Below are 46,781 nucleotides of genomic sequence, written 5' to 3'. Positions count from 1 at the left end.
CCAATGCCACTCACCTTAAATTGATCATGAGGCGAGGGCCAGCCTGGAGAGATTAGCGAGCCTGACTGCGGCCGGGCCGTCGTGGCGTACGCCGACGTCACCGGGCCTCTTGACACGGTAGGAGTTGTGCCGGGCCCGTTTGATCACCCGGGGATAGCTGCGGTCGCGTCGCCTGGGGTTGAGGTTCTTCTTGCGGGTGATGTCCCTCTTCAGCGCCGACAGGACATGCTCGTGCCGGTCAGGGGGAAAAATCCGCAGTACCGTCGGCGCGGCTGCGGACTTTGCGGACGGTGCGGGTGAACTTGACCCGGTCGGGATCGATCTGGGCTTCGGTCGCGGCCTCGCAGATCAACGCGCTGAGCGCGTAGTGCGTCAGCAGGTACCCGTAGAGTTCCGCGAGTACCAGGTCGGGTTTCTTGGAGCGCAGCACCCGGCCCGGCCCGCGCAGGTGCGTCTTGAGCTGGTCGTTACCCGTCTCGTGTTCCCACCGCTGGTGGTAAATCTCGGCCAGGGTGGCGGCCGGGCCGTCCCGCAGGTCCACGATCGTGGTGATCAGGCAGATCAGCTCGCCCTCGCCCTTGCCGTCGCCTGGCTTGCGATTGGGGATGGTGTATTCGACCACGCGGACCAGGGCCGCCTGGTCGGAGTCGAGATCATTCCCGGTGCGTGCCGCCTCGACCAGCGCCTCCCGGCCTCTGCCCTGAATATCGGGGTTGACCAGTACCGACAGGTAGGAGCCGTCCGGCAGTTTCTCCAGTATCGGTAGCCGCAGGTCGGCTTTGACCCGCCATAACAGCTGCGCTCCGGTGGCCGCCGCCTGCCGCCAATCACCGAAAGAATAGAAACCGCGGTCGGCGATCAGCAGCATGTCCTCATCGAGTTCGCTCCACAGCCGGCGGGCCAGGGACTGCTCGCCCGATCCCTTGCCGGTGCCGACTCCGCCGATCGCGGCCGCGAGGTAGGCGTGGGAACCGCATTCGGACAGGGCGACCACGCGGACCTTGGGAAAGGCCGACCGCTTGTCCCCGGACCCGGCATAGCCGAAGACCTCCGCGTTCTCATTGCTGTCCGGGACATCCCATTCCATCCCGTCGATGGCCACCAGCCGCCAGGTCCCCAGGAACGCCCCCGGCGTCAACATGTCCGCCACCGGGACCGCGACCTGCGTGAACAGTTGCCTCATCGGTTCAGAGCCCAGACGCTGGCGGGCCTGGGTGATACCGCCCGAGCCCGGGGCCTCCCAGGCGGTGTCCCAGCAGTCCGGCCAGGAGGCCAAGGTCTCGGTCAACCGGGCCAGGACCTGTTCGTAGTCCTCGTCGGCGAACAACGCCATCGCCATGGTGAAGTAGACCATTACGTGTGGCGGCAGCTTGCCGTCCTTGCGTCTGGCCTTCTTCCCGGTCACGGTGACCGCTGTGTCGATCTCATCGCGGGGCACCCACCGGGCCAGCACGCCCAGCGACACCGCGTCCGCCAACCGCCGAAGGGACTGTTCTCCGGTCTCCATCACGATCACGAACCGTAGTAGATCTTTTGCGGGGCCACTCTCGCAACGGTCAGGATGGCACATCCCCGCACGTCAAACGATGATCAACTTAAGCTGAGTGGCATTGCACCAAGACCTGACGTCGCCGGAGCCGGTCTTGATGGAGATCTCCTTCGCGGCGTTGGGGTCTGAGTAGGACCCGAGAAGGGGTCTCAGCGCATGTGGAAACCGGTCCCTGCGCGGCAGATATCCCACGGATCGTCTACAAGAGCTGCGGGAATTCCTTGAAAGCCTCCAGGACATCATCGGATAGGAACAGCTCAGGATTGTCCGAATTGACGAAAAGATTGGCCATGGTCGCTCGGACCGACTGAAATGGATATTTACGCAACGCGAGGAGGATCTTGTCGGCCGAGTTCGACTTTCCAAGTCGAACCGCTTTCGCATAGGCTGGTATCAGGCATTCAATACTCGTCCAGGCGTTGATTCTGCCTGCTGTGCAGATATCACGATTCAGGCCGCACACATCGATCGTGGTGAGGCCTTTCGGGTCCAAGCCAACGTAGAGTCCTGTGGTTGGTGAGAGCAGGAGGTGGGACGAAGGGTCGTCTTTGGTCGGATTGATGAGAAGCGGCTCGTTCTGTGCGTCAAGAGGAAACTTCGTCCGCTTGTAGTTGCTATTGCAGCGTGTGCAGGCCAGCAGGTAATTCAGCCACGAGAAGGTATGCTCCGGAAAGCTGGATTTGGGCCTGAAATGTTCGATATCCGTGCCCTGGCTGTCCTCGCAGTACATGCATCGTTCAAGTCCTGAACTCATGCTCGCGAGAATGGCCTGTATCTCGTTCTTGAGGCCACGATCGAGTCTGGTCCACAACGCCTGCGCTTCATGCTTCGGATCTTCGGCGGTGGCCACTTGCCTACCCAGATCGACCAGTTTGCTCTGGGTGGCGTCGCTCAGGGGAAGCCGGTCAATCTTCTGCATCGTCGAGACTTAGCGTGAGTTGCTGAATGGCGCTCGCGACATCCGCGGACGGAGTCCTGGGTAGCTTGGATTTCAATTCCTTCAAGCGGGCCGCCTCGGCAGGTGATATGGGTTCGGCAACCGCCTTCCTTTCGAGCGAGGCCGCCTCGCGCCGGAGAGCCACGGTCTTCTCCGAGAAGGGTGTGTCAAGGCCGAAGAGGTCGGTTAGGACGGCATCGTCCGCCGTTCCATTGACGACTCGGTTGAAGAGTTCGCCCGTCACGATCCGGGCAGGTTCCGTTTCGCCTGGCGCGGCCAGGCGTACGAGCCCTCTGTCATCGGCTGCCTGACAAATGAAGGGACTGTGCGTGCTGACGATAAACTGAATGTTGGGGAAATGGTCCTTCAGCCAGAAACCGATTCTCTGTTGCCATGAAACATGGAGGTGGACATCGATTTCATCGATCAGCACCACCCCTTCGTGGCCAAAGGTGATATGCGGGGAATCTTTGATTTCTTTGAGGTCACCGTAGGCGTGGTATAGCTGCTTCACCAGGTCCAGAACCAGGGCCGCGACAGTTCGATACCCGTCACTCAAAGATCTCAGCGGGAGTTCAGCACCAGCGGGGGTGGTGACCCACAATCCTTCTGACGTGACCCGGTCAACCCGCATCCCCTCGGGGAGAAGTCCATCATCAAGAAGGCGAAGGACGGCTTGCTCCACCTTTTCCGCAGCCGGTGCCCCCTCGAGTCGGCGCAGATAGAGCTGTTGCAGCCATTGGACGGATTCCGACAAGGACGCCTCTTCGCGAAAGAGACTGGCGAGGCTTGCCGGACGACCGGGAGTCATCATGAGGCGCTGAGCCTCTGTGGGGGCAAGCGAGAGTCGCCGGAATGGCCCGTATCCCGCGAGGAACCATCCCTGTGGGTTTGCCGACCATGGGCCACGCACAGGATCCCAGGGTTCTTTGCCCGTGCCGCTGATCTTCTCGATAGAGGGTTCCGGCCCTTCGACCTCGCGTGTCCACTTCAATCCGGCCCAAGGGGTGAAGTTGGGTTTTCTCCCGGGAGCGAAGAGATCAAATTCCGAGAATCGGAGCCGAACTTTTCCCTGGGCTTCCCGTGCGCCCTCGCGAATCCAGTCGGAGAAGGTCTCCCGTAGCGTGCGGGCTGCGGAAGGTCCTGCGACAGCTAGGGCGACAGCCTGGAGAAGTGACGACTTCCCCGCACCATTTCGCCCGGCGATAACAATCCAATGGGGAAGGCTGCCATCGGGCCGGGCAAAGTCCAGAGCGACCCCGGTCTCCTTCTCGCCGAATCCCTTGATGTTCTCTAGAACAAGCTCGCTAATTAGCATTTGCGCTGCCTGACGTAAGTCTCAATAATAGTCGTTTCCGGATCTGCATTCCGGAAGCTGTTCCATTGGCATTCGTAGAATATCGCCGCTCGGCATGGGTGCTATTCCCCGGCTGGACTCTCGAGCGATGTCGCCCGACGCCCTCTATCGCTCGCCCCGTTTCTGATCGTCGGTGCCGTACAGTCGGGCGGGCGATCGCCTGGTTCGCGTATCCACAGACCGACGCTAAGCGGGCGATCTCCTGGCTGAACCCAGACCTGCCGCGTGTGAGTGTTTGGTGGACGATGCCGGGGCTGAAGCTCCTTCGATCGCCCTAGTTTCCGGAAACTATCACTTCGGCGGGCCGATTCTCCAACAGAGATCGGTATGGCACTGTTTGGTGGAATTCGGCTGCCGCGCACCCGACCTTCAGTCGTCGATGATGGGGGCGTCTGGGTGCCGACACGTTGAACAGCGTCCATCGCCCCGCGTGCAGCGCGCTTCTGGCGTGAATGGTTCAACCCGGAGCATCCGAACCGGAGGCCCGTGGGCTGCGTATCTTCGCGCGTGGGTGGTGATGCCCGAAGACTGGATCTTGCCAGGCTGATCGTTTCTGCGAGCATGGGAGGCGTGGACAGCGGTCGGCCCATGTTTCGCGCCCTGCGTGCCGGGGCGTTCGCCGTTGTCTGCGTGGTGACGTCGCTGGGGATGCACGTGTTCGCGGGTGGGGCCGGGGTCCGGCCGGTCACGCTGGCCGGGGCGGCCGCCGCGACCGGGGTGGGCGCGTTCCTGCTCGCCCGCCGCCGTCGCGGGTTCGCCGCCCTGCTTCCCGCCGCCTTCGCCGCCCAGTACGGCATGCACCGCCTCTTCGGCGCCGGCGCCGTGGTGGACACCGGCGGGCACCACAGCGGCGGCCTGTCGACCACGTTGGGCATGGTGCTCGCGCACGCGCTCGTCGCGACGCTGTCGGCCTGGTGGCTGGAACGCGGCGAGAACGCGCTCGCCACCCTGATTCGCCTGCTGGCCTGCTCGCTTCTCGGCCTGCGGCGGCTCCTCGCCGCCACCCTGGCGGTGATCCCGGTCCGGCCCGTGGCGCCGATCACCGGCCCGGCTCCCGCCATCACGGGCAGCCAGATCTTCACCTGGACGCGGTGCCGCAGGGGCCCACCGCGTCACTAGGTCTTTCCCGCTCTCTCTAGGTCGCCGCCGTAGCCGCGGCTATTCCGTCATGGCTTGACGTCCCCCTGCTGCTCTCCCCATGGAGAAACTCATGACCTCGGTCGAGGTGCGCCCGGAGATCCCCTCCGCGGCGCCGGCTGCGTCCACGCAGCGCTACCGCGCCTTCTGGCGCTGGCATTTCTATGCCGGTCTCTTCGTCGCCCCCGTGCTTTTCGTGCTCGCCGTGACAGGCGGGATCTACCTGTTCAAGGAACCCTTCGAGGCGTGGAACTATCAGGACGTCCGTACCCCCGCGGAACCGGTCGGGCAGGCGAGACCGCTCGCCGAGCAGGTCGCGGCGGCGCAGCTCGCGCGGCCGGGCGTGCCGGTCATGTCGGTCATCCCGCCGGTCGCGCCGGACCGGAGCACGCGCGTGATCATGGAAGGGGCGGAGTCGGGGCCGTTCGCGCAGGGTGTCTCGGTGTATGTCGATCCGTCGACCGCCGCGGTGCTCGGGCAGATCGACGACTCGGCCACGTTCATGCGGATTGTCAGGACCGTCCACGGCGAGCTCATGTCGGGGGTGATCGGGGATCGTGTGGTGGAGACCGCCGCCTGCTGGGCGCTGATCCTCGTGGCCACCGGCACCTATCTCTGGTGGACCAGCCGCGCCCGGAAACGGCCGCGTCGCTCCGGGCGCGCCCGGTTGCGCCGCCTGCACACCCTGACCGGAGTCTTCGCCGGTGTCGCGATCGTATTCCTGGTTCTGTCGGGTTTGCCGTGGTCCGGCGTGTGGGGGGACGGTGTCCAGCGTCTCCAGGACAGCCTCGGCTCCGGCTACCCGAGCGTCGAGTCATCCTCCACGCTTTCCGGCGATCTGTCCACCAACCCGGACGCCAAGGTCCCGTGGGCGGCCGAACGTCTGCCCGTGCCCAAGTCCCATGCGGGCCACGGCGCGGCGACCGGCGTCCTGCAGCCTGGTGCCATCTCCATCGAAAGCGCCCTCGCCACCGCCAGACCGGCCATCCGGGACTGCCCTCCTGCCGAATGCGACGTCAAGGTCCTCCTCCCTGACGGCGCTGAGGGCGTCTACACCGTCGTCACCGATCCCCGCCGCGATCCCGCCGCCGCCCAGACCCTGCACATCGACCAGTACAGCGGCGCCCTCCTCGTCGACTTCGGCTGGAACGAGTACGGCATCATGGCTAAAACCGTTGAACAGGGCATTGCCTTGCATGAAGGTCGTCGCTACGGCACCGCCAACCTGATCGTCATGCTGGCCGCCTGCCTGGCGCTGATCACCCTCATCGTCACCGGCGTCTGGATGTGGTGGAAACGCCGCCCCCACGGCCGCGCGGGCGCTCCGGCCCGGCCGACCAGCCGGCGCACCTCGTACGCGGTGATCGCGATCATGGCTGTTCTCGGCCTGCTGTTCCCGCTCGCGGGCATCACGATGCTGGCCGTGCTCCTCCTCGACTGGCTGGTGATCCGCCGAGTCCCTCGCCTGAACCGGATCTTCGGCTGACGCGCGATCGTGCCCGTCCGACGGCGGGCACGATCCTCTCTCGCCCTGGACTACCGAAACCGACATACTGAGGAACCGTTATGGCGGGATCTTTTAGAGGATGTCGGCGATGACCACTCCGCGGTTACGCGGCGGAACGCTGGCATTCGTCGGCGCGCTCGCGGCTCTTGCTGTCCTTCTGCTGGCGCTCTGGTTCGGCGGGGGCACACCCGCACCGACGATCGCGGGCCTGCCATCGCCGGGGTCGCTGACGCGCTGGGGTCTGCCGATCGTCCGGTTGGTGCACGACATCTGCGCGGTCGCGACCGTCGGCATCCTGGTCGTATCGGTCATCGCCGCGCAGGACGCCAAAGCGCGTGCCTCGCTCGCCCAGGCCGCCGGGCGATGGGCGGTCGTCTGGACGTTCAGCGCTTCGCTGACCACGCTGCTCACGTTGTCCGACTTCCTCGGCCTGCCGGTCGGCGAAGCCGTCGAGTCGGGCGTGCTGCCGACGTTCCTGTTCAACATCCCGCAGGGGCAGGCGTTTCTGATCGTGACCGTGCTGGCGCTGGCCGTCTCCATCGGGGTGCTGCTGCCGCTCGGCACCTGGGGCAGGGTCGCCCTGCTCGTGACGGCGGTCGTGACCGTGCTGCCCCCCGCGTACGCCGGGCACTCCGCCTCCGCAGCCGATCACAACCTGGCCATCTCCAGCCTGATGCTGCACATCGCCGCCGTGACGATCTGGGTCGGCGGCCTGCTGGCGCTCGTGCTGCTCCTGCGCGATTCCACCGATCTGGTCACCACCGTGCGGCGTTTCAGCGCGCTCGCCCTGTGCTGCTACATCGCCGTCGGAGTCTCCGGCACGATCAACGCGTGGGTCCGCGTCGGCGGCCTCGAACCCATCTTCACCAGCCGGTACGGCCTGCTCATCCTGGCCAAAATCGCCGCCCTCCTCGTTCTGGGGTGGTTCGGCTGGCGGCATCGCCGTACCACGATCGAGGCCATGTCAGCCGGCGACACCCGATCGCCCTTCCTCCGCCTGGCCGCCGGCGAGATCGTCGTCATGCTCGCCACCGTCGGCCTGGCGGTCGGCCTGTCCAGGACCGCGCCGCCTCCGTCCGAGGTCGAGCTGACCACCGACAACACCGCCCTCGGCTACGTGCTCTCCCCGTTCACCCCCGGCGGCCTGCTCACCCAGATCCGCCCCGACCCGATCCTGCTGCTGATCGTGGTGGGTCTCGCCGTCGCGTACCTGGCGGGCGTGCGCCGCCTCGCCCAGCGCGGCCTGCCCTGGCCGCCCGCCCGCTCGGCGGCCTGGCTCGGCGGCCTCCTCATCCTCCTGTACGCGATGACCGGCGGCCTGGCCGCCTACGCCCCCGCGATCTTCTCTGTCCACGCCGTCCAGTACGGCCTGCTGAGCACCTTAGGCCCCGCCCTCCTGGTCTTCGGCGCCCCATTGACCCTCTACCAGGAGGTCAACCCGTCCGGCCAGGCCAGAATCGACAGCCCGCTCGGCCGCGCGCTCTCCCATCCGTGGACCGCGCTGGGCTTGTACGGCGTGCCGCTCCTGGCCCTCTACCTGACCCCGTTCTTCGACCTGGCCCAATCCAGCCTCGCGGTCCGTTTGATCCTTCAGGTCACCGTGGTCCTGACGGGTTTCATCTTCTTCGCGACCGCGATCGGGGAGGACCCGCTCCCTCGCCCGATCGTCGCCATCGTGCGCACCCGGATCCTGGCCGCCGCCCTGGCCCTGAACGCTTTGATCACGTTCGTCCTGCTGACCGTCCCGTCGCGCGGAGCCGACTGGTATGTCTGGCTGGACCTGGTCTGGGCTCCCGATCGCGAGACCGATCAGCAGCTGGGGGCGATGCTCGCCCTGGCCTTCCCCGCCTTGACGATCATCACCCTCATGCTGCTCCTGATGGGCCGCTGGCGAAACGTCCGCCAGCTGACCGGCAAACGCCAGTGATCAGGTCTCGTTCGTCTTGCGTCCGGTGCTGAACCAGACGACGACGCCCACGACGACCAGGATCCCACCCCCGATCCAGAGCCATCCGGGCACGCCGCCGCCGTCCGCGGCTTGCTCCTCGCCGCTCGCCTCCGAGAAGGTGGTCACCGGCGTCGGCGTGACCGTGGCCGTCACCGTTGGGCTCGACGTGGGTGTGGACTCAGGCGTGGGGCTGGGGGCGGCCTTCACCGTGAACGGGATCTCCCCCTCGATGGGATGCCCGTCCGTTGACACGACCCGCCACGCGATCGTGTACTTTCCCGCGGCCAACGGCTCCGGCACCTCGGTACGCACCTCGGTCCCGTCCAGCTTCGGCTTCCCGAGGTCGATCTTCTCGTCCCCCAGCATCAGCACGACCGCCGGGAACCGCACCTTCGAGGTGAAGTCCAGTGTGATCGTCTCCACACTGTCGACTTTGGCGTTCTTGGTGGGATTACTACTCTTCAGACGGTCATGGGCAGCGGCCGGCGCGGCCGGTATCGCAAGGAACAGTCCGCAGGCGAGCGCGGCCGCCAGGGGATTACGGACGAATCGCGGCAGGGAAGCCAACGTGAACTCCAGAGGTAACACCCGGACTCCAGCCGGGCACGACGGGGATGACCTACAACGTCCGCGCCGACCACATCAGCCGGCGCACGCCGCCTCTGGAGGCCCTCGCCTGGCGATACCCCCCGCGACATCCCGCGTCCGCCCCACCGCCGGTTCCTCGAACGCCACAACCGTCCACAACGGCGTGGCCACCCCGACCGGCACAACCCCCAACATCCACCGCAACACCGGAACCGACGGCGCCCTCCACAGCCGCAGCATCAGCCACAGCGCGCTTTCCCCCCGATACAGCCACCACCCAGTCAGCAGCCCCGCCACCAGGTGAACCACCCCCATCCCCACGTTCAGATGAAGGTGCTCACCCATTCGCTCCGGCGCCGGCGCCGCCCATGCGAACAGCAGATGCAGCACCACCTGTGCCCCGACGGTCACCGCCATCATCGAGCCCGCCCGCAACTCCCGCCCACCGACGACATACGCGAGCCCCATCGCCCCCAGCCCGCCGACCGCGGCCACCCCGGACCCGATCGTCCCGCCACCCGCGAAGGCATGACCACCAGCGGTGACGCCCAAACACACCACCGCGAAGCACGCCGCCCGCACCGCCCTCAGCACGGGATCATCAGGGGACACCCCGCCATCCTCCCAGCGACCCCAACCCCAACGCCAGGTGTTCCCCGCGGAGATGAAATACGTCTCGTTTTCGTCCGGATTCCGATAGTACTTGTGGCTTCTGGCCGTACCTGTCGTGGAGCGGGTGATGAGGAAGCATTCGACTACCGGGTGGTGGCTCGGGGCGATTCTGCTGGCGGCAGTTCCGTATGCGTACGTGTCGTGGGCTGAGCTCGGGGACGAAACGTCCATCGGTATTTGTATAATCCCGGACGGAGTAGGGGTCCTCACCGGTCCGGTTTCAATGATTCTCGGGATGATCTCCAGCCTTCTTGCCGCTGTACTCCCCTTGGTACTGATCGGGCTGGCCCTGGCTGCTCGCCGCGCCGAGAAAACCCGCTATCGCAGGCTCACCCGAGCGGGGGCCTGGGCAGGCTCGCTTACCGCGATCACCTACGGCTACTCGTCCGCGATGTTCTCCGCCCTCTGCCCGGAGGACGGTTCGTTCGAGTGGTTAGCGGAGGTGGCGCTTTATTCACTGGTAGTCGCCTGCGTTCTCATGGCCGGGAGAAGTCACCTCCGGGCGCTTCCGCACGATCCTGGGCGACGCTCTTCCGGGCCCGACTGGATGATCTGGCTCGCCCTCATCGTGACCATCCTCCCGACAATCGTGAATTCCACTCGCGCCGGGGTCGTCTGGATCGGAGCCGAACGAGTGCCACCAGGTCTCTACGAGTTCCTGGACAGAGAAGGTCTCGTCCCGCTGCTCGCGTTCGTGGAACTGATCGTCGCGATCGGAACAATCGCCGTTCTGGTCTTCCTATCCAGAGGACGCACGGTCACCCGCGTAACAGTGACTTCGCTCGGCATAGCCGCTCTCGTCGGCCTGATATTCAGCCCGCCGCTGGTCGGCGTCATCGCCTCTCTCACCGACCATCTCGCCGTCGTCCCCGCGGACATTTCATGGCGAACAAGGGATCCGGTATTCGCCCGGCACCTGCGAAGCCTCCTATCCACTCCCAGCTCAGAGGAGCTCCCGAGCATCTCCCCACTCTGGTTCAGCATTTCCTTCGCGATCGCCGGAGCGCTGCTGCTCATTCGTGACCGCCGCCTGGCTCGTCCTTTGGGTGATCATTCGGTCTTGGGTTCCTCAGCGGGTTGAAGCAGGTCGCGGACCTCCTGAGGCAACTGGCCGAGCGCGTGCAGGACGGGTGACTCCGACATCTCATCGCAGAGGAAGGCGGTCACGATCGGTCCAAGCTTGGGCACGTCCGTGTGGGCGATGCGGCCGGACCGGCAGAAATGCTCGATGAATTCCTGCCGGTCGCGACGGATCGGTACGGAGCTCGGGCTCCAGCCGTTGTAGTAAATGCCGCGCACCAGATCGGGCAGCTGGGAGGCCAAATGCGCCGCAGTGTCCACGGTCAGGCCGTCCCTGACCGAGTGGAGCCACATCCTCAGCACGTGGTAGGCGAACTCCCGGTTGTCGGTGCCGATCGCGTCGGAGAGGTTCGCCAGCCAGCGGTTGGTGGTCTGGATGGTGCGCTCAAGACTGTGTACTCCCGTGGGTGACATGATCCCACCACCTTCGTATACGAGCTTCCTTCCCCTTCTTGCTTAAATCGCGCGCCAACTCTCGCCTCGTAAATCGGCAAGCAGTTGTCAGTGGCGTCGGACGGCTCGCAGGACGGCGTCGCGGATGGTGATCGATTGCCCGTCGGGGTCGACGACCTGACGTTCGGGCGTCGCGGTGACGATATGCCAGTCGTCCGGGTCCAGGGTGGCCGCGACCTGGTCCGCTGTGAACAGGAGGTCGGGAAAGTGGTGGCGTCCGATCGAGGTTTCCAGATCGTGACCGACGATGAGGAGCGTTCCGCCTGGGCGTACAGCCGCGGCCAGCCGTCGGTGCAGTGACTCGAGCTCTGGGCGGGGTAGGTGCATAAACTGCGCCGACACCAGGTCGAACCGCAGCGGCGCGGGATCCCAGGCCAGGACATCGGCCTGCTGCCAGGTGATCCGGCCGGCGATCTCGGCGCCGGCCTCGGCGGCCTGCTTGGCGGCGCGATCCAACGCCACGCGGGACACGTCGACCCCGGTGACACGCCAGCCTTGGGCGGCCAGCCAGATCGCGTCCGCGCCTTCACCGCTGCCGACGTCCAGCGCGGTAGCCGGGGCAAGATCGGTGGCGACGGCGACAAGGTGCGGGTTGGCGTTGCCACTCCAGATTCGGTCGGACGAACTGTAGCGCTCGTCCCAGAACTCCTGGGTGAACATGACGCTGACGTCGGGGTGATCGTGGCCGACCGCGTGCATTGTCCGGTAGGCCGTTACGGCATGTTGGGTGTCCTCGGTGATCAGATCCGCGTTGATGGCAGCGGCGGCGGAGACGCCCTCGGCGGCCGCGGTGACGACCTGTGCCATGAGATTGGTGACGTTGCCGGCGACCCACACGCCCGGGACTTCGGTCAGACCGGTGGGGTCGGCGGCGACGAACACACCATGACCGGAGGGGTGGGGGGTGGCGTGCAGCCCGAGGGTGGCCAGCACCTGCGAGGATGCCACGAACTGCGGCGCGACGACCACCGCCTGCCGGGCTACAAACGTGCCGTCGGATAGACGCACCCCGGTGATCCGGTCGTCGGCGACTTCGACGGAGTCCACGAGGCCGGTGACGACCCGCACGCCGGAGGCGGCCAGTTGCTCGGCTTGTTCTTCGGTCAGGGCAGGTGCGGTGTGGGTGAACAACACGAGATCCGAGGTCAACTGCCGGAACAGCAACGTCTGGTGCATAGCCGCGGCTCCGGTGCCGAGGACGCCGACGGCCTGGTCACGGATCTCCCACCCATGGCAGTACGGGCAGTGCACCACATCTCGGCCCCACCGCTGCCGTACACCCCTGATGTCGGGCAGTTCATCCACCAACCCCGTGGTCACCAGCAACCGTCGGGCGCTGACGACCCTGCTCTCATCGAAGACCACCTCGAACCCATCCGCTGTACGGCGCGCCGACTGCGCCTCGCCATGGACGACGAGGCCACCGTAGTGTTCGACCTCCTTACGGCCGGTCTCGATCAGCTCCGCCGGGCTGATGCCGTCCAGGGACAGGAACCCGTGCACCCCCGAGGCGGGGGCATTACGCGGCGCCCCCGCGTCGATCACGACCACCGAGCGCCGTGCCCGCCCCAACACCACCGCCGCGCTCAAACCGGCGGCCCCGCCACCGATCACCGCGACATCGAACCTCTGCCCCAACTGCTCTGCCTGGGTCATCGCGACCACCTCCACCCACACCATGCGATCGCAGACTCAAGGAGCGCAAACATTGTTGCTGTTATGGCAAGCTGGCTGTATGGAGGACAACCTGGACAGCGTGCTCGCCGCCGTCGGACCCCGGCTGCGCACGCTCCGGCGGCAACGCGAGACCACGCTGGCCGACCTGTCCGCGACCACCGGCATTTCGGTCTCCACCCTGTCCCGGCTGGAATCCGGCCATCGCCGCCCCACCCTGGAACTGCTCCTGCTACTGGCCCAGGCGTACGGCGTTCAGATCGACGAACTCATCGGCGCCCCACCAACCGGCGACCCCCGGGTCCACCTGCGCCCCGTCACCTACAACGGCATGACCATGGTCCCGCTGACCCGCCGCGCCGGAGGCGTACAAGCGTACAAACTGATCATTCCCGTCTCCCCCCAGCGACCCCCCGACCAGAAAACCCACGAAGGTTACGAATGGATCTACGTCCTCAACGGCCGCCTCCGCCTGCTCCTCGGCGATAAAGATCTTGTCATCACCCCAGGCGAAGCGGCCGAGTTCGACACCCGCATCCCCCACTGGTTCGGCACCGCCGACCCCACCCCCGTCGAGGTCCTCAGCCTCTTCGGCCGCCAGGGCGAACGCGTCCACCTCCGCGCAAAATCCGTACACGACTAGGCCGGGCCGCCGCAGAGCGCTGGATAGAGCCACCCGACCGCTCCAAGGCGAGGACGCTGTCAGCCGTAGTCCCCCTGGAACCGCTGCATCTGGGCCACATAATCCTCGGACGGCTCCAGACCTACTGCGGCGTGGCCGCGTTACAACTCGGTCAAATGCGGCGTGTGGCTGGGGAGGGTGTTGCTGGCCCCGCCTCGACTGTCCCATGCGATGCTCCGGCGGGCCCGCTTGTGGAGTCCAGTTTATCGACGATTTATTCAACATTTATCAGCGTGATCAAGTATCATTGAAAGATGTTCACGCCCAACTTCACGATCTCACCGTCGATCGCTACGGCGCTGATGGCCATCGAGGGGGACCGTCAGGCGATCATAGAGCTGCCGATCAACGTAGAGGTGCTGGCCGGGCTCCGCCAGACTGCCAAGCTCGCCGCGACCCACTACTCCACGCAGATCGAAGGCAACCGGCTCACCCAGGCGCAGGTCAGCGAGGCACTGCAGGGAGCGCACTTCCCGGGACGAGAGCGCGACGAGGTGGAGGTGCGGAACTACTATCGCGCGCTCGAATACGTCGAATCCCTGGCCGCAGCCACCGGGCCGATCGACGAGACGAAGATGCGCCGCGTCCATGGGCTGGTCCAAGATGGCATGAAGAGGCCCTCACCCTACCGGCCTGGCCAGAACGTCATCCGGGATGCCGCCACCGGACGCATCGTCTACATGCCGCCCGAGGCCGGAGACGTGCCTGTCCTCATGGCCGACCTCTTCGAGTGGATCAACGAGCAGCTGAACAGACGGGAGCTGCCGGCTCCCATCGTCGCGGCCATCACGCACTACCAGTACGCCACGATCCACCCGTACTACGACGGCAACGGGCGTACAGCCCGCCTGCTGACTACGCTGGTGTTGCACCGGGCCGGCTACGGCTTGAAGGGCATCTACTCCCTGGAGGAGCATTATGCCCGCGATCTCATGGCGTACTACGCGGCGCTGACGGTCGGCCCTTCGCACAACTACTACTTGGGGCGCGCGGAGGCGGACATCACCGGCTTCGTGGGCTTCTTCTGCGTGAGCATGGCGGATGCCCTCGGTGCGGTTCGCGTCCGCGTAACGGAGGCCCAGGCGGGCGGCGCCGTCTCCGGCCGTGACGATTCGGCGGCGTTGCGGCAGCTCGATCCGCGCGCCCGCCGGTTGCTCGAGCTCTTTCGCGACCACGGGATCGTGACCGGTGCCCAGATCGCCTCCCACCTGGGCCTCAGCCCGCGGACGGTGGCCCCCCTCGCCCGCCGATGGGTCCAAGACGGACTGCTGGAGATCCACGGCTCGGCTCGCAAGACCCGTTCCTACCAGTTGAGCCCTCGCTACGAACGCCTGATCCACTGAACCCCCGATAGCCCTACAGAGGTGTTCTCCCGCGTGGATCGAATCCGCCATCAAAGCTCAGCCAGCGCAAACGATGGCTAGCAGCGGTAGGTATGCGCCTGATCGATAATCACTGGTTGTTCGTCGACGATCCCTGGCGGTGAAGGCGCCAGGCATGATCGCTTGCTTATGCTGACTGAGGGCGATCAGTTGTTCCCGGCAACCCTGAAGATCGGAAAGGGCCCCGGATTAACTCCGAGACCCTCTCTCAGCTGGTGAAACGGGTCGGGGTGGCGGTGCGCTGGTTCAGGACATAGGAAACGGGTGTCTCAAGACATAGGAAACCCGGAGAAGTGTGTCTCCAGACATAGGAAACACCCGAGATCAAAAGTCTGGTTCCTGTGTCAAAAGCCAGGCTTGTCATCACCGCCGTTGTCGTCGAGGGCCGCTCCCAAGCAGAGGTTGCCCGCTCCTACGAGGTCTCCAAGAGCTGGGTGTCCAAGCTCGTCGCCCGCTACCGTGAGCAGGGCGAGGCGGCGTTCGAGCCCCTGTCCAGACGACCGAAGACCTCACCGACCGCCATCGACGCCGCGACCGTCGAGTTGATCGTCCGGCTCCGCAAACAGCTGTCCGATCAGGGCCTGGACGCCGGACCCGACACCATCGCCTGGCACTTACACCACCACCACAGCAAGACGGTCTCCCGGGCCACCATCAGCCGCTATCTGACCCGCCACGGACTGGTCACCCCCGAGCCGAAGAAACGGCCACGCTCCTCCTACATCCGCTTCCAAGCAGCGCTGCCGAATGAAACCTGGCAGGCCGACTTCACCCACTACCGGCTCGCCGACGGCACCGACGCCGAGATCCTCACCTGGCTGGACGACCACTCCCGCTACGCCCTGTCGGTGACCGCCTGGCCCCGCGTCACCGGCCCGATCGTCCGCGACACCTTCCGCCAAGCCGTCCGCGATCACGGCGTCCCGGCCTCCACCCTGACCGACAACGGCATGGTGTTCACCACCCGCCTGGCCGGCGGCCGCGGCGGCCGCAACGCCTTGGAACACGAACTGCGCCGCCTGCACGTGACCCAGAAGAACTCCACCCCCAACCACCCCACCACCTGCGGAAAGGTCGAGCGGTTTCAGCAGACCATGAAGAAGTGGCTGCGTGCCCAGCCCGCTCAGCCGGCCACCATCGCCGGTCTGCAGGCCCTCATCGACCGCTTCGTCGACGCCTACAACCACCGCCGCCCGCACCGATCCCTGCCGCACCTCGCCACTCCCGCAGCGGTCTACGACACCCGGCCCAAGGCCCTCCCCGCCGGCAGCCGCGATCCTGACACCCACACCCGGGTCCGCCACGACCGCATCGACGAATCCGGTGTCGTCACCCTGCGGATCGGCGGCCGGCTTCACCACATCGGCATCGGACGAACCCACGCCCGAACCCACGTCATCCTGCTCGTCGCCGATCTCCACGTCCGGGTCGTCGCCGCCACCACCGGAGAACTCCTCCGCGAGCTGACCATCGACCCCACCCGCGACTACCAACCCCAAAACAGAAAGAAACCCCCGAACCCGTAGGTTCGAGGGTTTCCGATGTCTTGAGACATCACAGGGTCGGGGTGGCGGGATTTGAACCCACGGCCTCTTCGTCCCGAAGCAAATCGAACACTCATCCGGTTCATGATCAGACCTCTCCTGACGTGCTGATAGTCGTCCGCGAACGTACTCTGGCGTTCGTGATCGTCTGTCACTGTTGTCACGCAGTTGGTCACTCACCGCCGGTACCGCGATCTGCATACGCGCGTTCCTTCCACGGCCGTGCTTCGCGCGAAGAGCGCTGCAACATGTTGCAGCCATCCGCGCGTAGCGCGACTCTGGAAGACGCGCGAAGCGCCTCTTGGGCAACTGTGCTGGGGGAGACTCGCCGGGTAGCTGTTCCTCATGATCAGTTACGTTTCTTGCACGTAGATAGCTATCCGGGGACATGAGGGACACGGGGGACACGCATCGAGCATGCATCGGATCAGCCGACTCGTATACCGGTTGCGTCCACGGAGGTGAGTTGGGATGAAACGGCCGACCTCACTGCGGCCGTCAACGGGGCGATGACGCTGCAATGGTGCCCGGCGGTGAGGTCAGGGTGAAACCTGCCGAGTTCTCGAAGGTCGAGCTCTACGACGTCTTGCCGCAATGGTGCCGGGTGGTGAGGCCGGGGTGAAACAGCTGTTCAGGGCGGCGGTCGCGCGCCTGCGGAAGATGCCGCAATGGTGTCCGGCGGTAAGGCCGGGGTGAAACGGAGGCGCGGAAGCAGGGTTGGCCGGCCTCGAAGATGCCGCAATGGTGCCCGGCGGTGAGGCCGGGATGAAACGTGATCTTCGCAGCTCGGTGGTGGCCGATCGCAGGCCGCAATGAAGCCCGGCGGCGAAGCCGGGTGAACGCAAATGGGACCCCGACGACGCCCGCGACCACGCCACGCCACAATGAAGCCCGGCTGTGAGGCCGGGGTGAGACCAGATGAGTTCGGCCGGTTCCATCACCGCATCCTGCCGCAATGAAGCCTGGTGGTGAGGCCAGGTGAGACCGCCGAGGTGGAGACGCGGCGCGTGAGATACGGCAAGCCGCAATAAGGCCCGGCGGTGAAGCCGGGGTGAAACCTGGTACGCGACCGCGCCCTTGAAACTCGCGCAGGTCCAGGGCCACCTTCACCGAATCGCGGGTGCCGCAATGGGGCCCGGCGGTTAGGTCGGGTGAAACGGTGGAGACGAACTCGACTGTGTCCTGCGGAAGGTCATGCCGCAATGGAGTCCAGCGGTGAGGCTTGGATAAAACGGCGGCCGACCGATATCAACTGATATCCCGTTCTTCGCCGCAATGGAACCCGATGACGCTGTGATGAAACCCTCCACGCAGGGCACCTCGTCGCGTGGCCTCACCCCGCAGCCGCAATGGAACCCGGCGGTGAAGCCGGGATAAACCTTCTGCATGCCCGTCATATTTGCGCAGGCCGAGCTGCTGCAATGGAGCCCAGCGGTAAGGCTGGAATGAAAGCTGGTGTCCGTGCCGCCCGTGGTGTCGCCGTCGTACGCGCCGCAATGGGGCCCGGCGGTGAGGCCGGGTGAAACAGTCTCCGTGATCCTGCTCACCATCTACTGGGTGCTGCCGCAATGGAACCCGGCGGTGAAGCCGGGATAAACCTTCTGCATGCCCGTCATATTTGCGCAGGCCGAGCTGCTGCAATGGAGCCCAGCGGTAAGGCTGGAATGAAAGCTGGTGTCCGTGCCGCCCGAGGTGTCGCCGTCGTACGCGCCGCAATGGGGCCCGGCGGTGAAGCCGGGTGAAACCGTCGTCCCACCCGATCGCACCTACAAGGCATCCGAGCCGCAATGGGGCCCGGCGGTGAGGCCGGGTGAAGCTCAGAAGGCGGGTTGATATCGGCATCACACTTGACGCCGCAATGGAGCCCGGCGGTGAGGCCGGGTGAAGCTCCTCACGCAGGTCCGAGACCTGCTGGACGACCTGAACGCCGCAATGGAGCCCGGCGGTGAGGCCGGGTGAAACGACGTAGCCCTCGCCCTTCGTCTCCGGTTCAGCCCAGCCGCAATGGAGCCCGGCGGTGAGGCCGGGTGAAACGCGGGAGCTCGCGCGGGCCCAGCGTCAGGCCGCCATGCCGCAATGTAGCCCGGCGGTGAGCCGGGTGAAACGCCAGCCAGGTCGGCCTGACCCGCTCCTCCATCGCGCCGCAATGGAGCCCGGTGGTGAGGCCGGGTGAAACTTGCCGGGGTAGGCGAACACCACCACGTAGGCGACGCCGCAATGGAGCCCGGCGGTGAGGCCGGGTGAAACATCTGCTCTTGCGTCAGGGTCACACCCCACCACTTGCCGCAATGGAGCCCGGCGGTGAGGCCGGGTGAAACGAGCCGTACCGCGGCCACTGCGGGCGATGGCATCTCAGCCGCAATGGAGCCCGGCGGTGAGGCCGGGTGAAACGCGGTCGCGTCCACGCGGGTGTAGTCGCGCAGCAGGCCGCAATGGAGCCCGGCGGTGAGGCCGGGTGAAACGGGTGTGACCAGGTCCCGCCTCGCGGGCGACCGCGAGCCGCAATGGAGCCCGGCGGTGAGGCCGGGTGAAACGGTTTGCGAGCTGGCGTTACTACGGAAGGTTACCAATTCGGGCATCCATACTGTCCGCTTTATGTCGCAGACGGTTTGTATGTCCTTCGGAACCTAGTGGGGGAATCGTGTGCACTGGTGGTTCCGAACCTTCGCGGCCAGGACTGCGTCGTGTGTTTTATCAAGAGGCTGGCCCAAGTGGGCATCCGGATTCTATTGGAGTGTTCAAATCGCACGGGAATTGTCGGTGTCGGCCAGTAGAGTGCGCTTCCTCGCCGTGTTGGCGGACTGTCTACATCTGTGAGGTGTGCGCTCTATGCATGCTGCTCGGCAGTGGGCCGAGTTCGGCGATTTTGTCGCGTGCGCGGTCGGTGAGGAGCTTGCGCCCTACCCGTACCAGGCCAAACTCGCCCAGGAGGGGCTGCCGGACCTGCTGCGCGTGCCGACCGGGGGCGGCAAGACGGTCGCGGCGGTGCTGCCATGGTTGTGGCGCACTACGGCATTGCCCCAGGGAACTCCGTGCCGTCTGGTGTACGTGCTGCCGTTGCGGACGCTCGTCGAGCAGACAGCGGGCAAGGTGGCGACGTGGCTGTTCAACCTCGGCCTGCGTGCCTCCCTGGATCCCAGGGAGACCACTCGTGAGGACCGGGTGGTCCTCCAGGTGATGATGGGCGGCGCGGATCGGCAGGACGACCTCTGGCAGTTGGAGCCGGATAGACGGGCCGTTCTCATCGGCACGCAGGACATGATCCTCAGCCGTGCCCTAATGCGTGGGTATGCCGAGGCGCGGGCGAAATGGCCGATCTCCTACGCCCTGCTGCACGCGGACACACAGTGGGTGTTTGACGAGACGCAGTTGCTCGGGCCCGCGTTGCCGACTAGCGCACAGCTTCAGGGGCTGCGGGATGCGCTGGGCACGGCCGCGTCGACACAGACCATGTGGATGTCGGCGACCCTGGCCGAGGAGGGACTGACCACCGTAGATCACGACACTGGCGGGTTGCGGACGGTCGAGTTGTCGGCCGAGGACCGGGGCGGTGATCTGGCCAAACGGTTGAACGCGACCAGGACCGTGCAACGCTTAGCCCTGCCCACAGACGCCAAGGGTTATCCAGCTGCGCTTGCACGTGAATTGCTGGAGCGGCATCGGCCGGGGACGCGGACGATCGCGGTTGTAAACACGGTGGAGCGTGCCACGGCGGTGTGTGAGGCAGCACACAAGGCCGATCCGCAGGCCGATGTGGTGTTGATCCACTCCCGGTTCCGTCCGGCCGAGCGGAGCACCCTCATGGATCTGGTCACGGCTGACCCACCTTCGGCGGGGCGGATCGTGATCTCCACACAGGTCTTGGAAGCGGGCGTGGACATCACCTCACGAACCCTCTATACCGAGGCCGCGCCGTGGAGTTCGATCGTGCAGCGGGCCGGACGGTGCAATCGCGGCGGGGACTACCCTGCAGCATCCCTGCTGTGGAGCACGCCGCCAGCCGGGCGAGATCCAGCCGCACCGTACGCGCTTGAGGATATGGACGCCACGACGAAGGTGCTGGCCGAACTGGAGGGCATGGCGGTCACCTCCACCCAGTTGCAGCGGCGTCAGGTGCGGCAGACACCGGAACTGCATCCGGTCGTACGGCGCCGTGACCTGCTCCAGCTCTTCGACACTATGCCGGATCTGACCGGAGCCGACATCGACGTGGGCCCGTGGATCCGGGACGGCGACGACGGTGGCGTCTTCGTGGCTTGGCGCGACTGGTCGGCCACCGGTGGCCAGCCGGGCGAGGACGAACCGTGGCCGTCGCGGGAGGAACTGTGCCCGGCGCCACTCGCCGACGCACGGAAACTGGCCGGCCCAGACAGTGGTGTGCGGCGGGTGTGGGTGCGGGATCGGATCTCAGGGGCCTGGCGGCGCGTGAACCGGCAGGACGTTGTGCCTGGTGCCGTGCTGCTGGCCGATGCCTCTGGGGGAGGTTATGACCCGCTGCTCGGCTGGGCTCCCGGCAGCCGTGATGCGGTCAAGGTGCTCACCCCGGCACGGCCTGCCCAATCGGAGTCTGGCGACGACTCGATCGGCGAGGACCCGCTGTCGTCGCGTGGACAGCCGTGGGTGAGTCTGACTCAGCACTTGCAAGATGTTGAGAAAGAGGTGGCTGACCTCGTCGGCCTGATCCGTATGCCGGGGCTGAAAGCCGCACACATCACTGCTGCGGAACTTGCCGGGCGCTACCACGACCTGGGCAAGTGTCATGAGGTGTTCCAGGAGACGCTTCACAAAGCAGGGGATAGCCCGATCGAGGGTCTGCTGGCGAAATCGCCGGGCGGCTGTCTGCGGCATTCCCGGCCGTACTTCCGCCACGAGTTGGTCACTGCGTTGATGCTCTCTCACTCGTCCTGCCGCTTGCTGGACGGTCAGCCGGAACGTGATCTGATCGTCTACCTGGCCGCCGCGCACCACGGCAAGGTGCGCCTCAGCGTGCGGTCAGTACGGGATGAATCCACCACCAAGACGCCGACCGTGCTCGGGGTGGCCGACGGAGACCAGACGCCGCCGGTGTCCCCGATACCGGGGGAGCAGATCGGGCCACTCACATTGTCGGCTGGGTCACTACGGATCGGAGCCGCCGACGGTGACTCCTGGACGGCCAGGGCGGTGGCCTTGCGAGACCGGCCGGACCTGGGGCCGTTCCGGTTGGCGTTCCTGGAGGCGCTGGTGCGGATCGCCGACATGCGAGTCAGCCGCAGGTACCGGGAGGGTCAGTGAATCGGATCAGTCTTCGTGGGTGCCGGGCCGATGCGCTGGCTGGCTACCTCCAGGCGCTTGGCCTGCTGCGGGTGATCGCCGCGCAGATCGATCCCGAGGCACGGCTGCATTGGCGTGGTGATGTCGCCGTACTAAGCACGAGGCTCAGTGAGGAGGACCTGCTGACCTGGCTGGTCCGCTCGTACGTACCTGCGGCGATCGTCTCGCCGTGGAACTCCGGCTCGGGCTTCGCAGGCAATGGCAAGAGCCGCAGCGCCGAGCAGGCGTTACAGGCAGTGCAGGACCTCGGCGAGGAACGGTTCGGTCTGTTGCAGGCGGCGATCGCAGCCGCATGGCAGGTGGTGGCCGAAGGCCGGCGGCGCGGCTGGGGCGGCAAGAAAGAGGAGCTGTGGGAGAAGTCCCACAAGATCGACGTGGTCCGGCTGTGCCGTAACACGCTGCCTGATGATGCGCTGGCCTGGCTGGATGTGGCGGTCACGCTGACCGTGGACGATCTGGCCTTCAACGCCCTGGCCGGTACGGGCGGCAACTTCGGGCGGCAGGACCTGTCGGCCACCTACTACGACCGGCTGCTGCAACTGATGGGGCCCAAGGCCAAGCCCGCGCAGAGCCGCGGATGGGTGGAGGCGGCGCTGCTCGGCCGGGAAGACGTCGCCTACCTGCGGGAAACCGTCGGCCAGTACGACCCGGGCCGGGCGGGCGGCATCCATTCGGCCGCCGATGAGAAAGGCGACGGGTTCGCCAACCCGTGGTCGTTTGTGCTGGTGATGGAGGGCACGCTGCTGTTTGCCAGCGCCGCTGTACGCCGCAACGGGAGCGGCAACACGGGCGAGGCCAAACCGTTCTTCACCCGCTCGACCCCGCTCGGGCACGGCAGCGCGGCCGAGGCCGAGCCGGTCAAAGGTGAGCAGTGGGTGCCGCTGTGGGACCAGCCCGCCGCCGCCGGGGAGGTGGCCCACCTGATCGGGGAAGGCCGGGCCCAGTGGCGGCACCGGCAGGCCACCTCAGGGCTGGAGTTCGCGATGGCGCTGGCCTCACTCGGTGTAGATCGCGGACTGACCGCTTTCCATCGGTTCGTAATCGCCGAACGGCTGGGACAAAATCCCCTCGCCATCCACGCCGGAAAGATCACCGTGGCATCACGGCCGGAGGAGGGGTTGCTACGCGGACCGTACCAGTGGCTGGAACAGGTCCGCAGGGCAGCCCCGCCCACCGGTATCGCCACCGCGCTGCGTCGGGCGCAGCGTGAGGTATTCGCCGTCGCCGCCGGTGAAGGGTCCCAAGCGCTGGTCCGGTTCGTGATCGAGTTCGGTCGGCTGCATGAACTGGTTGGCAAATCCGGGCGTACGCGCGCCGACGTCGCACCGTACAAGACGGTCGGGCGAGCGGCCGACTGGCTTGCAGCGCTACAGGACGGTTCACCGGAGCTGTGGCTGGCCACCGGAATCGCCGGACTGCGGGATGATCCCAAACCGCGCGGGCCGCAGATCCGCGCCCTGCTGAGCCGGGCCGACGGCGCGGCATGGCAGGACGCGCCCGGCTGCGGTGTCGAGCCACACGGCGCGACCCTCGTCCGGGCGCTCGCCCAAGCCCACCGGATCAGAGCCCTCCACGTCGATGCCGTGCGATCTGGCCAGGGAGAGGACGAGGCCGCCCGCGGAGTGCAGACTGCCTACACACACGGAGGACGGCTCCCGATCAGCCTGCTGGCCGCCTTCACTGTCGGCGAGGTCCGCGACGATCTAGTTGCCGACTACCTGCGCGGCCTGCTCGCGCTCGGGTACGGCTCCGGCAGCAGTGCGCCCTGGCCACTATTTAAGCTCTGCCTGCCGGACTGGACGCTGTCGCTACTGCTGCCGTTCTACGGCACCGGCGAACTGACCGTGCGCATGCCGGATCCGCGAAGCGGGGAGCAGTCGTTGAAGACGATACGGCTCGCGCCTCGTCCGGGCTGGATCGCGCGCCTGATCGCGGGAGGGGCGGACGGTGTGGTCCGGGAGGCGCTGCTGCGCCTACGCATGGCCGGGCTACAGCCCCGCATCTCCCAGCTACCCCACTCCCGGATCGACGCCCCCCGTCTGGCCGCCGCCCTGCTGCTACCGGTCACCCGGCGCGAACGCGAACGGTGCCTCGTCCGGATCTGCGTCGCCGAAACCACCGACCATGCCATCCCCAACATCGAAGGAGTCCCCGCGTGATCCCCCTGGATGAGCCACGCCTGCGTTACACGGCCCACCTGCAGCCCATGCTGGGCTCGACCTTCCAGGCCACCAGCTTCCCCGACATCGGCGCCGCCAAATTCTCCCGCGTGCGGGGCGGAGACAGCCTGCTGGTGGAGTCGGTCCAGTCCATGGCCAACCGGCTGGAGGCCACCGCCTGGGACCGCGCCGAACGCCACCCGGCCGCCCTGGTCCAGGCCCTGCCATACGTGCGTGTGCACCGCAGGGACAACCCCGAGGAACACCTCACCTCCTCCCGCGAGGAGGCCCACCGGCTCGCCTCGGCGTTCGTGCGCGACTCCACCCTGGACGGCTCGCCCATGCTGGAGGTCATCCGCGACCGACTCGGCCTGGCCAAAGACACTCCGCTCAACTACCCCCGGATGGCCCGCGCGCTGCTGGCGCTGGACCCGTTCTGCCTGCTGCACGGCGTGTTCTTCAGCCACAAGGTCTGGCTCGGCCAGCCCAGATTCACCCGCGCCGCCTCCGCCGTCATCGAGGCGCACGAAGTACGGGAGGTCATCAGCGGCGGCCGCAAGGCCGACCACGTACGCCACCAACTCCTGGAAGGCGAAGGCGGAACCAGCGAAGGCTACGGCTCCATCCCCTTCCACCGCATCGAATGGACCGCCGGCGACATCAAGGCCATGTTCGTCGTGGACATCGATCTCCTGCGCTCCTACGGCCTGGGCGCAGGCGTGACCGAACTGCTGGCGCTGATCGCGCTCTGGGAGATCCGTACGCTGCTGGCGCGCGGGCTGCGGCTGCGCACCGCCTGCGACCTTGAGATGACCGAACAGCCCAAGGAACTGCCCGAACAGGCCGAACTAGAAGCCCGCATCACCGAACTCATCACTGCGGAAGGTCTCGGCGCGGACCCGATCACCGTGCTGTGGAAGGGCTGACATGCCCGTCGTCCTAGCCATGAACTTCCCCTGGGGCCGCTACCACGCCACCCCCTGGGGACGGTACGTGAACGAGGGAACCGTGGAGGTCCCGCCGTCCCCGTGGCGGTTGCTGCGCGCCCTGTACTCCACGTGGCAGTTGCGGGCACCGGAGTTGGAGGAGCACGTGGTGCGCTCGCTGCTGAGCGCGCTGGCGGTTCCGCCGTCCTACCTGATTCCGCCCTACCGAATCGCGCATTCCCGGCACTACTACCCCGACAGCAAACACCGCAGCGGATCATCCAGCACCGACAAGGCCGTCGACGCCTTCGCCGTCCTGGACGGCGACCAGACCATCTACGCCGTCTGGCCCGTCGATCTGGATCCCGAGCAGCGAGAAGCGCTCAGCCGGCTGGCCAAGTTGACCCCTTACATCGGTCGGGCCGACTCCACCTGCGAAGTCCAAGTCCTCGACCGGGTCCCTCAGGAGATCCGATACCCGTACGCTCAGCCGGTCGGCCTGGACGATGACGACCTGGGGCACGGCCACCAACCGGTGGAGGTTCTGTGCCCTGAACTGCCGCTCGACTTGGACGCGCTAATCCAACGTCCCGTCGACATCCGCGCCGCCAAACTGCTCTACCCCAAGAGCACAAAGAAGGTCACCTATTCGGTGCCCGCTCCCTCCGAACCGCTGCGGCCGGTCACCCACGTCGACTCGGTGGTCACCGTGGTACGGCTGACCATCAGCGGGATCCGGCAACCACGCCTGGCCCACACCGTCCCGCTCACGGACGCGCTACGCGGTGCGTGCATCAAGATCCTCACCCGGCAGGGCGGCGCGTTCGACAGCATGCTCGCTGGCAAGTCCGCCGACGGCAAACCGCTCACCGACAACCACCGTCACGCCCATTTCCTCCCCTACGACGCCGACCAGGACGGCCGCATCGACGAGATCATCGTCTGGACCCCCGGCGGCCTGACCGCTCAGGAGGTCGCCGTCCTGGACATCCTCGGCAGACGCAGCGTCGGCGTACCGGAAGGCGTGACCGGCCCACGTGACCTGCGTCTACTCCTCACCGCCTCCGGCGGCGACGACCTGCTACCCGAGGAGTGGGTCCGTCCCGCCCACCGCTGGCGCTCAGTCACCCCCTTCGTACCATCCCGCCACCACAAAAGCCGCCAGAACTACAACGAATTCGTCCACAACGAGGTCGCCCGCGAACTGACCTACCACGACAGATCACCTGACGGCCTGAGCATCCAAGCGAGCCTCAACCCCGCCTTCGTCGGATTCATCCGCCGCCGCTGGCGCGACAAAAAAGCCACCCAGTCAAGTATCGGACATGCCCTCGAACTGGAGTTCCCGCGACCGACCTCCGGCCCCATCACACTGGGCCACCTGTCCCACTTCGGCCTCGGCCTCTTCCGCACGTCCGATTGACCGCTCCAGACCGCCGCTACTTGACAACTGCAGACCACGAACGCCCTCAACCCCGTCGAAGCGCTTCTTGCAGGTAGATGCCTATCTGGGGACATGGGGGACACGGGGGACGCTCATAGAGCAGGCATCAGATCTAGCCGACTCGTGTACCTGGCCCTCACCGGCCGGTTGCCCCCAAACACGCCTTCCAAGTCTGCGGAACTCCGTACGCGCTGGTTCAAGGGGGCGTCCGAGCAGGGCATGAACGTGACAACGGACCCTGCTGAATGAGCCCGAACGTGGGTGAACTGAGACTCAAATTGAGACCCTCACGCTTGTGCTCACCTGGGCATCTGGTGGCATCTCGTGGCTGGTGAGGCCACAGGAAGGCTGTAACACTTCGGGGGTGAGGGCCTCCGGAGTGTTACAGCTACCAAATGTCCCTGGCCGCGAGGGCTACTCGATGAGCGAGTGGAGAGCGGCGGCAATGCCGATGCTGGCCGCCAGCGCTGCGGTCGGACCCCCGATCGCGTCGGCGGACGCTCCCGCGATGGTCGAGATGATCACGATAATCGCCCAGCGCTGAGGCAGTCGCTTCGGGGGGAGTCCGTCCGAATCCTTGTCATCGCGTCGTACGGTAGGCATGCGTCGTGCTCCTAGGTGAGATGGGTAGCTCGCGGCGTATCGAGTGGCCTCCGGTGGCATCCGGAGGCCACTCACCGCCTGGTCGAATCCACCTGGGTGGTCGCCAGGAACCATGGTGCGCGAGGTAAGCCAAGATCGCGAGCGGTAGGATGACGCACATTGACCCGCCCTCTCTTTGCTACCCACTGGGCGTATGTTTTGCCTGCTAGCCAGGGCGGGTCAAAGTGTTCAGGTCACAGTGCAGGAAGTGAGACTGTCTCGTCCCTAGGAGGCGACATGGATGCCGTAGATCCGTTACGGGTCGACCGCCGACTTGCACGCCTCGAACTCTTGGCGCGCAGGGTTCGTCCGGCTATCGAAGCGTTGGGAACACGGGGACGGTGGCCGGATGGCGTCCGGATACGGCGCCGGTTCATCTACCGAACTCCGCCCGCGGCGGATATTTACTCGGACCGTGCAGTGCCACCTCGTGAGCAGCGGCCACCAGCTACAAGACTGATAGCACCCAAGGGGATAACGCTAAGATTCTATCTTATTGCTCTATGTGAAGCTCAGATGCATACGCGTGTCGGCAGTCATCCAACAAATCACATGCGCCTACTTGGTGACGGAGAAGGAGATGGGTGGCTTAACCTAGTGGCATCTCCTGTCGAAACCCAATTGGGCGGACGGAATTATATAAGCGATCGAGACAAGCAATTGCGCTCGTTGCAAGGGGCATTGCGTGTCTTATCAGGCGAAGGAGTGCAGTTAGTCAGCCTTCCGGGCTTTAGTAAGCCTAAGAACAAGTACGAGAACTTCGAGCTGCTAGATGAAGGGGGCGCGAGGAGGGGGAGCCCAGAGCTTTACAAGGTGCCCCGTTCTAGTGAGGCGCACTTTGTGCTCCCCTGTGATTTCTTCAGATACGGCTGGATTCACGTGCTTGACGATAGTGAAATAACATTTCTGATGATGCTTACCTTCCTTCATGCCGATCTCCAGTTTGATGGCGAAGAGTTTGAATCCGATCACTACGTCTCTGTATCGAGTAGCGAGCGTCTCTTGCATTTCGGTATGAGCCGAGATGCCTATGAGGCTCATTGGACATTGCGTCGATTTGGCCTGATCGATATGAAACCTGGTAAGGGCCGCTTCCCGGATGGGCGTGTGCGGGGATTCGATCCATATCGCAACGCACCCCTGCATCGATTTCGTTTACTAGCACATGGCTTTGGGAGGCCAGCATTAGGGGTCGTACACTCCACGCTTTCAGCAATTCGTGCAGAGGGCGCACACTAATCTCATCTTTCCGTTCTAGCTTGCAGCCTGCGAGGCGAGGGATTGGGCAGCCCTCCACTGTCCAGTCCCTGTGGGGCGAGACAGCATCGCAGGTCTCCAGATCCTTCGGCACCGGGGGCAGTGGGATCGGTCACGACACAGGGACTTGGTCCCTCATGTTGCTGATCACGGGTTGCGGCCTCCGCTTACTGGTGGCAACTTCCGTTCGCCGAGCACGGTTTTCTCCGAAGAAGGCCGGAGCGGGACCCTTCAGTACGGGAGACCAAGTCCGTCGCGTTTAGAACGTATCGATGATCTCTTGTAGCCAGGAATCTAGGCCGCCAGGCTTTGCTGCAATTCCGTAAGACACTATTCGCTTGCTCTCGACGCGAAAGGTTCGGCCGTTTTGTTCCACCTCTTCGAGGTGATCTATTACGATATAGGAATCGACATTAGTTGTTACGATACCACTGATTAATTGTGGTTTGAGGGGATGAACTGTTGGGCCACCGCTTAGACCTGCTGGGGCGGGGATATTCATTTCTCCCGCGAAGTACTGATGGCCGGATGGGCTCCTGTAGCCAAAGAACCGCTGGAAGTGGCCCTTGAAGAGTCTCCCGGGTGGGAGCACAGTCGTTGATGCCACATCAGGATATCCGAACGCCAGAAAGTCTTGCCCTTCGGACAGTTCTGAGTTGATGCCCATGAAGTTTTGGTTTGGAATGTCATTCTCAAAGGCATCAACGAGCAGTACGGCTATGTCTGTAGTGGGGTGTCTCTCGGCCCGGATAACTGATCGCAGCTGCTTGTCGCCCGGTAGTAGAACGAATGCTTTGTTATCATCAGGCAGGCAATGAGCGGCGGTGAGGATGATATTGCGCTTGAGGTAGGCGGCGCAGCTCCCTCCGAATCGGAACGATTCTCCATTGGTGCCTACGTGGATAACCATTCCTGTGGCTAAGGAAATGTAGAGAGGCATTAGATCAGAATACATTAGGTGTGCGGGAGCATGTGCCGGGACGCTGGCGTTGCATGGCGAAGCGGAAGAGGGCTGCAACATTGAGCACAGCCGAGTTAGTTGGTGCGGGGACACTGGGGACGCGGGGGACAGGGACTCCCCCCGCCCTCGCGTCAAGCTTCTGCGTCACGCTGCTCGTCTGTAGGCGACTGCGACTGGTCGCCGTCCGACACATAGGTACCCTTCGCCGCCAAGGTGACGACAAGCCCACGGCGGCGCAGTACTTCAACGGCGCGCCGCGCGGTGCCGATGGATACGCCGTATTCCTCAGCCAAGGCACGCTCTCCTAGAAGGCGCGTGCCGGGCCGCAGGTCCCCAGCGGCGATCCGAGCGGCGATGTGGTCGGCCATGGCCGCGTAGACGTAGACCGCTCCCTGTGGATCGAACGGTGGGATGTCCTCCTCTTGCCCCATAGAAGCAACGTAGAGCGGCCCTGAACTGCATATATATCCGGGTAGCGGTCTACCGCTTCCCACCGCTATCTACCGCTCTACAAAGCGGTAGTCTGGATTCATGGACAGTGGCGACTCCCCCACGCCCCCTGAGGCCCTCGACTTCAGCGCTGTCCTCTTCGCGCTCAGGCGTGCGTACCGGGAAGCTGTGAAGGCCGTACAGGCTACGGCCGACGCGCACGAGGCATACGAGAGCGCGACTCGTCTTGCCGATGGTCTACGGGAGATGGCAGATGCCGCCGCACGGGTACGCGCGGCGACGGCAGCCCAGATCCAGAAGGCCGAAAAGCTGTCTCTTGCGGGTCTCGCCGAGCGACTCGGTGTGTCGAAAGCAAGGGCTGATCAACTACTCAGGGCAGCACGTAAGGGTTCTGACGGCGGTGTCCGGCAAAAGGATGACACTCCTTCAAGCTGACCGATCATCTCGGCTGGAAGTCGCTACTTGATCGCGTTAGCGCGCCAAAGCTTTCTCATAGCTGCCCCTACGCGGCCTACACATCCGAGTCCTTGGGAACAAGTGCCAGGCGCGGCTTACGGTGAGGGGGCACGCGTACGTCCTGGTCGGGTACGTCCTGGTCGGGCGGGCAAGACCCCTCCAACGACGTGTCCTTGGGAGGCCACTGGTCGAAGGTCGTGGCTCGGGTGCCCTTGTGCATCGTCTCGTAGGCGTAACCCCGGCAGCGCAGGACGCACAGCACATCGCAGGCCGTTTGCTTGGATAGGCCGTGTTCCCTCATCAGTTCCGGGATCGTGGCCACGCGAGCATGAGGGGCGATGTCTCCACGGCGGATCTTCCTCACCAGCGCGGCGGCGACGTGCACGACCTGCTCCGGTACGGGTGGGCGTACGGGTTCGGGCGGTGGGCCGGGGGCGCCGGCCACGTACCCGTGACCTGCGATCAGGCGGACAAGACCCTGTTCCCGCAACGCATGCTGAATCAGCAGCGCCGACCGAAGCGAGATCCCGTACGCGTCCATCAGGGTGGCAGTGGTGGGGATCGGAGTGCCTTCGGCGAGTTCACCGCTGGTGATCTGAGCCGCCAGCCTGCCCACGATCTGCTCACGGTGTGCGGCCTGCTTGCTCCGGCGTGGCCCTGTTCGCCGGAAGGGGGAGGCAAGGTGCGAGTCCTCGGCCTTCGCGTTGGGATGCATCTGCCCGGAGCGCTGACGCATGAGTTCGGTCCAGGTCATCCGCTTCACGCCCATGCCCAAATCGCTTTCGGGCGGTGGGGCCAGGTCGAACCAGACCGCGCGGGAGCCCTCCAACACGTACGCATGCCCCCACTCGGAGGCGATCTCCTCCACCAGCCGCAGCCCGAACCCGCTGCACCGCTGTTCAGGGTCGGCGACCACGTACGGCACACTGCGCGCCGACCCTTGATCGATCACCTGAACCTGAATGAACCCATCCACGTTGAAGACCTCCACCGTTATCCTCCCGTCCGGGTCACGCCCCGAATCCGAGTGGAGGATGGCGTTCGACACGAGCTCGGTCGTCAGCAGGAGTGCGTCATCGAGCCGGTCATTCGCCCAACCGGCGACCAGATTGTGAATGAACTTCCGCGCGCTGGAAGCCGCGCCGGTGTTGCCGGGAAGTTTGATGCTGCCCAGAAATCTGACGCTCGACGCTGCGGTAGCGGGGAGTTGTTCGATGACCTCATTCTTTGTCACGGGTCAAGCCTCCATCTCGATCAACGATCCGGTCAGTAGTCGCTTCGTTGATTTGGTTCTTGTCATCGGTCAGGACCTCGCTTCCTGCTCAGGGGTTCGTCATGTACATTGCGGCATCTCCATTAACTTCTGCTGGGTGGGTCGTTCAACGGTCGCGACGGTAGGTGATCGATCTCCCGCCGGGGGTGGTCGGGCCTCCTGTCAGCCAGGCGTTCAACTCGGGCATACAGGAGGCCCTCCCACGTCTTAGGACCGTAGGTGAGGCGCCACACCATCGACAGCATCACTTTGCGTCTGCTGGATGCAATTTCGTAACCATCGAAGGCAAGACCGCGTGCCTTCCGCTATTCCATTGGACCGTTAGGCAGGGAAGCCGTGCTCTATGAGTTCATCGAAGAGAAAGCTCTCGTCCGAGGGCCAGTAATATCCTTCAGTCGATATGGTGCCTACGTTCTTCCGAAAATACGCGTAGCCTTCGATGCGCAAGAGGCATAGTGCGCTCCAAGCGACTTGCCTGGATACGCCGTGCTCCTCCATCAACTGCTGTTGGGTCGCTACGCGCGAGCCTGGAGTGATCTGCCCCGACCGCATTCTTCTTGCCAGCACGGCTGCCACGTGCACGACTTGTTGTGAAGTCGTAGGCCGAGCCGGCCCGCTTCCTTTCTCCAACTCCTCTGGACCCGTATCGCCGCTCGCGGCAAGCTCACCCGGCGCCGCTGTGCCCTGCTCAAGCTCAGGCCAGGTCGATGACTCTCTAAGCGGGGCCAAGTTGGCCCAGACCGTGCGGCCACCCTCTCCGCAGTAGCAGTGCCCCCATTCGCTGGAAATCTTCTCCACCAAATGAAGCCCATACCCTTCCTCGCCAGGCTTGGAGATAAGGTAGGGCACGGTACGCGCGGATCCCTGGTCGACCACCTGGAGATGAAGAATCCCGGCTAATTCCGTAATCTGAAGCCTGATCTTCCCATCCGGATCCCAGCCCGAATCCGAGTGCCGCACCGCATTGGAAAACAATTCGGTCGCAAGTATTAGCATATCGTGTACTCGTTCGTCGGCCCGCTTCTCAAACACTTCGCGGACAAACGCTCGGGCTTTCGAAGTAGCGCTCGGCGTTCCGGGAAGCTCGATTGAACCCAACCTTACACAGGGGGGCTCGTCAGCATCCGAAGTCGCGGATGATTGGTCAATTCCCTCTGCCGTGGCCATAGAAGCCTTCCCTCCTGGTTAACGAATTCGTTTGCTTGTTCGGCTCTGCAAAGCTTTAAACCTCATGGAACTCACCCATGATGCGACGAAAGTAGGTGATCTCTCTAATGACCTCGTCCCGCAGCTTCGAGGCGGGCGGATCGTTGAAAACGGCCAGAGCCCTCAACGCCTTCTCCCACGAGATTCGTGATTCCTGGAAATGCTTCATGGCGAACTGCGCCCTTGCCATTCCGCACAGGCTGAGCGCCTGCGGCCAGCGGTCACCCTGCTCACGATGCACCGCTTCGGCCATGCGGTAGAGCTGCGATGCTTCCGCGTACATCTGGAGCTCTAGATGGACCTCTCCTGCTCCGTCCAGCGCCAGCGCTTCTCTGCTGCGGTTGCCAAGCTCGCGATGGATGGCGAAGGAGCGCTCAAAGGACTCCAGGGCATCCGGGTACTGCCAGGCCGCTCCCTGTACGCGGCCTAGTTCCAGCAGCCAGTAGCCCCGCCACATCGGGTTACCCGCAGCAGCGGCTATCTCCAGGGCGGCATCAATGCGAGCGCGCGCATCGGTCAAGTCGCCCCTGGAGCGCAGGGCGCGGCTGAGCAGGGCCAGCGCTCTTCCTTCTGAGGAACGATCTCCTTCGTCAGCGAAGACCTCCACCATCTCGGACAAGACCTGCGCCGCCTCCGCAGTCTGTCCAAGTTCGATCATTGCCTCCGCGCCGTTGGTGGCAGCCACGGCCGTCCACCGAGGCATTCCAAGATCCACGAAGATGTCAGTACTCTCGTCAAAGCGTGCGCACGCCGTGCGAAAACGGCGACGGCGTAACTCCAGCAGGCCCAGAGCGTTCAGGGACGATGCCTCACCAAATCGGTCGCCCCGTCGGCGGCGAATCTCCAGCGCAGTCAGGTGGCTGGCCTCGCCTTCCTCCAGCCGCCCCGTCTGCACGTACAGCTCGCCCAGGCTTTCCAATGCCAGCGCCTGACCGGCCCGGTCCCCGTCAGCTTCAGCGGAGGCGACGCCGATCTTGGCGACTTCCTCCCAGTCCTCATAGGCGTTCCACTGGGCATAGATGGCCCACAGCACACCCGCTAACCGCCAGACCAACCCGTGCAATCGCGCCTCTGAAGCGGCCCGGACCACCGAGACGATCGTGACACGTTCCTCCTGCCACCAGCGCAGTGCCTCCTCCGGCAGCTCGAAGGACTTAGGCGTGACCTCAGGCGGGTTGTCGCACTTCGGGTCCCAGGCGTCAGACGGCGCCAGCGTGAACTGCGCCCAGTCACAGGTGTGCAGATACCAGGACACCAGCCGGACCAGCGCCTCATCGTCGCCCGAAGTCCTCGCGTCACCGACGTGGCTGCGAAACGCCTCGTTGAGTCGGAACCGGCCTGGGGGCATGGTGCGCACAATCAGACCTGCTTGGGCCAGTGTCGTCAGCGCACGGCTAACCATTCCCGCCCGTACACCAGCCAGCGCGGCAGCAGTCTCCACCGCGAAGGCAACCCCTGGAAGCAGCGAAAACATCCGAAAGAGCTGACCAGTGAGGCCCGATGCTTGTCCTCGTTCGAGGTGGTTCCCGGATTCCATTTTGCTCCCCACTCACACCTAGGCACTCAGTCCCTCACAGGATGCGGGCCAATAACGGCCTATGGAAGGCCGTCGATAGTCCTTAAATCGGCCCTAGATTGGCCGTTAGAGAAGTGTGATCGTCGAGACAAGTCCCTAAGGCGGCCAATCAGGGGGTAAGGTGGCCGTGTGACTAGGGCAGGAGGGACACCCGATGCGTCGTTCGGCGGGTAACTCGCATCTCAAGGCGGCTCGTATGCACGCTGGCTACGGATCTCAGCAGGCGTTGGCCGACGCCCTCACGCGCGCGGCTCCAGCGTTGGGTCTCCCGCATGTGGAGGTTAGCGCCCGCCAGGTCCGCCGATGGGAATCGCCGGATCCACCCTGGCCCCACGTAGATAAGCAGCGTCTTTTGGTCCACGTACTCAGACTTCCGATTGAGCAGCTTGGTTTCACTCCACCTTGGGCGGACTCTCGGTCCTCAGATCAGGGCGTTCCTCCTATTTCTCAAACTCACGGTGGAGGTTCGGGTCTGCCGATTTCGCTGCCGACCACTGGATCACCAGTCCAGCCGGCCACCATCGGTGATGATTATGGGAGCATCACAAGGGCTTATCGGCGTCTTTACTGGAGTGTTCAGCCCAGCCAGCTACACGCCGCTGTAGCCGAACACACGCGTCTAGGCGCGCAGCTCCTGGCGGAAACGGTCGGACCAGCCCGCCTATTGCTTGCGACAGCGCTAGCGGAATCACTCCTTATGGCTGCCCGCATCGAATTTTTCGACCTACAGCAACCAGCAGAGTCGGACGTCACCCTAATTAGCGCATTGCAGGCGGCTGGAGAGGCTGATGACGCGCTTCTAGGCGCGGCAATTCTAGCTCATGCCGCATTCATTCCAGGGTGGGCGGGTCAACTTGAAGATGCGCTGGAAAGAATCAGGGCCGCCCGCACCTACGCGCGTCGAGGAAACGCTTCTGCTGACTTCCTGGCATGGCTGTACGCGGTAGAGGCGGAATGCGAAACACGATGCGGCCGTGCGCAACAGGCACTTACCGTCATAGGGCGTGCCGAAGATCTTCTAACAAGCGAAAATCAGCATTCGCCTGCTTGGTTCGACTGGTTCTCCGCCATGCGGCTCAACGCTTTCAAGGGGAACACACAACTACGGGCGGGCCACCTGCCCCAGGCGCGCCAGACCCTGGAAGGCGTGCTAGAAGGACTCCCTGTCGTGGACGTGAAGCAGCGCACCGTGGTTCTCGGGGACCTAGCTGCCGTAGAAGCGGCCGATCACAGCCCAGAAGCGGCGTGCCAACGCGCTCAAGAAGCGCTCGACCTTCTATCTGTGACGTGGTACGCGGCGGGTATGGACCGCATACGCAATGCGCGCAGGGCACTACAGCAATGGAATGACCTTGAATGCGTACAACGACTTGACGACCGCCTCTATGAGTGGCGGACGACGATCAACGCGCTACAGCATTGAGTTGAATTACGCGGTCGGGGAGCTCGGAAAGAGTGTCTATGCGAACCGTCGGTACCTCGTTCGAGTCGGGATCATCCCGCTGGATGACTCCCCATGGCCCTCGCCGAATCAATGCTGTTTGCAGGCCCATCCTTGCGGCAGGTCGAATGTCGTTATCCAGCCGATCCCCTACGTAGAGGATCTCCTGAGCAGCGCAGGGCGTATTCTTGGCCACCTGAGAAAAGAACTCCACATCTGGCTTGGAGACACCCCAATCATCTGATGTGGCAATCATATCGGCGGGGAGATTCAGCGCCCGCAGAATCTTCCCTGCCCGTATCGTTTGATTGCCAGCAATACCAACCCAAAGTCCATCCGCTCGTAGACGGCTGAGCGTAGGGCGAACATCGGGGTAGAGGTCATCTTCCCCGAACCATTCCGGTTGCCCTGCTGTCGCACGCTTTTCCCGCTCTTCGGCCAAGTCGAAGCCAGGGCGAAAAACTTGGAACGTCTCTCTGTAGTCACGGCCTTGCGCAATCACTGCGCCGAATACTGCGGAGAAGGTGTGACGTGGCACGTTCAGCCAATCGGCCCACGTACCGTACTCCCGTGTCTCGTCTACCAAGCACTCACCGACGTCGAATACCACTGCCCTAATCACGTCCAGCAGTTTACGACCCTTCGAGGTTCTTGTCGTCCAGAGCACGAGTTAGCGATCAGTGGATGGGGAGGCACTCCGGGTCAGCCAGGAGATCGGTGACGACCGCGGGCTGCATGATAACTCTCAACAACATGGCCGAGGTGGAACTCCCGGTTGAGCCGCTATGGTTCGGTGCGGCAACATCTGGAGCAGAGCGCAGCGCTGGAAGCGGAATGAGCCGACAACATCAGGCTACGCGGATGGCTAACTCGGGTAACCTGCGGCAACACCTGGGCGAGCACTCCAGCGCCCTTGACTTCTACAGAAAAACACTACAGATCTACGACGAACTCGGCGACCGTCGAAGCAAGTCCGAAATTCTCACCGAAACCGGCTTCTGTTATCTTCGCATGAACCGCGGCAGTGATGCTCTCATCCATTGTTAACGCGCAGGAACGCAGGGCGCGGCCAGTGCGGTCGGTAGTTGGTCACAGCTCATCAGTAGATATCTCTGCTGTCAGCGTAATGGTGACTTCTTCGTAATGGTCTACCACGGATGCATGGAGGCGTACACCCCGCTCGTGTTTTATGCCGTTTGGCCAGGGTTCCGCGCTTATGGCCTCTCGCCAAGCCTCGAAGTCCCTCTGTCGTTGGATAGGATCGACAGCCTCGCAGTGCCCGGTGAGAATGGATTCGGACTGAGCGCTTGAAATCCTCCATGCGATTATCGGAAGCTTCTCGTTGGCCACGCGTGCTAGAAGTTGCCCAAGAACTTTGACCGCTTGCTGCTGCCTGTGGAGCTGCTCCGAAACAATGTCATCCATTCTTATCTGCCCCGTTGTCGATAGTCTGCGGCTTGCTAGGAAATACGCTTATTTGGGAGGGTGATTGGCTCCTCCCCGTGCTCATAGTCATACATACCTGCCAAAGCAGGGCGAAATGCCTCTAGGTGTGCGCGCCAACTATCGCAGAGAGCAGCGCGAGCCGTTGAATCTGTCTGAAGAAGGAATTGCAGGTGGCGAAGCCCGTGCATGAGAACATCGATGTAGCGAGGAATAGGCGCCTCTGTAGCTTCTACTGAGATCGGTTTTCCGACTACATCGGGTAGCGCTGGGCTGATCGGTTTGGCGTTTGGCCAGTCGTCCCGAGCGAATTCCGAGCAGCCGATAACGGCGACATAGGTGAGGACAACCGCACCTTCATCCGCTCGCCATGAGGTCGAGTGCAGAAGTTTTACATCCAAATGCGTGTTATTCGCTGCCAGCAAATCTGTGACGGCCGTATGAGGATCGCTGTCTTGCATGACAGCGTCGGAACGCCACGCATCCTCCCCGCTTACCAGCCATAGGCCAACTGGGTCGGCCGAAACAGGCCAGACTTCGACTACTACCTCTGTCTGCTTGCTCACTTGGCCTCCTCTGTCGCAGCGCCCTGCTTCTCGTCGGCGCTCTTGGCCGTCTTTATTAGCTGGGCAGCACGTGCTTTGGATACTCCGATGCGGTCGGCTAGGCCGGCCAGCGACATCTGTTCTTCCTTGAAAAGGCGAGCCGCTGAGTGTGCACGCAATTCTGCGGAAGCTTCAAAGAGTCGTCTGACTGCTTCGACAAGTTCTGTCGCCCCCTCATATGCCCGATTGGGATCGACTTCGGCGTCGATCCCAGCCACAGCAGCATCAAAAGCACGTTCGAGGTCGGCAAGTGTGTTGCGGGCTCTCTCGCCCGAGCCTTGCCGTGTCATGTCAGCCAGGGTACGTGCTGCGTCCAGGGGGGGCTAGACACGCGCAGCGTGTCGTGTAGGGGTCCCTTGACGATCGTGTAGGGGGGGCTGTACGGTCGATCGTGTAGTCCCCCCTACACGACATCGACCATAGGAGCCCGCGATGATCCCCACACAGCCGCGCCGCCTGTTCCCGCTCTTGCTGCTGGCCCTGGTGGCCCTCTACGTCCTGTTCGTCATCAAGGAGCCCACGAAGGCGGCTCACCTCACGACCAACGTCGTGAGCGGGATCGCCGCTGCCGCCGAGTCGCTGACCGCGTTCCTCGGAGCTCTCGGCTGACCCACCGAAGTGCCGGAACGACCCGATCCGCCAAGACACAGGCCGTTCCGGCTCTCCTCGCAACCCAATCGCTGAGCAAACAAGGAGTGCCATCATCATGGCAAACGTTCGCATTTCCGTCTCTACCAACGCGGTCAGGGTTCACCCCTCTGTGCTGTCACCCGCGCAGCGCCCTGCCGCCTTCCGCCTCGACGGCGAGCCCTTCGAGGTCGAGTGCGCGTACGACCCCGAATGCCACACCGCCCCCGCTGCTATCGAGACCGCGGAAGCACAGGCCGCCCGGGAAGCTGTGGCAATCAAGGTGTGCGAGTCCTGCCCGGCGCGCCAGTTCTGCTTTGGCTACGCCTTGGAGATCCGCCCTGATACGGGTGTCTGGGCGGGCATGACCGCCGAGGAGATCGACGACTTGGCCTACGTCCTGGGAACCTTCAACCTCGACCAGAACGGCCCCGCCGCCTGGGTGGAGGTGGCCTGATGAGTCAGATGGCCACCGATCACCAGCCGCAGACCGGTCCACGCCCGCTGACGGAGGGGGAACGGACCGCAGCCGTCGTCACCGCCACCGCCGTGGCCTTGCTGGGACTGCTTGGGTTCGTCATCAGCTTCGACACGGTGGCAGAGGCCGCAGAGCCGTCCTTCCACGGGCTGTCGTTCATGCTGCCGCTCGGGGTAGATCTCGGCATCGCCGTGTTCTCCTCGCTGGACATCGTCCTTGCCCGGCTGGACATGCGCGTGCGCTGGCTGCGCTCCATCCCTTGGACGCTGACGGCCGCGACCGTCTACCTCAACCTGGACAGTCAGCCCGAGCTGTTCGGCAAGGTCGCTCATGCGGTGCTGCCGCTGCTGTGGGTGGTGGCCGTCGAAGTCGGCGCGCATGTCATGCGCAAGCGTGCCGGGCTGGCCGACTCTACCCGCATGGAGCGCATTCGCCCCTCGCGGTGGCTGCTGGCCCTGCCATCCACCTTCACACTTTGGCGGCGCATGGTGCTGTGGGAGATCCGCTCTTACCCCGGCGCGCTCGCTCGTGAGCGTGACCGCATCCTGGCCAAGACCGAACTTCAGGACCGCTACGGGACGTGGTGGAAGTTCAAGGCCACCCGCCGCGAGCGTGCCCTGTATCGGCTCGGGGAACTCGCCCCCGAGGGAACAGTTTCCGAGTGGCCTCCGGCGTCGGAACGTCCGGTGCTGCCGTCCGCCGCGCCGACCCTCGCCCCCGCCGGCAGGAGCAGGCCGAGCCGTAAGGCCAACTCGCGGACGGCCCACCACCGCAGGACCGCATCGGCCCTTGTGGACGACCTGATGCCGCTGGGGTGGCGAATCGCTGCCGACCATGAGTCGTCCGGTGTCACGTTGACCCGTGACCGGCTGCGGGACGCGGTCCGCGTCACTGGCCAATCCATTTCGACTGACCGCGCCGGGGCGCTGCTCGCCCGTCTGCGGACCGAAGCCCCGCCCCATGAGTCGGCATGGCGGGACATCCGCCCCCGGCGTGCTGAGTCCGCCGGACCGACCATCGGCCCTGAGCCGGACGGACCGCATGGCCCGACCGGCGACAACAGCCCCGCCGACCGCCCGGACGAGGCGCGGTCCGACCGCGTGTCTTCCCCGATCGATCCCGTACGGAACTCGGCCCTGCCCGCCAAGACAACGGCCGAGTCTCGCACGCCCGCCCGCTCGAACACGTACGAGGTGCGCACATCATGACCTACGCGCCGACCGAACTGAATGGTCAAGCCCCAGACCGGCGAGGGGTGGCCGACACCGCCCAGCCGGGGCCGATGGGCCTTCTCTCAACCGATGAGGCGCAGCAGCGCCCCGACAGCGCTCATGCCGCCTCAGCACCCTTGAGCGACACCAGGCGGACTGCGCGAGACACCGCCTACGAGATCGACCTGGACGAGGTGCCGCCCGAGGATGACGGGACGCCCGCTCCAGTGGACCTCCCCGATTCGGCGGTTCCGCTGCCCGAGCCGATGGGCGCTCGGCATCCGATCATTCCCAATGGCCTGCGCTGGCGGAACCTGCCCGGCACGGTACGCGTAACGGCGGGCCGCTGGGCATACGTGGCGGCCTTTCACACCGTTCGAGCGCCTTGGTACGCGATGCTCGCCGCCGTGTGGGCCATCGTCGGGGTGTTCCGGCTGGCGGGTCGGCAACTGCGCTGGTGGTGGGTAAACGAGCAATACGGGCTACTTCAGCAGGCCGCATCCGACAACGACCCCGCGATGTGGCTCAAGCTGCACCGAGAGGGCAAAGCAACCCGCCGGTGGCGCGGTGTTGCCCTTTTCGGCCAGACCTTCGCCCTGACCTTCGCCGTGCTCGCAGTCGCCGGTCTGCCCGTGAGGTGGCAGGTGGGCATTGGCGCGGTGCTGGTGCCGGTGCTCGCCCGCTATGGCCGTCCTGCCGGACGTCCGATCATCCCGGCTGCCATGGTGACCACCCGGTACCGCAGGCTGAACAGCGACATCGTGCTACGCGCCTACTACGCCGCCGGGCTCGGCCATCCCGACAGGCCACACCAGCAGATCAAGTTCGGCTCGCAGATGGCCCGAGACGCGGGCGGGACCGGCTCTGAGGTGCTGATCGATCTGCCATACGGCAAGACCTTCGACGACGCGGTGAAGGCACGTGGTGCCATCGCCTCTGGCCTGGACGTCACCGAGCAGCAGGTCTACCTGACCCGAGACACCACCTCCAACCGTCGCCACAAGCTGTTCGTCGCCGACCGTGACCCGCTGGCAATCCCGGCGGGCCGTACTCCACTGCTGGACGGCAAGCCGCGCAACATCTGGCAGCCCGCCACGTTCGGTCTGGACGAGCGCGGACGCAAGGTCACTCTCCTGCTGCTGTGGATCTCGATTCTGGTCGGTGCACAACCACGTAAGGGCAAGACCTTCGCCGCCCGGCTGCTGGCCCTCTACGCGGCGATGGACCCGTACGTGACGCTGACTGTCGTCGACGGCAAGGACTCGCCCGACTGGCGCAAGTTCGCCCTGGTCGCCCACCGCATCGTCTTCGGCACAGTGCCCAACCGGGACGGCGACCCCGTGGAAATGCTGCTCGACGCGCTGAGGGAGATCAAGGCGCACATTCAGCAGGTCAACCAGTTCCTTTCCGACCTGCCCGTGACCGAGTGCCCCGAGGGCAAGCTGACCGAAGAACTGTCGCGCAAGTACCCCAACCTGCGGGTCTGGTTGTTGGTGATGGAAGAGTTCCAGGTCTATTACGAACTGGACGACCAGGAGAAGAACAAGGAGGTTGCCGCGCTCCTGTCGTTCATCATGGCGGTCGGGCCATCCTCTGGCGTCATCATCATCTCCAGTTCGCAGAAGCCGTCCGGGGTGGGCGCCGGGGACGTGCAGCGGCTGTTCAGCCGCTACCGCGACAACCACGCCGTGCGGTTCGCGCTCAAGTGCGGCAACCGGAACGTCTCGGAAGCCGTCTTGGGCGGTGACGCCTACAGCGAAGGGTTCGACGCCTCCTCGCTGCCGGTGGGCAAGCAATACCGGGGGGTCGGATACCTGTACGGGGCATCGGATGAGACTCCGTGCGTGCGCACGTATCTGGCCGACGCGGAAGACGCTGAGAAGATCCTCACAACCGCCCGAGCTCTGCGCGAGCGCGCCGGGACGCTGACCGGCTACGCGGCCGGACAGAACGTGGTCCGCGAGGTGCGCGATGTGCTGGCCGACGTGCTCACAGTCTTCCAGGGCGAGACCGGCCTGTCCTGGACACTGCTCGCCGCCCGGCTGGCCGACCGCATCCCCGAGCACTACGCCGACCTGACCCCGGACGCCATCTCGGCTCAGCTTCGAGGGCTGGGAGTGCCCAGCGTGGACATCAAGCGGGACGGCAAGGCACTCAAGGGCGCCAAGAAGGCTTCCATCACCGCCGCCATCAACCGTCGCCAGGCCAGCGCCGAGTAACTGAGCCGCGCCCAGCGGAGACCTGCCACCAGGAGTCCGCTGGGTCGCGGACCACCCGCGACCAGTCGCGGCGGCGCGACCTGCCCCGCGACCGCTGAAACAACCTCTGACCAGCCCGAACACCCGCAGGTCGCGGGTAGCGGGCTCGGCCGGCCATGCCCGAGAACCCGTCTCAGGAGCCCTGTCATGACCTATCCGACCGCGACCGCGACCATCATCCCCGCGTCCCCGCCACCCCTTGCGTTCCAGTCGACCGTACTCGCCTGGCTGATCCTGGGAGCTCTGGCGTGGGCGCTCTTCTACACAGTTGCGTGCATCGTTGCCCCGTTCTCCCAATGCCGCGACTGCGGCGGCATTGGCAAGACCCTGTACGGCTTCCGCCGCAGGCCCCGGCCCTGCCGCCTATGCGCCTGCACGGGTCTGCGCCTGCGCTGGGGCCGCCGCCTGTGGAACTACCTGCATCGCCTGCACCGAGAAGGCGCGCGGTGAACCCCCCAACCTCCGCCGCCCGCACGGAGACCGCCTGACCGGCGGCTCACCGATCTTCGTACCAACCCAACCTCAACGGGGGAACTCAGCATGACTCCATCAACCCTGCGCTACGCCCTGGCCGCCGCCGCCCGGGGCTGGCACGTCTTTCCGCTCACACCACTCGACAAGCCGCCGCTCAAAGGCTTGTCGAACTGGGAACGCAAGGCCACCACCGACCCCGAGGCCATCAAGCGCATCTGGGCGCGACAGCCGTACAACATCGGCATTGCGTGCGGACCGTCCAGGCTCGTGGTCATCGACCTGGACGTGCCCAAACCCGGAGAGGTGCCCCCGGCACGTTGGAGACTGCCCGGCGTCACTGACGGGGCAGACGTGTTGGCCGTGCTCTGCGAAGAGTACGGACAGCCGTTGCCCTTCGACACCTTCACCGTCCGAACCCGCAAGGGTGGCCTTCACCTGTACTTCCAGGCCCCAGAGGGGCCACCGCTGGGCAACACCAGCGGTGCCAGGGGCAGCGGGTTGGGATGGTTGATCGACACCCGTGCATGCGGCGGCTACGTGGTCGGCCCCGGTAGCCATGTCAGCCTGCCCGATGGCATCGGCAGCTATGACGTGGTGTGCACACCTACCCCGGCGCCTCTGCCGGGATGGCTGGCCAAACGGCTATGCCCCACGCCGCTCCCACCGCAACGGCTGGTCTCGGTGCCGCTCAGCGCACGCTGCCAACGCAGCTTGTACCTGCGGGCTGCGATCGTCGGCGAACTGGAGCGCGTGACTTCGTCGCCGCCCCACGGCCACAACATCGCGCTCTACCGTGCTTCGGTCGCGCTCGGGCAACTCGTCGCCGGGGGAGCGCTAGGCGATGCCGAGGTGCGCGGTTGGTTGGCCGAGGCCGCCGTCCAGGTAGGTCAGCCCTACGGCGAGGCACAACGCACCATCACGTCTGGCCTGCGGGCCGGTGCCAAGCGCCCCCGGAGGGTGGCCGCGTGAACGCCCCGCCAAGTCACCGTCTGCGGTTGGTCTCCGGAGACACACCCGGCGATGCGCGCGAGGTTGAGCAGGCCGCGCCGCTGCGTACCGCGTGGACGGCTTTGGATCTCATGGCGATGATCTTCCCCGAACCTCGCTGGGCGGTCCCTGGCCTCCTCGCCGAGGGAGTGAGCCTGTTCGCCGGACCTCCCAAGGTCGGTAAGTCCTGGCTCTCGCTGGGGCTCGGGCTGGCCGTGGCCGCTGGTAGCAAGGCGCTGGGAGCGATCGACGTACAGCCCGGCCCCGTGCTCTACCTCGCCCTTGAGGACACTCCGCGTCGTCTCCAATCCCGCATGCGAAAGATCCTTGGCGGTCAGCCCGCACCCGAGGGGCTTACGTTGGCCACCTCATGCCCCACGCTTTCTCAGGGCGGGGATGAGTCCATAGGCCGATGGATGGAGCGCAACCCGACCGCGCGCATGGTCATCATCGACGTGTTCGCCAAGATCCGCGGGACCACGCCGCCGGGGCTGTCGGCCTATGACGCCGACTACCACGCCATGAGCCAAGTCAAGCGACTGGCTGACACGTACGGCGTCGCCGTGGTGCTGGTACATCACGTCCGCAAGATGGGCTCGGACGACTTCCTCAACGAGGTGTCCGGCACCAATGGTCTGGCGGGTGCGGCAGACGCCACTCTCGTCCTCAAACGGCCACGTGGGCAGGCAGACGGCGTTCTCCATGTCACTGGGCGCGATGTGGATGAGTCCGAGTACGCCTTGTCCTTCGACCCCAACGCAGGTGCGTGGCATCTGCTCGACGGCGCGCCCGAGGATCACGCCCTGAGCGACACCCGCGCGGCCATCCTGCGCCACGTCCGCCAGCACCCCGACAGCCCGCCCAAGGTGATCGCCGAGGGGACCGGACTCGGCTACGACAACGTCAAGAAGACCTGCCAGCGCATGGCCAGCGACGGCCAGCTCCGTGTGGATGCCGCCGGACGCTACCGGCTCCCGGGGACAGAGTCCGCCGGAAGAGTCCCCGCTGTCCCCAGCGTCCCCGCATACGGCTTGACCAGCATCAATGCGACCGATCACGAGGGACACCTAAGCCAGCACGGTGTCCCCGCTGTCCCTGGTGAGGAGCGCCAGCCATCATGACCACCTCAGCGCCGGACAGAGTCCGGCTCGATGACACCCAGCTCTACAGGGTGACCGACGCCATGTGTCTGCTGCGCATGAGCCGAACCGTCATCTATGACCAGATCCGCACCGGGCGCCTGCGTTCGGTCAAGCAGGGCCGCGCCCGCCTGATCACCGCTAACGGCATCCGCGAATACATCGCCCTACTGGAGAAGGAAGCGGAGGACGCTGCCTGATGACCAAGCGACGCAGCAGAGGAGACGGCGGACTCCACTGGGACGACAAGCGCCAACGCTGGATAGCCACCGCCAGTCTCGGCTTCGCCCCGGACGGCAAGCGCATCGTCAAGCGGGGAAGCGGCAAGACCAAGACCGAGGCCAAGAACAAACTCAAGGAAGTACTCAGAGACTACGAGGATGGGCTGGCCATCGCCCCGGCTGACTACACCGTGGAACGTGCGGTGAACGACTGGCTGGCCTACGGCCTCAATGGACGCGACAAAGGTACGCTAACCGCCTGCACGATCCTGAGTAGGACCCACATCATCCCTGCTCTGGGTGCGCGGAAGCTCCGCGATCTCAGCGCGGAAGACGTGGACAAATGGCTTGCCGACAAGGCAAAGTCGCTCAGCACGCGCACTTTGCAGGGGCTTCACTCGTGTTTGAACCGCGCAATCAAACGCGCCATGGCGCGGGACAAAGTGAAGCGGAACGTCGTGGCGCTCTGCTCGATCCCAAAGGGAAAGCCAGGCCGTCCGTCGAAGGCGCTGACGTTTGCTCAGGCAGAGGCCGTACTTAGGGCCGCTGAGGGCTCCCGGATGCACGCTTACGTCGTGCTGTCCCTGCTCACGGGGGCGCGCACCGAGGAACTCAGAGCGTTGACCTGGGATCACGTTGACCTGGAAGGGGAGCCAGACGCCAACCCGCCCGTACCGCCGCACGTGGCCGTGTGGCGCTCCGTGAGGGCAGGAGGTGACACCAAGACGCGGAAGTCCCGTCGGACGCTCGCTCTGCCCACGCGCTGTGTGGACGTGCTCCAGCAGCAGAAGGAACAGCAAGATAAGGAGCGGGGAGCGGCGGGGAAGAACTGGAAGGAGAACGGCCTAGTATTCGCATCCAAGGTCGGTACGGCGCTTGATCCCTCCCACGTCCGGCGCGACTTCCGCAATGCCATCAAGGACGCCGAGGGGGTAGATCCGGCAGACTGGACGCCCCGAGAGCTGCGGCACAGCTTCGTCTCTCTCCTTTCGGATAACGGCATCCCGCTGGAAGAGATCTCACGACTTGTCGGCCACAGTAGTACAGCCGTGACGGAAGCCGTCTATCGCAAGCAGATTCGCCCGGTCCTTCAGGGTGGAGCCATAGCTATGGATCAGATCTTTCTACAACAGAAGGAGGTTCGTGATCCCTGACATGGGGACGTGCTGCCGATTACACAAGCAACCGCAAGAACAACTCGAGGAGACATGAACGTCTTAAACTTCACGAGCTTAGAGACCAACTGCCTGCACCTCTTTCCAAGGCTACGGAGTTCCGGAACCAGCAATAGGCACATAGCAGCAGCGGCCCCCGTCAGCGGAAGCCACGGACTCGAACCGAGACTCCCCCCTGTCAGGGATCACGAACGAAGACAATTCTATGACCTTGGCGGTGACCCGCGACACATGTAGACAGCAGCGCGATGCCCTGTCCAGGGAGGGTTAGTCACTCAGTTAGTCACGCACATAAGCCAAGAAGGCCGGTTCGAATGATCGAACCGGCCTCTGAGCTGGTACTTCTGGGTCGGGGTGGCGGGATTTGAACCCACGGCCTCTTCGTCCCGAACGAAGCGCGCTGCCAAGCTGCGCTACACCCCGGTGCGAGGGCCTTTGAGTGCCCTGCGCCTCGGCAAGTCTAGCGGACTTTGGGGATGCTCGCTTCACCCTTAACGGGCGGGTCGGGCGGGGACCAGGGTGAGGAGGGTGGCTTCGGGGGGGCAGGCG

At 64.8% G+C, this 46,781-nt stretch carries 41 protein-coding genes, 1 tRNA gene and 2 CRISPR repeat arrays; of the genes, 24 read left to right on the top strand and 18 right to left on the bottom strand.

What is annotated here, in order from left to right; all coding sequences use genetic code 11:
* Nucleotides 1–238: 238 nt before the first annotated feature.
* The 3 genes from Aple_RS36605 to Aple_RS36595 form a co-directional block, all read right to left on the bottom strand.
* Entirely contained in the window at nucleotides 239–1,507 is a 1,269-nt protein-coding gene (locus Aple_RS36605) for an IS4 family transposase (protein WP_155349338.1), read from the bottom strand.
* A 241-nt stretch (nucleotides 1,508–1,748) separates the two neighbouring features.
* Nucleotides 1,749–2,468, bottom strand: coding sequence for an HNH endonuclease family protein (locus tag Aple_RS36600; protein ID WP_155349330.1), 720 nt, complete (start codon nucleotides 2,466–2,468; stop codon nucleotides 1,749–1,751).
* Nucleotides 2,455–3,804 carry an AAA family ATPase gene (locus Aple_RS36595; protein WP_155349329.1) on the bottom strand — a complete coding sequence of 450 codons (1,350 nt, stop codon included), beginning with the start codon at nucleotides 3,802–3,804 and terminating at the stop codon, nucleotides 2,455–2,457. The genes Aple_RS36600 and Aple_RS36595 overlap by 14 nt, the downstream gene beginning before the upstream one ends.
* Nucleotides 3,805–4,431: 627 nt before the next feature.
* Between Aple_RS36595 and Aple_RS36590 the strand changes: the two genes are divergently transcribed.
* The 3 genes from Aple_RS36590 (at nucleotide 4,432) to Aple_RS36580 (ending at nucleotide 8,414) form a co-directional block, all read left to right on the top strand.
* Entirely contained in the window at nucleotides 4,432–4,962 is a 531-nt protein-coding gene (locus Aple_RS36590; protein WP_155349328.1) for a hypothetical protein, read from the top strand.
* Between the two features lie 91 nt (nucleotides 4,963–5,053).
* On the top strand, nucleotides 5,054–6,466 hold the full coding sequence (locus Aple_RS36585) for a PepSY-associated TM helix domain-containing protein (protein WP_170321847.1): 1,413 nt from the start codon (nucleotides 5,054–5,056) through the stop codon (nucleotides 6,464–6,466).
* 109 nt (nucleotides 6,467–6,575) lie between these two features.
* The gene (locus Aple_RS36580; protein WP_170321846.1) at nucleotides 6,576–8,414 is read left to right on the top strand and encodes a bifunctional copper resistance protein CopD/cytochrome c oxidase assembly protein; all 1,839 of its coding nucleotides are present in this window, start codon (nucleotides 6,576–6,578) and stop codon (nucleotides 8,412–8,414) included.
* Here the strand turns inward: Aple_RS36580 and Aple_RS36575 are convergent, their stop codons facing one another.
* Together Aple_RS36575 and Aple_RS36570 are read right to left on the bottom strand one after the other, a co-directional pair.
* Entirely contained in the window at nucleotides 8,415–9,023 is a 609-nt protein-coding gene (locus tag Aple_RS36575) for a copper resistance CopC family protein (protein WP_155349325.1), read from the bottom strand.
* Between the two features lie 54 nt (nucleotides 9,024–9,077).
* Nucleotides 9,078–9,635 carry a hypothetical protein gene (locus Aple_RS36570; RefSeq protein WP_155349324.1) on the bottom strand — a complete coding sequence of 186 codons (558 nt, stop codon included), beginning with the start codon at nucleotides 9,633–9,635 and terminating at the stop codon, nucleotides 9,078–9,080.
* A gap of 295 nt (nucleotides 9,636–9,930) precedes the next feature.
* On the opposite strand from Aple_RS36570, the gene Aple_RS36565 reads away from it, so the two are divergent.
* Complete coding sequence (locus Aple_RS36565; protein ID WP_155349323.1) at nucleotides 9,931–10,776, top strand: hypothetical protein; 846 nt, start codon at nucleotides 9,931–9,933, stop codon at nucleotides 10,774–10,776.
* Here Aple_RS36565 and Aple_RS36560 read toward each other — a convergent pair.
* Together Aple_RS36560 and Aple_RS54970 are read right to left on the bottom strand one after the other, a co-directional pair.
* The gene (locus Aple_RS36560) at nucleotides 10,746–11,189 is read right to left on the bottom strand and encodes a DUF2267 domain-containing protein (protein WP_155349322.1); all 444 of its coding nucleotides are present in this window, start codon (nucleotides 11,187–11,189) and stop codon (nucleotides 10,746–10,748) included. The genes Aple_RS36565 and Aple_RS36560 overlap by 31 nt on opposite strands.
* Before the next feature lie 87 nt (nucleotides 11,190–11,276).
* A complete protein-coding gene (locus tag Aple_RS54970; protein WP_155349321.1) occupies nucleotides 11,277–12,884 on the bottom strand; it encodes a bifunctional NAD(P)/FAD-dependent oxidoreductase/class I SAM-dependent methyltransferase in 1,608 nt (535 codons plus the stop codon).
* Nucleotides 12,885–12,963: 79 nt separating this feature from the next.
* Between Aple_RS54970 and Aple_RS36550 the strand changes: the two genes are divergently transcribed.
* The 8 genes from Aple_RS36550 to csb2 all read left to right on the top strand — a co-directional run bounded on the left by Aple_RS36550 (nucleotide 12,964) and on the right by csb2 (nucleotide 26,331).
* Nucleotides 12,964–13,545: a helix-turn-helix domain-containing protein gene (locus tag Aple_RS36550; RefSeq protein WP_155349320.1), complete on the top strand. Its 582-nt coding sequence runs from the start codon at nucleotides 12,964–12,966 to the stop codon at nucleotides 13,543–13,545.
* A 293-nt stretch (nucleotides 13,546–13,838) separates the two neighbouring features.
* Entirely contained in the window at nucleotides 13,839–14,927 is a 1,089-nt protein-coding gene (locus Aple_RS36545) for a Fic family protein (RefSeq protein WP_155349319.1), read from the top strand.
* Between the two features lie 380 nt (nucleotides 14,928–15,307).
* Nucleotides 15,308–16,492, top strand: coding sequence for an IS481 family transposase (locus Aple_RS36540; RefSeq protein ID WP_155349318.1), 1,185 nt, complete (start codon nucleotides 15,308–15,310; stop codon nucleotides 16,490–16,492).
* A gap of 1,473 nt (nucleotides 16,493–17,965) precedes the next feature.
* Nucleotides 17,966–18,106, top strand: a complete 141-nt coding sequence (locus Aple_RS56650) for a hypothetical protein (protein ID WP_425544291.1) — start codon at nucleotides 17,966–17,968, stop codon at nucleotides 18,104–18,106.
* A gap of 112 nt (nucleotides 18,107–18,218) precedes the next feature.
* Nucleotides 18,219–18,545: a CRISPR direct-repeat array (repeat unit 37 nt; unit sequence GCCGCAATGGAGCCCGGCGGTGAGGCCGGGTGAAACG).
* A gap of 104 nt (nucleotides 18,546–18,649) precedes the next feature.
* A CRISPR array of direct repeats spans nucleotides 18,650–19,045; the repeat unit is 37 nt; unit sequence GCCGCAATGGAGCCCGGCGGTGAGGCCGGGTGAAACG.
* Nucleotides 19,046–19,339: 294 nt separating this feature from the next.
* Nucleotides 19,340–21,784 carry a type I-G CRISPR-associated helicase/endonuclease Cas3g gene (cas3g, locus tag Aple_RS36535; protein WP_155349317.1) on the top strand — a complete coding sequence of 815 codons (2,445 nt, stop codon included), beginning with the start codon at nucleotides 19,340–19,342 and terminating at the stop codon, nucleotides 21,782–21,784.
* Nucleotides 21,781–23,982 (top strand): type I-G CRISPR-associated protein Cas8g1/Csx17, encoded by a 2,202-nt coding sequence (gene cas8g1 / locus Aple_RS36530; RefSeq protein ID WP_170321844.1) that lies wholly within the window; start codon nucleotides 21,781–21,783, stop codon nucleotides 23,980–23,982. Before cas3g ends, cas8g1 begins: the two co-directional genes overlap by 4 nt.
* Nucleotides 23,979–24,908 (top strand): type I-G CRISPR-associated RAMP protein Csb1/Cas7g, encoded by a 930-nt coding sequence (gene cas7g, locus Aple_RS36525; protein ID WP_218038680.1) that lies wholly within the window; start codon nucleotides 23,979–23,981, stop codon nucleotides 24,906–24,908. The genes cas8g1 and cas7g overlap by 4 nt, the downstream gene beginning before the upstream one ends.
* A 1-nt stretch (nucleotide 24,909) precedes the next feature.
* On the top strand, nucleotides 24,910–26,331 hold the full coding sequence (csb2, locus tag Aple_RS36520) for a type I-G CRISPR-associated protein Csb2 (protein WP_155349315.1): 1,422 nt from the start codon (nucleotides 24,910–24,912) through the stop codon (nucleotides 26,329–26,331).
* Nucleotides 26,332–26,766: 435 nt separating this feature from the next.
* Here the strand turns inward: csb2 and Aple_RS36515 are convergent, their stop codons facing one another.
* Nucleotides 26,767–26,955 carry a hypothetical protein gene (locus tag Aple_RS36515; protein WP_155349314.1) on the bottom strand — a complete coding sequence of 63 codons (189 nt, stop codon included), beginning with the start codon at nucleotides 26,953–26,955 and terminating at the stop codon, nucleotides 26,767–26,769.
* Nucleotides 26,956–27,591: 636 nt separating this feature from the next.
* On the opposite strand from Aple_RS36515, the gene Aple_RS36510 reads away from it, so the two are divergent.
* Nucleotides 27,592–28,233, top strand: a complete 642-nt coding sequence (locus Aple_RS36510; protein WP_155349313.1) for a hypothetical protein — start codon at nucleotides 27,592–27,594, stop codon at nucleotides 28,231–28,233.
* 277 nt (nucleotides 28,234–28,510) lie between these two features.
* Here the strand turns inward: Aple_RS36510 and Aple_RS36505 are convergent, their stop codons facing one another.
* From Aple_RS36505 to Aple_RS36480, 5 genes are all read right to left on the bottom strand, one after another.
* Complete coding sequence (locus Aple_RS36505) at nucleotides 28,511–29,191, bottom strand: trypsin-like peptidase domain-containing protein (RefSeq protein WP_170321843.1); 681 nt, start codon at nucleotides 29,189–29,191, stop codon at nucleotides 28,511–28,513.
* 152 nt (nucleotides 29,192–29,343) lie between these two features.
* Nucleotides 29,344–29,643, bottom strand: coding sequence for a winged helix-turn-helix domain-containing protein (locus Aple_RS36500; RefSeq protein WP_155349311.1), 300 nt, complete (start codon nucleotides 29,641–29,643; stop codon nucleotides 29,344–29,346).
* A 530-nt stretch (nucleotides 29,644–30,173) separates the two neighbouring features.
* Nucleotides 30,174–31,352 carry an ATP-binding protein gene (locus Aple_RS36490; protein WP_155349309.1) on the bottom strand — a complete coding sequence of 393 codons (1,179 nt, stop codon included), beginning with the start codon at nucleotides 31,350–31,352 and terminating at the stop codon, nucleotides 30,174–30,176.
* Nucleotides 31,353–31,712: 360 nt separating this feature from the next.
* Nucleotides 31,713–32,558, bottom strand: a complete 846-nt coding sequence (locus Aple_RS36485; RefSeq protein ID WP_155349308.1) for an ATP-binding protein — start codon at nucleotides 32,556–32,558, stop codon at nucleotides 31,713–31,715.
* Between the two features lie 55 nt (nucleotides 32,559–32,613).
* Nucleotides 32,614–34,071, bottom strand: a complete 1,458-nt coding sequence (locus tag Aple_RS36480) for a tetratricopeptide repeat protein (RefSeq protein WP_170321842.1) — start codon at nucleotides 34,069–34,071, stop codon at nucleotides 32,614–32,616.
* Nucleotides 34,072–34,327: 256 nt separating this feature from the next.
* Here Aple_RS36480 and Aple_RS56745 point away from each other — a divergent pair, with 256 nt between their 5' ends.
* Nucleotides 34,328–35,596: an NsdA family TPR-like regulatory protein gene (locus tag Aple_RS56745; RefSeq protein ID WP_155349306.1), complete on the top strand. Its 1,269-nt coding sequence runs from the start codon at nucleotides 34,328–34,330 to the stop codon at nucleotides 35,594–35,596.
* Here Aple_RS56745 and Aple_RS36470 read toward each other — a convergent pair.
* Nucleotides 35,577–36,236 (bottom strand): HAD family hydrolase, encoded by a 660-nt coding sequence (locus Aple_RS36470; protein ID WP_155349305.1) that lies wholly within the window; start codon nucleotides 36,234–36,236, stop codon nucleotides 35,577–35,579. The genes Aple_RS56745 and Aple_RS36470 overlap by 20 nt on opposite strands.
* Nucleotides 36,237–36,331: 95 nt before the next feature.
* On the opposite strand from Aple_RS36470, the gene Aple_RS36465 reads away from it, so the two are divergent.
* A complete protein-coding gene (locus Aple_RS36465) occupies nucleotides 36,332–36,661 on the top strand; it encodes a tetratricopeptide repeat protein (RefSeq protein ID WP_218038679.1) in 330 nt (109 codons plus the stop codon).
* A gap of 42 nt (nucleotides 36,662–36,703) precedes the next feature.
* Here the strand turns inward: Aple_RS36465 and Aple_RS36460 are convergent, their stop codons facing one another.
* Genes Aple_RS36460 through Aple_RS36450 form a run of 3 tightly spaced genes read right to left on the bottom strand, consistent with a single transcriptional unit; the run spans nucleotide 36,704 to nucleotide 37,952 of the window.
* Complete coding sequence (locus Aple_RS36460; RefSeq protein WP_155349303.1) at nucleotides 36,704–37,039, bottom strand: hypothetical protein; 336 nt, start codon at nucleotides 37,037–37,039, stop codon at nucleotides 36,704–36,706.
* A 35-nt stretch (nucleotides 37,040–37,074) separates the two neighbouring features.
* Nucleotides 37,075–37,623 carry a hypothetical protein gene (locus tag Aple_RS36455; protein ID WP_155349302.1) on the bottom strand — a complete coding sequence of 183 codons (549 nt, stop codon included), beginning with the start codon at nucleotides 37,621–37,623 and terminating at the stop codon, nucleotides 37,075–37,077.
* The gene (locus tag Aple_RS36450) at nucleotides 37,620–37,952 is read right to left on the bottom strand and encodes a hypothetical protein (RefSeq protein WP_155349301.1); all 333 of its coding nucleotides are present in this window, start codon (nucleotides 37,950–37,952) and stop codon (nucleotides 37,620–37,622) included. Before Aple_RS36450 ends, Aple_RS36455 begins: the two co-directional genes overlap by 4 nt.
* A 142-nt stretch (nucleotides 37,953–38,094) precedes the next feature.
* Here Aple_RS36450 and Aple_RS36445 point away from each other — a divergent pair, with 142 nt between their 5' ends.
* The 9 genes from Aple_RS36445 to Aple_RS54965 all read left to right on the top strand — a co-directional run bounded on the left by Aple_RS36445 (nucleotide 38,095) and on the right by Aple_RS54965 (nucleotide 46,211).
* Nucleotides 38,095–38,271: a hypothetical protein gene (locus tag Aple_RS36445; RefSeq protein WP_155349300.1), complete on the top strand. Its 177-nt coding sequence runs from the start codon at nucleotides 38,095–38,097 to the stop codon at nucleotides 38,269–38,271.
* A gap of 97 nt (nucleotides 38,272–38,368) precedes the next feature.
* Nucleotides 38,369–38,746: a WhiB family transcriptional regulator gene (locus tag Aple_RS36440; protein ID WP_155349299.1), complete on the top strand. Its 378-nt coding sequence runs from the start codon at nucleotides 38,369–38,371 to the stop codon at nucleotides 38,744–38,746.
* Nucleotides 38,746–39,975, top strand: a complete 1,230-nt coding sequence (locus Aple_RS36435; protein ID WP_155349298.1) for a DUF2637 domain-containing protein — start codon at nucleotides 38,746–38,748, stop codon at nucleotides 39,973–39,975. The genes Aple_RS36440 and Aple_RS36435 overlap by 1 nt, the downstream gene beginning before the upstream one ends.
* A complete protein-coding gene (locus Aple_RS36430) occupies nucleotides 39,972–42,197 on the top strand; it encodes a cell division protein FtsK (RefSeq protein ID WP_155349297.1) in 2,226 nt (741 codons plus the stop codon). Before Aple_RS36435 ends, Aple_RS36430 begins: the two co-directional genes overlap by 4 nt.
* Before the next feature lie 186 nt (nucleotides 42,198–42,383).
* Nucleotides 42,384–42,686, top strand: a complete 303-nt coding sequence (locus Aple_RS36425; RefSeq protein WP_218038678.1) for a hypothetical protein — start codon at nucleotides 42,384–42,386, stop codon at nucleotides 42,684–42,686.
* Between the two features lie 90 nt (nucleotides 42,687–42,776).
* Nucleotides 42,777–43,679 (top strand): bifunctional DNA primase/polymerase, encoded by a 903-nt coding sequence (locus tag Aple_RS36420; protein WP_155349296.1) that lies wholly within the window; start codon nucleotides 42,777–42,779, stop codon nucleotides 43,677–43,679.
* A complete protein-coding gene (locus Aple_RS36415) occupies nucleotides 43,676–44,818 on the top strand; it encodes an AAA family ATPase (protein WP_155349295.1) in 1,143 nt (380 codons plus the stop codon). Before Aple_RS36420 ends, Aple_RS36415 begins: the two co-directional genes overlap by 4 nt.
* Nucleotides 44,815–45,036: a helix-turn-helix domain-containing protein gene (locus Aple_RS36410; protein ID WP_155349294.1), complete on the top strand. Its 222-nt coding sequence runs from the start codon at nucleotides 44,815–44,817 to the stop codon at nucleotides 45,034–45,036. The genes Aple_RS36415 and Aple_RS36410 overlap by 4 nt, the downstream gene beginning before the upstream one ends.
* The gene (locus tag Aple_RS54965; protein WP_155349293.1) at nucleotides 45,036–46,211 is read left to right on the top strand and encodes a tyrosine-type recombinase/integrase; all 1,176 of its coding nucleotides are present in this window, start codon (nucleotides 45,036–45,038) and stop codon (nucleotides 46,209–46,211) included. The genes Aple_RS36410 and Aple_RS54965 overlap by 1 nt, the downstream gene beginning before the upstream one ends.
* 370 nt (nucleotides 46,212–46,581) lie before the next feature.
* On the opposite strand, the gene Aple_RS36400 is transcribed toward Aple_RS54965, so the two are convergent.
* A tRNA-Pro gene (locus Aple_RS36400) sits at nucleotides 46,582–46,655 on the bottom strand.
* Between the last annotated feature and the right edge of the window lie 126 nt (nucleotides 46,656–46,781).

It is taken from the genome of Acrocarpospora pleiomorpha (assembly GCF_009687885.1).
Taxonomy (GTDB): domain Bacteria; phylum Actinomycetota; class Actinomycetes; order Streptosporangiales; family Streptosporangiaceae; genus Acrocarpospora; species Acrocarpospora pleiomorpha.
Note: the sequence above shows the minus strand (reverse complement) of the source record. Positions and strands in the feature narration are given on the sequence as shown.

Bases quoted from the DNA above. Each gene is read 5' to 3' on its own strand.
- Aple_RS36565 (WP_155349323.1), top strand. From the start codon at position 9,931: ATGATCTCCAGCCTTCTTGCCGCTGTACTCCCCTTGGTACTGATCGGG.
- Aple_RS36590 (WP_155349328.1), top strand. From the start codon at position 4,432: ATGTTTCGCGCCCTGCGTGCCGGGGCGTTCGCCGTTGTCTGCGTGGTG.
- Aple_RS36560 (WP_155349322.1), bottom strand. From the start codon at position 11,189: ATGTCACCCACGGGAGTACACAGTCTTGAGCGCACCATCCAGACCACC.
- Aple_RS36550 (WP_155349320.1), top strand. From the start codon at position 12,964: ATGGAGGACAACCTGGACAGCGTGCTCGCCGCCGTCGGACCCCGGCTG.
- cas3g (WP_155349317.1), top strand. From the start codon at position 19,340: ATGCATGCTGCTCGGCAGTGGGCCGAGTTCGGCGATTTTGTCGCGTGC.
- Aple_RS36435 (WP_155349298.1), top strand. From the start codon at position 38,746: ATGAGTCAGATGGCCACCGATCACCAGCCGCAGACCGGTCCACGCCCG.
- Aple_RS36515 (WP_155349314.1), bottom strand. From the start codon at position 26,955: ATGCCTACCGTACGACGCGATGACAAGGATTCGGACGGACTCCCCCCG.
- Aple_RS56745 (WP_155349306.1), top strand. From the start codon at position 34,328: ATGCGTCGTTCGGCGGGTAACTCGCATCTCAAGGCGGCTCGTATGCAC.
- Aple_RS36505 (WP_170321843.1), bottom strand. From the start codon at position 29,191: ATGCCTCTCTACATTTCCTTAGCCACAGGAATGGTTATCCACGTAGGC.
- Aple_RS36450 (WP_155349301.1), bottom strand. From the start codon at position 37,952: ATGACACGGCAAGGCTCGGGCGAGAGAGCCCGCAACACACTTGCCGAC.
- Aple_RS36460 (WP_155349303.1), bottom strand. From the start codon at position 37,039: ATGGATGACATTGTTTCGGAGCAGCTCCACAGGCAGCAGCAAGCGGTC.
- Aple_RS36500 (WP_155349311.1), bottom strand. From the start codon at position 29,643: ATGGGGCAAGAGGAGGACATCCCACCGTTCGATCCACAGGGAGCGGTC.
- Aple_RS54965 (WP_155349293.1), top strand. From the start codon at position 45,036: ATGACCAAGCGACGCAGCAGAGGAGACGGCGGACTCCACTGGGACGAC.
- Aple_RS36605 (WP_155349338.1), bottom strand. From the start codon at position 1,507: ATGGAGACCGGAGAACAGTCCCTTCGGCGGTTGGCGGACGCGGTGTCG.
- Aple_RS36420 (WP_155349296.1), top strand. From the start codon at position 42,777: ATGACTCCATCAACCCTGCGCTACGCCCTGGCCGCCGCCGCCCGGGGC.
- Aple_RS36430 (WP_155349297.1), top strand. From the start codon at position 39,972: ATGACCTACGCGCCGACCGAACTGAATGGTCAAGCCCCAGACCGGCGA.
- Aple_RS36545 (WP_155349319.1), top strand. From the start codon at position 13,839: ATGTTCACGCCCAACTTCACGATCTCACCGTCGATCGCTACGGCGCTG.
- csb2 (WP_155349315.1), top strand. From the start codon at position 24,910: ATGCCCGTCGTCCTAGCCATGAACTTCCCCTGGGGCCGCTACCACGCC.
- Aple_RS36595 (WP_155349329.1), bottom strand. From the start codon at position 3,804: ATGCTAATTAGCGAGCTTGTTCTAGAGAACATCAAGGGATTCGGCGAG.
- Aple_RS36440 (WP_155349299.1), top strand. From the start codon at position 38,369: ATGGCAAACGTTCGCATTTCCGTCTCTACCAACGCGGTCAGGGTTCAC.
- Aple_RS36585 (WP_170321847.1), top strand. From the start codon at position 5,054: ATGACCTCGGTCGAGGTGCGCCCGGAGATCCCCTCCGCGGCGCCGGCT.
- Aple_RS36410 (WP_155349294.1), top strand. From the start codon at position 44,815: ATGACCACCTCAGCGCCGGACAGAGTCCGGCTCGATGACACCCAGCTC.
- Aple_RS54970 (WP_155349321.1), bottom strand. From the start codon at position 12,884: ATGACCCAGGCAGAGCAGTTGGGGCAGAGGTTCGATGTCGCGGTGATC.
- Aple_RS36425 (WP_218038678.1), top strand. From the start codon at position 42,384: ATGACCTATCCGACCGCGACCGCGACCATCATCCCCGCGTCCCCGCCA.
- Aple_RS36600 (WP_155349330.1), bottom strand. From the start codon at position 2,468: ATGCAGAAGATTGACCGGCTTCCCCTGAGCGACGCCACCCAGAGCAAA.
- Aple_RS36485 (WP_155349308.1), bottom strand. From the start codon at position 32,558: ATGGCCACGGCAGAGGGAATTGACCAATCATCCGCGACTTCGGATGCT.
- Aple_RS36445 (WP_155349300.1), top strand. From the start codon at position 38,095: ATGATCCCCACACAGCCGCGCCGCCTGTTCCCGCTCTTGCTGCTGGCC.
- Aple_RS36480 (WP_170321842.1), bottom strand. From the start codon at position 34,071: ATGTTTTCGCTGCTTCCAGGGGTTGCCTTCGCGGTGGAGACTGCTGCC.
- Aple_RS36580 (WP_170321846.1), top strand. From the start codon at position 6,576: ATGACCACTCCGCGGTTACGCGGCGGAACGCTGGCATTCGTCGGCGCG.